The organism is Alkaliphilus metalliredigens QYMF, from assembly GCF_000016985.1.
Taxonomy (GTDB): Bacteria; Bacillota; Clostridia; order Peptostreptococcales; family Natronincolaceae; genus Alkaliphilus_A; species Alkaliphilus_A metalliredigens.
In genome coordinates, this window is the sequence record NC_009633.1 from 3,801,483 (window position 1) to 3,859,153 (window position 57,671).

Consider the following 57,671-nt stretch of genomic DNA (forward strand, 5'->3'; position numbering starts at 1 on the left):
GAAGGTGGTAATTGTGCGAACTTTGCCTCCCAAATTTTATACGAAGGAGGGGGATTCAAGAAAAACCGCACATGGAATTATGAGCGAGGGGCTGGAAGTAGTGCCTGGATTAATGCCCACTCCTTTAACAGTTATATGCTTTCTAGTGGGAGGGCTTCTACAATTGCCCGTGGCGCCTATGATGAGATATTAAAGGTCTCCTACAAGCTTTTGCCTGGAGATTATATAGCCTATGAAAAAAAGGGGAAGGTCACTCATATATCTGTTGTAACTGGTTTGGACTCCAAGGGCTATATTCTAGTAAATTCCAATAACTCAGATCGGTATCAAGTTCCTTGGGACTTAGGTTGGAGTGATAAAAGCATTAAATTTCACCTAGTTCATGTTCATTATTAATGTAGTGCCATCATTTGTAATATACACAGTGACCAGTGAAATCTTCTAGCAAGATAAGCTCATTTCCCCTATGTTACCCCAGGGCCTTGGCTTTTGGATATTTTTTGCTTTTAAGCCTCAAGCCTGCCATCATAGAAATGATCGGACAGACATAACAAAATACAGCGTAGGGAGCATAGGCCATTGCAGGAATTCCAGAAATGAGACCTATAATTAATGCATTAACATTCCAAGGCATTAAAGGAGCAATCACAGTCCCGGTGTCAGATATGGTTCTTGCTAAAACCGAATTGGATACCCCCAGCTCTTTATACTTTTCTGCAAACAGTCTACCAGGCAAAACAATTCCCACAGTTTGATCACAGGTAACCACAGTCAGGATGCTACTGGTTATTCCCGTCTTTACTATCAGTTGCTTTTCTGACTCAATGGTTGATATCATTTTATTGATCATCGGTCTAATCAATCCTGACCGTTCTAAAACACTACTTAAGGATACAGCACAAGCTACAATTGATACAACTTCTACCATCGAAGCAATCCCACCACTGATTAAGATGTTGTTAAGCTGTCCCGATGCTGTATTGCTTTTATATCCCCAAATAATAGCATGAAAAACAGAAGAAGAAGACATATTTTGCAGAAATACACTCACTAGCACACCTGCCATTAACCCCATGGAGATTGTTGAAATTGTTCTTATACCCATAATGGATGAAAACAAAATTCCCAAAGGAAGTAGCAATAACCAGGGTGAAATATAGAATCCTTCTAAAATAGCAGACTGATACGCTATTAAACTCCCGAGATTTGTACTGACACCATATCCACTACCGATATAATAATAACTCGCCAAAGTGATGACATAGACAGGAACAAATGTGACCATCATGCTCTTTAGTGTTTCTTTATATTTGGTTTTTGTTGCCGTTAGTGTCAGATTCAATAGTCCAGAAATAGGAGAAATCTTATCGGCGATGAATGCCCCGGAAATAATGGCCCCTAACAAAATATGAGTTGGGATTCCAAAACCCTTTCCAATCCCCAACAAAGCCAGACCAATGGTACTGACTGTCCCTACTGCCGTTCCCATAAATACTGCCATGATTGAGGTAATCAGGAAGGCCGCAAGCAAAAAATTCATTCCTCCCATGTATTGAAGTCCATAATATATCATTGTAGGCACAACCCCAGAGGATAACCAGACCGAAACCGTTGCTCCAATTAGTAAGATTAATAAATAAAGCATTCTGCATTCTAGAATTCCCTGATAAATCATATTTGTTACTTGTCTAAGTTGACGTCCCTTTCTCATCAATATAGCAGAAGTCAGTAAAATACTCCCTACAAATCCAAATAGCAAAGAAATGTTGAAAAAAATGCAACTTCCTATTAAAATAACTATCATACCTAAAACAAAGTTAATCTCCCGTTGTCTAAATTCATTGATCCCCACATTTTCACTCCCTAGATGTACTGGTATTTTTCATTTTACCTTATGTGATCAAATCATTAATCTCCTTCTAAAATATCATGTAATAAAGGGATTGTATATGATTCTTATTGAATCTTGGTAAAAACAAAACAGCAGGATTTTCCCTGCTGTTTTGTTTAAAATCATGTGTTTTATTTGTAGCCTGTCCTTATGCCACAGGACTTTTAGCCATTTTTTCATTATTTGGTATTGTAACTGTAGCAGACTTTTTCTCACCACTTAGAATTGGCCCAGGATTGGGATAAACTTCTCTACCAAAGGCTCCATTAACAATAATTGCCGCAGAAAGATAGATCCCTAGCATTCCTACAATCAATAATGCCCAACCTGGTATAAATGAAAATTCAGCTGACAGAATTTCCAAATCGATTAAAGTAATGAGCGGTAGTGCTATATTTAATACAATTACCATCAAGCTTAATACAAGTGGCGTTTTAAGGAAGGCAGGTGTCCATAGAACTAAGGCAGTTGACAGTACTAACCATGCCCATCCATCAATACGTGCATCAAGTACAATGTTGTTACTTGCCATCTGGAACTTAAAAAGCATTCCAAGACCACCTACTAGCATAAAGAAAGCACTAAAGAATAAAAATGTATTTCCTCCTGTTGTATTGCCTCCCTTTAAATCTACTATGGCAACCACAAATTGTACAACAAATCCTCCCAACAACCAAATACCCAATAATGGTATGGCATTACCTGTTACTCTTCCAGTCAGTAGCGCAAAAAAACAGAAACAGGCTACGGCCAAGGCAACTAGACCCGCTGGCGTTGGATTAGACCACTCTTTTGTTTGATTTACTTGATTCACGATTTCATCCTCACTTTCATTATATATGATTCCAATATTCAGAGACCGTTTACACATCTCCCTACTGAAATAATTATATACAACTTTTACAGCTGAGGCAACTTTTTTCGACATTTTTTGCTAATTTAATCACAATGTTATTTTTAGTATTCAAATGATTACGATTCATTGGTTTGCCCTCTTTGCAGATAAACTTTATTACTCCGCTCCCGCCAGTGCTTTATCAAAGTCCTCTATCAAATCTTTTATGTCCTCTAACCCTACTGATAGGCGAATCAAATTCTCAGTAATACCGAGTGATTCTCTTTGGGCTTTAGGCATTGCTGCATGAGACATTTTAACGGGATAGGATGCAATTGTTTCGACTCCCCCGAGACTTACTGCTACAGCAGCAAGTTTTACCATTTTCATGAATTTCTGTGCTGTTTCTATTTCAACTGTCTTAAAGCTCATGACTGCACCTGCACCGTTAGCCTGGGTGTCATGAATTTCTCGGTTTTGGTGCCCAAGCAGGCCAGGGTAGTATACTTTCTGGATTTTTTCATGATTGGATAACCATTGAGCAAGCTCCTCAGCATTCTTTTGCTGATAATCCATCCTCACCTTCAAAGTTTTAAGTCCTCGCAGCAGCAACCATGAATCCTGTGGTCCTAACACAGCCCCAAAACCGTTTTGAATCATGTACAGTCTTTCCGAAAGTGCTTTCCCTTTTACGGCAACCAAACCTGCAACAACATCACTATGCCCACCTATAAATTTCGTTGCACTATGGATCACGATATCTGCTCCAAGATCAAGGGGGCGCTGTAAATAAGGAGTCATAAATGTATTGTCTACAATAACCAGTAAATGATGTGCCTTTGCAATACCCACTGCACCCTTAAGATTGGTTATTTTCAATGTAGGGTTAGATGGTGTTTCAAGAAAAATTGCCCGTGTATTCTCTTTGATATTGGCCTCAATCTCACCTAAATCAGTTGTATCTACAAGGCTGACTTCTATTCCGTACCGATTAAAAATACGATTCAAAGCCCTATATGTTCCGCCATATACGTCTTGACAGGCAATGATGTGATCTCCTGCGGAAAAAATTGAAAGCACAGATGAAGTCGCTGCCATTCCTGAGGAAAACGCAAACCCCCTATCTCCATTTTCAAGTTCAGCTATTGTTTCCTCTATGGCTCTTCTTGTTGGATTTTCTGACCTTGAATATTGATACTCCTGTTCTGCCTCAATATCCTCTTGGTGATAGGTAGACACCTGATAGATGGGTATACTTAAAGCACCGGTTATTTTATCCTTATCGTTTGTATTATGTATTAGTTTTGTTCCAAAATTCATTTTTCTCACCTCAATGCCCTTTCTAAGTCTAATATGATATCTTCTACTGCTTCTATGCCAACAGAAAGCCTTAATAGTTTATCATTTACACCAATTCTTTCCCTTATCTCTTGGGGGATAGCTGCATGGGTCTGTACCATAGGATACGTGATTAGACTTTCAACACCACCTAGACTCTCTGCAAACATTATGACTTGAACACGGTCAAGTACCTGCTTTGCCACTTCCTGACTCTTGACTGTAAAAGAAATCATGGCGCCAAAGCCCGATGCTTGTTTCTTAGATAATTGGTATCCCTCATGGTCAGGATCTCCCACATAATAGACTTTTTCAACCTGCTGGTGCTCCTTTAACCAAGCGGCTACTTTTATGGCATTCTGCTGTTGCTTTTCAAGTCTAATTCCTAATGTTTTAATACCACGTAGGATTAACCAACTATCAAAGGGAGCTAGAACAGCTCCTTGGCTTTTTTGAATCAGTTTCAGGTTTTCTCCTAGATCGTCATCCTTTACAATCACAAATCCAGCCAGGGTATCATTGTGTCCACCGAGATATTTTGTTCCACTATGAATCACAATATCTGCCCCAAGCCCTAGGGGTCTCTGAAAATACGGTGTCAAAAAGGTATTGTCTACAATAAGCATTACCTCCTTTGACTTTGCAATTTCAGAAATTGAAGCAATATCAGCTACCTTCATCATGGGATTTGATGGTGTTTCAATGAATATCGCAGCTGTGTTCTCCCTTAAGGCCTTCTCAACTTCCCTAATTTTACTGGTGTCAACATAGCTAAATTCAATCCCATACCGTTTATAAATCTCTTCACAAATTCGATAGGTGCCTCCATAAAGATCATCCGAAACAATAATATGCTGACCCGGTGTAAACAGAGTAAACACTGTTGATATCGCCGCCATACCACTGGAAAAAGCCAGTCCATGCTTTCCTTTTTCTAAACATGCCATGGTATTTTCAAGTTCTTCCCGGGTCGGGTTTTGTAATCTTGAGTAATCATAGCCCGTGGTCTCATTAAGACCCGGGTGCCTAAAGGTTGCACTCTGGTATATGGGAAAACTTACAGCTCCCGTATGGGGATCATATCCTTTAAATCCATGTACAACTTCAGTTTCAATATGCAACTTCTTATCCTTCACGCAACTCATAGATGCTCTCCTCCTTTTTCATTTATATTTCTATGTCATCACGGGTGACTCTCTCTATCCCTTCTAAATCATAGGGGGTTTCCTGATAAACATAATAATTCAGCCAATTGCTAAATAAAAGACTGGCATGGCTCCTCCATTTGACTACAGGCTCTTTTGTCGGATCATCTTGAGGGTAGTAATGATCTGGGATATTAATGAGCTTTCCACTCTCCTTATCCCTTTCATACTCTGATTTTAAGGTTAGTGGACTATATTCTGAATGTCCCGTTACAAAAATTTGTCTTCCATTTTTTGCTCCTACAATATGCACTCCTGATTCCTTTGATTCCGATAAAATTTCTAGTTCATCTACTTTTTGTATGTCATCATGTCTTATCTCTGTATGCCGAGAATGTGGTACATAAAAATAATCATCAAAGCCTCGAAATAATTTGACTGTTTTTTTATTGACCCAGTGAGGGAACACACCAAACATTTTATTTTCCAAGGGATACTTAGGAATACCATAGTGATAGTACAATCCAGCCTGAGCTCCCCAACATATATGCAGGGTAGAATAAACATTCTGTAGGCTCCATTTCATAATTTCACAAAGTTCTTCCCAATAGTCTACTGTTTCGAAGTCTAATAATTCAATGGGTGCACCAGTAATAATCATACCATCAAATTTTTCCTTTTTAATTTCTTCAAATGTATGATAAAACCTGAGTAAATGCTCTTTGGATGTGTTCTTTGAAACATGACTATTAGGATGAATAAGTGTAATATCAACCTGAATCGGTGAATTTCCCAATAACCTCAATAACTGGGTTTCTGTTTCTATTTTCGTTGGCATCAAATTCAAAATCACAATCTTTAGTGGTCTAATGTCTTGATGGGTGGCACGACTTTCAGTCATCACAAATATGTTTTCCTTTTCCAATGTTTCTACAGCCGGCAAATCATCGGGAATTTTTATTGGCATCATCATTCTCCTCCGTTTTCTTCTATTTAGTAAATATAAGCTTTGACTCTGTTTCATTAATTGACATCCATGCTAAAAATTTTTAAAAATTCAAGTGCTTAATCGTAAGAAAACCCCTTCTGAAAAACAGAAGAGGTTAATATCATAGAAACTCATCTATCTTTCAGCACCAATTCTTTCGAATATTGCTGCAGGATTTAGCACCTCGCTTTCGCAGGTTGCTGGGTTTCATCGGGCCAGTCCCTCCACCACTCTTGATAGTAATATATTTAGTTAGATCCCATTATATATATTCAGACTATTCTTGTCAATCAAAACATTTAACTAATAAGATAATTTTCAGTTGTGTTGATGTAAAATTGTTATTCTTTAAAAATAATTATACAATTTCCTCAATTACTTCAACTCATCTACAACTTTTTCAAGCTCCAATATTCTAGATCCTTTTATTAAAACAATGGCATCTTTTTTGATCATTTCTTTGAGTTTTGTTGTCAGTGATGACTTATCCATAAATGAAAAAACCCGTTCATCTGGAAATCTCGTTTTTGCTCCCTGAGCAAAATATTTTCCTAGTTCCCCAATGGTAAATACATAGTCTATTTGGCTAGGGTCAATTTCTTCTCCTATGTCTATATGTGTTGTAATTTCATTTTCCCCAGTACCAAACATATCTCCAAGGACCACAATCTTTTGTTTATATTTTTTGAAAGAATACATTGTATCTAGAACAGATCGTAGACTAATAGGATTAGACTTATAAGAATCATTTAAAATATCAAATCCATTGCATTTAATTAACTCATTTCGCATACCTGTAGCTTCAATTTTCAACATCCCTTCTTGTATCTTTTCCAAGGTAATATTAAAATACTGAGCAACAGCAATAGCAGCTGCAGCATTGTATATTTGATGATTTCCAAGCATAGATAAGAACAGTCTAGGAGAATCACTACCTACTAGTTCAAAGTATATCCCTTCATTTTCTGAAGAAATTAATTTAACAGTATAATCATTATCACGATTGATTCCAAATGTCACTTTTTTTTGTTTTAGATCCAGCTTCTCTACCCCTACTCTAAGTGGAGGGCTATCTCCAAAGTAAATAAAAAGTCCATGGGGTTTTAATCCTTCTATGATTTCAAGTTTTGCCTTTAGTATGTTTTCTACCGAACCCAAATCATTGATGTGTACATTTGTTGAATTTGTAATAATCGCCACGTCAGATGAAGCAATCTTAGATAAAAGTTCAATTTCACCTAAACCAGACATTCCCATCTCAATCACTGCTATTTCAGTATTTTCAGCCATTTCTAATAGCGTTAGCGGTACCCCTAAATGATTATTTAGATTTCCCAAGGTCTTATGTGTCTTATAGACAGTCTGTAATATATTAAAAAGGATATCCTTTGTTGAAGTCTTTCCGTTACTACCTGTAATACCGATGATCTTTACATTTAATTGGTTTCGATACGCCTTTGCTAAAGTCTGAATCGCATCTAGGGTATCTTCAACAAGTATAAAGGGGAAGTCAATATTTGGAATAGGCTGATTCTTATCCCACAAAGTAGCTGTTGCTCCATTTCCCATGGCTTTTTCTATAAATTCATGGCCATTGAATTTCTCTCCAATGATGGGAATATATAGTTGCGTATCTTTAATTGTTCTGGTATCAATTGAAACACCATTGATCCATATATCTTCATGGGATTTCTTAAGACCGCTCCCCTTCACCATCTCTTGTATTTCATTTAATTTACGACGGATCATCTTTTTCACTTCCTTTTATATAAAAAACTTTTTCTCTTATTATAACGTTCAAAGGCTAGATTAATAAGTTTCTCGATCAGTTCTGGATACGTTGTCTGGTCAGTTTTTTCCCATAAGGCTGGTGTCATACTAAGCTTCGTAAACCCAGGCATGGTATTCACTTCATTGACATAGAACCTTTCATCATCTGTGACAAAGTAATCTACCCTTACCAGTCCAGAACAATTCAGAACATCAAAAGATTTTATTGCCACTTCCCTCATCAGCTCACTAACCTTTTCTGTTAATTTAGCTGGTATGACTTGAATTAGCTTGCCATCGGTGTATTTTGCGGCATAGTCCATAAATTGCCTTTCTTGAATAAACTCTCCTACAACCGATGCCTTAGGAAATTCATTTCCAACTACGGATATCTGCATTTCTCTCCCAATGATTTCTTCTTCTATCACTAGTTTGTCCTCAAAGGAAAAAGCTTCATGAATCGCAGCTTCTAATTCTTCACGATTGGCACATCGATTAATCCCGACACTTGAGCCTAAGCTAGCGGGCTTAACATAAGCAGGATATCCTATTGTCTCTTCAATTCTTTCAATTGAAAACAGCTTGTCCTTTTTCCACTGATGCTGCAATAATCTTGTATACTTTCCCTGTGGAATGTTATGCTTGGCAAATAGATCCTTGGTAACCACTTTATCAATTCCAATTGCTGAGGACATCACACCATTACCCACATAAGGAATATCTAGTATCTCTAACAAACCTTGTATGGTTCCATCTTCTCCATTTGTACCATGCAAAGCAGGAAATACAATATTTTGTTCTCTTTCATTAAAACTACTTCTTAGAAACGTTTCAATTGAACTAATCACTGTATTTGAAGATTGATACATTAGTTCACTTATCTCTTTTATTTCATCTTCTACAATCCCCAAATTTGACCATATTCCTTCATCACTAATATAAATAGGGTAAACATGATACTTCTTTTTATCTAGTGAATTTATAATAGCTGAAGCACTGATAAGGGATACCCTATGCTCAACTGATTTTCCTCCACAAAGTACATATACATTGGTTTTCATTGGTCTCCTCCTATATCATCATTTCACATTTCTATTTAGTTAGCTTTGTTATTATGCTCTACATGCCACATAATAACAAAGCTGGATTTTACGATTCTACTGCCTTTGGAAATATCACAATCAGCTTAAATAAATCTCCATCTATAATGATTTTCAGCGTTCCCCTCTGAAGCTCTATGAAGCTCTTGGCTATGGAAAGTCCAAGTCCTGAACCCTCTGTACTCCTCGCTTGATCACCTCTTGTAAATCGCTCTGTGATCTCAGTTGCATCAAAGTTCATTTCATAGGCAGAAATATTTTTGAATATAAAACTTACTTCTTTTTCATTTTCAATAATGTCTATATATACCCTTGAGTTTTGTAGTGCATATTTAAAAATATTGCCCATGATGTTTTCAAATATACGATAGGTTCTTTTACCATCTAATTCACAAATGACCTTGTCCTCTGGTGTATTTATTTTCATTTGAAGTGTACTGTCATTTATTTTTTCTTCTAACTCTCCTAAGGTTTGTCTGAATAGAGCAATGACATCTATCTTTTCTAAATGAAGTTCAACATTGCCACTGGTGGCTTTGCTAGCTTCAAATAAATCCTCTATTAACACTTTTAATCTTTGTGACTTTTTATCCAGTATGTCAATATACCCTTTTTGAATCTCTGGGTCTATCTCTTCACCTTTCAATAAATCAACATAGGTAATAATGGATGTAAGGGGTGTTTTAAGATCATGTGACACATTTGATATTAACTCCGACTTCATTCTTTGACTTTTTATTTCTTTATCTACAGCCAACTGAAATCCCTTATTAATATTGTTTAAGTTTTTAGCCATAGGACTTAATACTCCCATATCTTCATCTAGACTGATTTCAAAATTGCCCTCAGCAACTTGAGCACTGGCATCATTTAAGTCCTTTGCCTTATCAAATACTCTTAGTAAATACTTAAATATAAATAAACTGTAGACTATTGCTAAAATGAACCCCCAGAATCTACCTGAACCTAAGATTACGATTGCCAATAGGTTTACGCCTACTAATCCGACTAACCTTCTATAGTTGTCTTGTCTTAAATCTATTTGTATTAACCCTTTAATTGCAGATCTTACTCTTCTAATACAATATAAAAGTATTTTTCCAAAAAAACTATTGTCAATTAAGCCCTTCTTAAATCCTGTATGATAAATATATTTTAGGTATACAGTACTTAAATAAATAAGAAGGTATAGTATGGATGTTAGAATGATCCCAACTAGATAAAAGTAAGGGTCTACATCATATATAAAATTCCCAATGTCATAGCCATAATGGTTATAGCTATTAATCATAGACCCTATCCCAGCACATAATAATACAAATGCTCCCCAAACAATAAACTTTAATTCTAAAAACATTTTATTAAACATTTTACTAATGGCCATTTTGCTTTGTGCTGAGTAAGGAACTGCAAAACCCCCTATTATTAAAATCAAAATACCGACTGCTCCTATTGCTACAATTAACATTGCATAATTTGGAAAGATAATTTGATTCTTCATGCTAAAAGTAAAAACATCATTGTGTTTTTCGAAATCTTGTGGAACGATATATAGCATTTCTAGATTAGTGTATTGTTCTATACTTTCCTCATTAGAGTAAGTCAATCTATTTATGAAAATATCCTTATTGAACTTGCTCCCTAAAGAAGTTTCTATCTCTGGGTTTCCATTTTCATCAAACTTAGCTCGCATATAAAACAGACTATCTTTGATTTCCTTTTGCAGCGCACTTTCTGTCGTATCTGACATATTACTTAAGAATGTTCGTTCCACTGTATCTTCTTCCATTATATTCTCTGTACTGTCTACTCCATCAATCGAAGCTAAACCTTCACTTTCCAGATGATTTACTCTATATTTAACACTTTCTACACTTACATACCTATCGTCATATCCATCGTCATATCCATCATTAGTTTCATTTACAGATTGCTGTAGATTTCTTGTTAAACGTGATAGGTTATATACAAAATCATTACTTTCTAAATAAGCTTTTGTATTCTCTTCTACAGGATAAAAGCTATTTCTTATAGGTAGATAACTCACTACTGAAGCCACTGCAAATATGAATATGAGAAGCACCGTAACCAGAGAGGAAGCTAAAAAGCTTCTTTTATCCTTTTTATCATGTGAATCTTCGTTATAATCGTTTTGGTTGTTCAAATTTGTATCCAACTCCCCACACCACCTTTAAATATTTTGGTTCTCCTGGATTAATCTCAATTTTTTCACGAATCCTTCTAATATGAACTGTGACTGTATCTGGATTGTAGGCTGGTTCATTCCAAACTTTTTCATATATTTCTTCTATAGAAAACACTCTGTTTGGGTGATTCATCAACAGATAAAGAATCTTGTATTCCAGCGGCGTAATTCTGACTGCTTCGCCATCTACAAATACCGCCTTGCTCTCATCCCTTAACTCAATGCCACCTATTTTGATGACGTCCTCTTTTGTGGTCGTCACATTTGAATAGCTTGTATATCTTCTAAGACTTGAATTTACCCTAGCTAATAACTCCATGGGATTAAATGGCTTGGTAATATAATCATCAGCCCCTACATTGAGTCCCCATATTTTATCTACATCCTCTGACTTGGCAGAGAGAATGATAATAGGTACTGTGCTATTCTCTCTAATTTTAATGGTGGCACTGGTGCCATCAAGCCTTGGCATCATGACATCCATCAAAACCAGATGAATTTCTTCTTTTTCAAAAATTTCCAGTGCCTCTGCTCCATCATAGGCCTTAAACACATTATAATTTTGATTTCTTAAATAAACCTCTATGGCATCTGTTATTTCTCTTTCGTCATCCACAACAAGTACATTATACATATGCAACCATCACCCCTAAACTGTTTCGAGATATCTCATATAGCTATCATAGCATATACTTTTTAAGATTATACTACTATAATTCTTTCGAATTTCTTAAGAATAATGGGAAAACACCTTATAAGATCACACTTCATTTTGATGAAGTGCTCCTCATTCAAAAGGACAGTCCATCTTATAAATAATAGAATCATATTGAGTTATACCTTTTTAGTTAGTATAATCATTATATGTATATCCATTAAATTTCAATCTGTAAAGGAAGGTGGTAACCATGTGTATATTATTTTTCGCATATAAAGTTCACCCTAAATACGACTTTATTTTCCTCGGAAATAGAGATGAGTTCACAAATAGACCTACCCTTAATTCTCACTTCTGGGATACTTATCCTAATATATTAGCTGGCATTGATTTAGAAAAGGGCGGTACATGGGCAGGTGTAACCAAAGAGGGACGAGTTGCTTTTTTAACTAATTATCGCGACCCTTCGCTTCCCAGTACCGCACCTCTTTCAAGGGGCTTTCTTACCCGTGATTTCTTAATCCAAGGAGGATCCCCCTTGTCATATTTAGAAAATATTCAGACTAATCAAAGCAAATATAATGGATTTAATTTAATTGTAGGTACGCTAAATGATTTATGGTTTTATTCCAACATTGAAAATGAAATTCGTCCTATTAAACCTGGACTTTATGGTCTGAGTAATGCGTTGTTGAATACGCCTTGGTTTAAAGTAGACAGAGGTAAAAAAAGATTGGCAGCTCTTTTGGACACAGACTTTACCGTAGAACAACTCTTTGACATATTAGATGATACGGAAGTGCCTCCCGATGGGAAACTCCCCAAGACAGGTGTTCCTCTGGAAATGGAACGCCTACTGTCCACAATTCATATTGATTCACCTGCTTACGGAACACGTTCTAAAACAGTGATTCTGATGACGAATAAAGGGGAATTGCAGTTTTATGAAAAAGCTTTAGAGCCCAAAGGAAATTGGGCTCTGGCTACTTATCAATTTAATGTTCATATGGAGCATCCATAACTACTTACTCCATATATAAACGACTCTATTTTGAGCATCCCAATCCACTCTAGCGCCTAAACTCTCTGCTACAAATCTTGTTGGTATATATGTTCTTCCATTAATAATCGAAGCAGCAACATCTAAGTCCATTTTTTCTTCATTGACAAAGGTATATGATTTTCCTATGGGTAGTCGGATGATTATGTTATCTTTCATTCCGATAGCGACTCTTTCTTTCTCATCCCACTCTATTTCAGCATCAAGTGCATTGAAAATAGCTCTAAATGGAATCATTGTCCGACCATCGATAATCATTGGCAAATCCTCTGTTTCAAGATATTTCCCATCAATTTGTACCCTTACTGCTGGCTCAGCTATTGCTACCTGCTTATTCTTCTTTGTGATGACAATGGCATTGCTTAATAACCTTCCTGGTGCATGTACCATTCGGTCCTTATATATAAGGCCTGATGAAGCTCCTCCATCCAAGTTTATTGCCTGATAAAGTCCTAACTCCTTAGCAATTTCTGCCAGCTCTTTAACTGACACAGAAGGTACTGTGCCCATTACTAATTTATTCTCTTTTGTCACTCCAATAAAACTTCTTTGCCCTCTATTTGTCAAAATTTCATCTTCAAAAAAACCTTCCGATAGACCATTGGCAGTAATGACACCATTTTTTATTAATGTGGGTCCAGCTCCAATAGCACTGGTTACTTCTTTCCACGAAGAAATTAAATCCCGTCCAGCACTAGCGTTTTCATTTTGAAAGTTGATCTCACTAAAGTGAATATCATAATCTACTGCATCACCTATTTTAAACCTATTTACTAGACTTGGAACTCCTGTCACAATGACATATCCATCGGTAGGTATAGCGGTTTTCCCCACTGTTATACGACTTACCTTCCCCGCCTTCACCACAATTGTAGTAAAAGAATGCTGGTGGGTTTCTTTTCCGAATTCTGGAGTGAAAATGGTAACCGCATCGGCAGTTTCAAAGGGATGATTGATATTCCAAGCATACCAACTTCCCGATTCATTGATACTGCCACTGATAGCAATATATAAGTTTTCTATTTTTACTTCGTTTGTTTGTGTAAATCCAATAACAGAACCTGTATTACCTATATGTATCACCTTTCCATCTTTTTGTATCGTCCCCCAGGGCAAAGGATTGTTGTCATATGCACTAAAAAAAGTCCCATTGATTGCTGCTAGCACTTCTTGTTCCTCGGTTTTAAATTGATTTGATATATTCTGAAGACTATCAGCTGTACCAATTTGATTTTTAGAAATGGCAGCCTGAATATCAACACTTGAATCATTTAAATCTATGGTAATATAAGAAACATTTCTACTTCCTCCTGAAAAACTAACCCCACGTGTATTGAGGACAGCTGTATCATTGGCGTAAACAGTACTGATTGATGTCAAGATTAGAATAAGTGTCATCAAAATTGTTAATGTGTTTGTCTTTAGTTTTGTTATCATCTCTTTGTCTCCTTTTTGTTGTGTTATATTTATATTCTTCTCCAATAATATATTGCCAATTGTGTCCGATCCCTCACTTGCAATTTCTCTAATATAATCGAAAGGGTATTCCGTACTGTTCCTTCACTTATATATAATTGTTCTGCTATTTCCCGATTTGAAAGACCTTGTACCACTAACTCTACTATATCTCTTTCCCTTGGTGTTAATTCTTCAAATCCTTTTCTTTGGGGCTGCATCAATCGTTTAAGAACATCAGCATCCAATACTGAAGTACCAGAAAATAAAACACGTAGTTGCTGTGCCATACTAGAAACCTCAGTTGACTTAATCAAATATCCTTCCGCCCCTGCTGAGATGGCAAGACGGATATTTTGTTCATCCTGAAATGTGGTCAACATCATTATTCGAATCTGTGGCCACTCCTTTTTAATCTCTCTTGTCGCCTGTATGCCATCCATCACAGGCATTTGTATGTCCATTAATACCACATCTGGTAATATATCCCTACAGCAAGTAATGGCCTCAGCACCATTATTGGCTGTAGCCATTACATCCATATCCTGTTCACGAGAAAGAAGTACTTGAAGACTTTGACATACCAATTGATCATCGTCTACAATTAGGATTTTCATGTTGTCACAACTCCTTTTCCATGGGTAACACACAAACCAAACGAAACCCATCGGTTGCATCGGTGGATACACTTCCCCCTACAGTCCGAGCCCGCTGTCTCAGATTCCGTAGACCCATTCCGATTCCAGTCCCAGGACTATTTACGCCATCATCATGTACAGATAATCTTACAATATGGGGATTAATATCTAAGGATACCTCTACTTTTGTGGCCTTTGTATGTCGTAGCACATTGGTTAAAGCTTCTTTTAAGCAAGGTTCAAGAATACTCCATAAATAAGCCGATACTCTTGATGTATCTCCATAAACCTTTAAATTTACAGGACAAGCAGTAAACCCACTACATATCTCTTCTAACCTGTCAATTCCAATTGCCTTTATTGGCTTCATATTGTGTACTGTTTCTCTCAAGTGATGGGCACTGTTGGAGAGTCGTTTTTTTGCTTGGAGAAACATGTCTTCAGCCAATGGATCTTCTTCCTTCCACAATTGTTCAAATGCCTGTACCGCTAATACAGCAGCAGTCAACTCATGCCCCACATCATCATGTAGCTCCTGGGCAATTCGATTGCGCTCAGATAGTTGTGCCATACGTGACACCTGCACATTAGCCAAAAGGAGTTCTCCCTTAAGGCTTTCCAGTTCATAACGATCACGACGTTCACGGTCAGCTTCTTGGCGATATACGTTAGTTTCTTGGGACCAACCACGGATCGTCCATCCTGAAAATCCAGCTTGTATGAGGGCACCAGCCAGGGGGATTGATGTTTCAGAAAAAAACAGGCTCCCAATCAGTCCAGGTAAAATATACCAAGGCTGTCCCATAAGCATTCCTTCAAAGGTTGGCATGACCAATCCAAAGGCTGCGTATGGCCACAATGGTAACATGATCAAGCATGCTCCTTGATCAATTATTACTGTCCATCCAGGCAAAGCAAATCGCCAACGTGCCAATGCCATCATAGTTAAAAACAGCAGAAGGACTACTCCCACCTCACTGTTCTGACCTCTTAGCCACAACAGACAAAGCAAAAGTAATCCAAGTATACGCCAAATAATTGTACTGGTTCGGGGAGTTCGTGCTTCCCATTCATTTATCATAGCTATAGGCACCTTCTTGTAAAACCATCCATTTCATCTAAAATTAGTATAACATCTATCCCTATCTTAAACAAATAGCCTCAGGCTGGCTTAGTGTGTGATTTTAGCAATACACTTAAATATATACAATACGTAACTAATCCACCAATGTGAAAGTATAATCACCCAATCCTTCTTCTACTACCCAATAATAAGAATGCGATGCTGAACATCAACATCATCCCTAATGGTAGAGCTAAATCAACTATTGTAGCTCCAAATGCCACAAGTATCATGCCTTCGGCGAACCAATAGGTCGGTAGTAGCATTGCCAGTCGCTGGAAGAAGATTGGCATGATTTGAATAGGAAACATGATTCCTCCCAATAGGGTCATTAACATAATTACACCAGCCAAAATACTAATGGCTGCTTCCTTATTGCGAAATAATGAATACCAAGCTAAAGAAAATCCAAGAGCAGTCATAGTAAAGAATGCGTAAATGATAAATAATAAAATTGGGGAAATTAATCCTTCACCATGTACAAATACACCGACAAGCACCACCACAAGATTTACTATGATCATGATGGTTGAATAAGCCAGTAGGTTTTGCCATAAATATTGGAAGTGAGTGACTGGTGCCACCCCAATCCGCAGCAGTATCTTATTTGTTCGATCTTCCATAATAATACTTGCTAGCCTAGTCGCAATAAACAATTGTAATATGCCATAATATTGAAAGCCCAAGGGTATAGGAAGCCATTCTGCAACAGGTAGAAATACAGAAGCTATGGGCAATATCAATAAAAACAAAATATTGGATCTGCTACGGAAATAACGTTTGAAGACAAAGTTGAATATGGTCATGCCAGCTTCCTCCTTCCAATAAGCGTAGCTACAATTGCCATTACCACTGAAGCTACAAGCAATATAACAATACTTAGAGCTCCTCGATTCATGCTTTCTCCTGCCATGAATGCATACACAGCATTTTCCCCCAGCGAAAGGGGATTACCATAGGTGGACATGAAATGTAAAACACCACTATCTGGCATAGGAAACCACACTCCTGCTAGAGCCATGGATACCAGGCCATAGGCTGTCCCTATTCTCTCTGCATTTTTATAATTCTTGACTCCCAATACTAGGTTTAAGAACACAAGCTGGGATAGAATGGAGAGAGCTAATAATACCACCAATACGAATCCTATATTTCCCCAATCCACACCATAAAACCATTGGGTAAACAACACCATGGTAAATCCCTGTAATGCACTGAACGCAATACACGTCAAAAGAATTGAAAAGGCATGTTGATGTGCTTGATATGGTAGCGAGTACATTCGCCATTTTTTAGAAGAAATCAAGTCTTCTCTAATAAATTCCATTGTATAAAATCCCCCATAAAGCTGGAATCCAAGAATCATTGTCACCGCAATTGTATTGATAACTGGTACACCCAGTTGTTCATCCATTGCATTTCCCGCTACCATCCCCAGCACTGTAATTAAGGCTAAAGGGGTCACCAATAGTATGATTAGCGCAAGATATCCCCTAAGCATTCTTCGAAGCATAAAATAGCTAGATCTCAAAATCATATTGATTCCTCCCCTCCATCTCTTAATCGTTTTCCAGTCAGGGTTAAAAATACATCTTCAAGTGTAGGTTTTTCTGTATTCACTGAATTTACGCCTCCAGCTTCCCTTGCCACAGTAAGCACCCTATCTAAGTTTCCTGTTCCTACAGAGGAAATAATTTGTATTTCTTTACCACTCTGCGTCACATGCTTTACGCCATCGATTCTGCGTAGCTTAGCTAAAAGTGCTTCTGTAGGCTCTACTACCTCTAGATTAATCTTTTCTTCATGCTGAATTTTCTTAACAAGCTCCTCCATGGTTCCTTGAGCAATCACATGCCCTTGATCCATAATGATAACACGGGAAGCAATCGCTTGTACCTCCTCCATATAATGGGTCGTATAAAGAATGGTTGTGCCTTGCTTATTTAGTTCTCGCACAGTTTCAAGAATATGATTACGTGATTGGGGATCAATACCCACTGTGGGCTCATCCATAATTAAAAACTTAGGTCTATGGACAAGTGCACAGGCAATATTCAAACGTCTTTTCATACCACCAGAAAATTTAGAAGGTAGCTTCTTAGCATGTTCCGTCAACCCTACAAATTCAAGGGTTTCATCAACCCGCCTTTCTAATACTTCCCCCCTCAGACCATAAATCCCACCAAAAAACTCAAGATTTTCCCGGGCTGTTAGATCTTCAAATACAGCAATATCCTGGGTAACCAGCCCAATATGGCCCTTGATTTCAAGCATATGTTTTTTCTGAGATTTTTCAAATACCTGAATTTCCCCAGAATCAATCCCGATTAGACCTGCTAATGAATGAATCAATGTAGTTTTTCCTGCTCCATTTGGCCCCAAAAGACCTAGAATCTCTCCTTCTCCAATATCAAGATCAACATGATCTAAGGCTAGTTGAGTGCCATATCTTTTCACTATATTTTTCATATTTGCGATTGCCATAAAAACCCCTCCTGTACTATGGTTATCTTTATATTATTATCTTATCAGGCAAGCCACATGCTGAATAGTTACAAATGTAATGATTTTAATCTCCACTATTTCATATCCTACAATTTTATATGTATTGATATTTTCTATACTGTTTGTTCTTCTCATTGTTTTTTTCTCTTTGAACTTCTCCTTGATTTCCATTACACTTCTATATAGACATGTTATTTTTATATCAACTTTAGGAGGTTTTTTTATATGGAAAAAAATGAAATTATTGAATCAGTTCGAAAAGAAGCAGAAGGTTATTTTGACCGAGGAGAGTTCTTTTGCTCTGAAGCTGTTGTTCATACCGTTAATGCGTTACTTGGCTCTCCCTTTTCAGAGGATGTGGCAAAGCTAGCGTCTGCTTTTCCCATTGGTTTAGGTAAATCTGGATGTCTTTGCGGCGCTGTCAGTGGTGGATCTATGGCATTGGGTATGGCCTATGGTCGAAAGCACGGTGAACCCATGAATGAAAAGATGTTTCCTACTTCTGCAGCTTTACATGATCACATTAAAGATCTTTATAAAAGTACCTGTTGTCGTGTTCTGGTCAAGGACTATGAGTTCACCAGTCCTGAGAGAAAGGCTCACTGTGTACAAATCACTGGTGAAGTCGCTGCATGGATTGCAGAAAAGTTATTGGAAGATCCTGATGTGGCAAAGACAATTAAAGCATCAAGAAAGTAAATTCTACTTTTCTTGCTTTAAAAGAGCTTCTTTTTTTAATCATCGTATATATCAATAGACAATGGAGGCGTAAATGATGCGTGCACTACTAAAAAAAATCCCCATTCCCATGGCTGGTTTAATGCTGGCTTTAGCCGCAACAGGTAATCTGATGCTTTCCTATGGCAGCAACTACAGAAATTTTTTCGGATTTGTATCTGGAATTTTATTAATTTTGCTTACAGTTAAAGTGCTTTCTATTCCCAAATCATTGAGAGAAGGCTTTGAAAATCCTGTCATCGCCAGTGTGATGCCTACATTTTCAATGGGATTAATGCTTTTGTCTACCTATATTCTACCTTATGCTCCCTCAAGTGCTTACGGGATCTGGTTACTTGGTTTGATCATTCATATTTTCTTAATCATTTACTTTACAAAAAAATATATTTTGAACTTCAATATCAAGAAGGTTTTCCCAAGCTACTTTATTGTCTATGTCGGCATCGTTGCTGGAAGTGTCACAGCACCTGCCTTTGGTTTAAGTCATTGGGGTCAATACATCTTCTGGTTTGGTCTTGTAACATACTTAATTTTACTTCCCTTTGTATTGTACAGAGTACTACATATAAAGGAGATTCCAGAACCTGCTATTCCAACGATTACAATCTTTGCTGCTCCTGCTAGTCTGTGCTTAGCAGGATATCTAAATTCTTTTCCAGAAAAAAGCATGGTAATGGTTGGCTTTTTAGGATTTTTATCCTTAGTGATGTTTATTTCAGTGATGATCCATATTCCTAAAATGCTAAAATCAAAATTTTATCCCAGCTATTCAGCTTTTACTTTTCCCTTTGTGATCACTGCTATTGCAACGAAGGGTACCAATGCATTTTTACTAAGTGCTGGCATAAGCATACCCTCCTTGGTCTATCTAGTGAAGTTTCTAGAGTTATGGTCGGTCGGTATTGTTCTTTATGTATTAGCAAGATACATCTTTTTTCTGACTCCAAGGTCTGAAGTTGAAACGTCTGCTATAAAAAAACAACCACAATCAAATTAAATAAAACAAAACAGGTCTTTACGTATCAGGTAAGACCTGTTTTTTCATATTCTTATTTTAATATTGCATCACCCTCATTGGGGTTCATTCAACACACAATTAAGTAATCACTCCAAATACAACTGGATTCCTTATATATAGTCCTCTAGTTTTTCTTCATCAATGATAATCATTTTTTTGATACCAATCAGCTTGATGACTCCTTCATCCTGAAATTTCTTTAGTTTTCTACTCATGGTTTCTCGAGCAATCCCTGTGTAGTTAGACATTTCTTCTCTTGTCAATGTTAACAGGATTTCAGTTCCTTCAGGGACTACTTTCCCATACTTCTCTTTTAAATCTAATAGTAAATAAGCAATTCGTGCTTCCACATCATTCGATGCTAGATTTTGTGCTAAGCTTTCTACCCTAGCCAATCGTTCTCCCACTACTTCTAATATTTTCATTCCTATTTCAGGCTTAGATAAAATAATACCCTTCATCTTTTCCTTCGTTAATGTACAAAGCTTAGTAGGCATAATGGCTTCTGCATTAAAACCATAACTTCCCGTCTGAAAAAGATTGAGTTCACCAAAAAAATCACCTTCAGATAATATGTGGAGAATTTGTTCCTTGCCATCCTTGGTAAATTTGTATATTTTAATCTTACCTTCATTAACAAGATATAAGGTCTTTGCCTCGATCCCTTCAAGAAAAATTGTTTCCCCTTTAGTGTAATTTCGATGTCCAGTCATCTTAATGATATCAACCAGCTCTTCATGATCTAGATTAGAGAATATTGGTACTTTGCTTGCGCATAATTTATCTTCACACCTCTGGCAACATGCTTTCATATTTCAGGCCCCTTTACAAACAATATTTTATCTTCGATGTATTGCAAATACTCCCTGTGAATTAAATCTCCTTTATCAAAATTATGGTTTCTCATAGGGTAAAGCTTTATTTATTATACCCTGTTATTGATTATTAAAGCAATTAGGCATCGGAAAGAAAATAACTGGTCAAAGATGATGAATATATTTTGTGTTAGATAAGACGGCAGGTTCTGCCAACGCAGTATGACGCAAAATATACCATCATACTGACTGGTTATTTTCTTGGAGATGCCTTAGCCCTTCTTTGAACGCAATTTAAGGAGACTTGTCTATTTAGCAAGTCCCCTTATTCACTGACTCAATAATCTATTATTAATCTGTTCTTATCCTACTTCTCTACCTATCCAACCAATAAATCTCCTATAATTTCAATAGATCTATATAGTTTCCTCTGCTCATCTTCATTGGGATTAAACTTCACTCGAAGGGGAACCTGCACATCATCCATACCAGTTACTTTGATAATATATGAGCTATCAATTACCTTCATACCGTTCTCCTTCAGATAGTCATTTATCACCTCTACTGCTTCGCCGCTCCACCCATAGGAACCAAAAGCAACTCCTAATTTAGAGGATAAGTCCATGTTCTTCATTTCTTTTAATATTATTTCTAGCTTACCAACCATATCGGCATATCTTGTGGAGCTTCCAAAGAAGATCATGTCAGATTCTCTGACGACTTCTAAAACAGACTCTACATCTGCCTTGTCTACATTGATAATTCTTGTTTCAATATGCTTTTTCTCTAGTCCTTCTGCAATGATCTTAGCAACCTTTGTGGTATTACCAGTCATTGTACTAAATAGAATAGCTGCTTTTTTATCTTTTTTTGGTTTACTCATCTCATCGTATGCATGGATGTACTGAGCCACATTTTCTCTTAAAACATAACCATGAGAAGGAGCAATCATTTGAATATCTAGTTGGCTGATTTTTTTAAGCATATCCTGTACATAGGGTCTATGAGGATGCATGATGAGTTGGTAGTAGACATTGAAATCCTCTGTTATGTCTTCCTTTGCTAAATCATCAAACAATTCATGGTTAGCAATATGGGTACTAAATTGGTCACATGGATATAATATTTTATCTTCCATACAGTAGGTAACCATGGTCTCTTCTGTGTGTAAAAATGGTGTTTCAAAGAACTGTAATGTCTTGCCTCCAATATCTAGTTTCATACCATCATGGATAATAATATATTCTCTATTATGGAGTTTGAACATATTTTTTAATTCCTCTGCACCTAGGGCTGTGGTCACAATCTTGGCATTTTTAGCCTTACTCAACAAAGCTGGTAATCCACCAGCATGATCTGGCTCCACGTGATTGATGACAACATATTCTAATTTTGATATATCTGTAAAACGACTTAAGTTTTCTACAAATACCCTTCCAAATTCAATATCAACGGTATCAATTAGTGTTGGTTTCTCTGTATCCAAGAAGTAGGAGTTATAGGTTGTCCCCTTTTCTAAAATTAATCTATGAAATGGCACCTTTCTATCATCAACATATCCCACCCAATAAGTATCTTTCCCTATTTCAAAGTTCTTTTTCATATCTATCTCCTCCTCATTTTTCATAACTTGTTTATTAATTAATTTCATTATAGAGGAATTCTAGAGGCCTTACTGTGACTCCAGTCAAACCTTAAAATAAAGATTTATATTTAAATCTAATTTTAAAATCTAACTTGGTTAAACTAACTTTATCTAAAAGTGAGGTGAATTTCATGACAGTCCAAAGTGATTTAGAAAAAGCCATCGCATATTGTGAAGCCACTAAGGGAACCTATGCTTTAATGTCTCATTCAACAGAGGACCAACAAGCTAAAGAAATGTTTAATATGATGAAGTCTGATTTGGAAAAACACATTCAATTCCTAAACAGCCGTCTGGAATACCTAAGCATTAACAACCCATTAAATCAAAACAACTAAGAGGTGATCCAATGGAGCGTATTAAAAACAAGTTTTGGGGCCCCACTGTAAGGGATAGACATCTTACTTTTATCACAACCCTTGGCAAGTGGGTCCTATGGGGAAGTATTATTGGTATACTAGTTGGCACAACATCAGCCCTACTAATCAATTTAAATGACTTCCTAACTGATGTACGAGAAGCAAATCACTTTTCTTTGTTTTTCCTCCCCCTAGGTGGTATCGTGATCGGATACATTTATATGTATTACGGCAAGGGGTCTCGCAAAGGAAATGATCTCATTATAGAACATGTCCATCACGGACAAGGAAAAATTCCCCTCAGGATGGGTCCCATCGTATTTGTTTGTACATTTATAACACACCTATTAGGAGGCTCTACAGGAAGAGAGGGTGCAGCAATACAAATGGGGGCGAGTATCTCTGAAGGAGTCAATCGTTTTTTTAATGTCGCAGAAATCGATCGGAGAATTTTGATTATCAGTGGCATCAGCGGTGGATTTGGCTCTGCCTTTGGCGCTCCTTTAGCAGGCACAATTTTCGGAATGGAAGCCATCGTCATCGGGAAAACAAAATACGAAGCATTCATTCCCTGCTTCGTTGCTAGTTTTATAGGTCATTTTGTTGCTACTGCTTGGGGAATCCACCATGACGAGTTTATAATACAGAATATTCCTGATATCAATACAGTTAATCTCATGAAAGTGATTATCCTGTCAATTATTTTTGGATTTACCAGTGTTCTCTATAGCCAGTTGAGACATGAGATAAAAAGGCTTTCTGATAAGTATTTAAAAAATCTTATGTTAAGGGCTTTTGTTGGAGGCATAATAATTATTACATTGACCTATCTCATAGGCTCTAGGGACTACCTTGGTCGTGGTTTACCAATGGTGGAACGGGCTTTTACAGGTGATGTCCCCCCCTTTGCCTTTCTAGCTAAAATTATATTTACTGCCATTACAATGGGAACTGGTTTTCGTGGTGGAGAGGTAATTCCCCTCTTCTTTATTGGATCAACCCTGGGCAACACCCTCTCACCCATAATGGCTTTACCTGCGTCATTCCTTGCTGCCCTAGGTATGATTGCTATTTTAAGCGGTGCAGCCAATACACCTATTTCTGCCTTTATATTTAGTGTTGAGATGTTCAAGGGAGAAGGAATCACTTTCTTTTTTATGGCCTGCCTCATTAGTTTTATATTTTCTGGTCATCACGGGATCTATGGAGCTCAAAAAATATATGATCCCAAAAGTAGAATGTTAAACCTCGTCCCTGGAGAAACCATTAACGCCATTGAAGATAATAAAAAAGTTCAGCCTTGAAGCTGAACTTTTTCCCGATTTACCACCCAAATCATTATCCCTTATGGCATTTACTAAATCATATAATCATTTGAAATATTGTTAGGCTCCATCACTTTAGATATGTATAACTTTCCTTCTGTATTGATATCTACATAAAATACTTCATTAAAGTGATTGATGTTATTATTTTTCAATTGAGCCTTTAGCCACATTTTATCTAGGTTAAGCTTTTTAAGATTCCTCTCATAGACCTTGCCCTCTACAATAAGTGGAACTGACAACCCTTTATAATGACTCTGTATTTCCATATCATTGGGCGTAAGAGGTTGGTAGTGCGACTTTTTCAATACACTTATATTCCCACTATCTTCAACAATTGCAAATTCAACCTCATTAATATCAAAAATCCCTTTTTCCCTTAAAAACATTAACACATTCTCTATTGTATATCTTAATCTTTTCATATTTGAATTAATAAACTGGCCATTCTGAATAATAACAGTAGGTCCAAATGAAACCTTACTTCCAAATTTTCTATATTTAATCGTCCCATAGCTCATCAAATATTGAATACCAATAAGCAGTACTACAGCATATGCTGTTGGTAATTGTGGAATTTCGGGATCAGCAATATCTGCACCTACCACATTTCCTAGTATAATTATGGTTAAAAAATCAAATACCGGTAGCTCACCGATTTTTCTTCGCCCAGTTATTAATACCAGGATTAATAATAGTCCCATTACCGAAACAATTCTAAAAGTTAATTGTAAGTAATCCATCGACCCATGCCCCTTTGCTAGATTTTCGTTGCTCTCTGACTTCGTCTTTACTCTATTCTTAAAACTCCCTTAAATGATGTCTTACTCTATTATTCCAAAATAACCAAATGAAATTCATTACCTCATACGATATAAATACGCAACAAAAAAGCATCCACCCTATGGATAGATGCCCTCATTTACTTCTTGTATATTTAAACCATTGGCTCTACAATGCTGCCATATTTGGCAAGAACAATGCAATTTGTGGGAAGGTCACCAATAGTGCTGTTGCTAATAAAAGAATCAGTATAAAGGGTGGCGTGTGCCCTATAATTTCAAGGTAGGGTCGCCTGAAAATCAATTGAGCTGTAAAAATATCACAACCAAAAGGTGGTGTTGCGGATCCAATGGCACATTGTAAAGTCACTAATACACCAAGAAGAATGGGGTCAACCCCTGTTTGGATCACATAGGGTGCAAAAATTGGACTTAATACATAGATAGCGACGATAGGGTCCACAAACATACAAGCCACGAAATAGGCTGCTATCACAATCAAGACCACATAAATTCGCGAGGGATCTTCACCAAAAAGGCGTGGCAGGTAAGTCTGGGGAATCCTCAAAAAGCTTAATAACCAGGATAAAACATTTCCTGCACCGACTAAAATAAATACCACACCAGTTACAACACCAGTTTGTAAGAAGTGATCAACCATACTCTTAAATGAGAGCGTACGATACACCAATCCTTCTAGTAAAATGGCATAGGCTACCGATATTGCAGCTGCCTCTGTTGGACTAAAATATCCACCGTAAATTCCTCCGATAATAATGATTGGAAATCCCAATACCAAGAAAGCGCCTTTCACTGCGTCCACTCGTTCAGGCCAACTGGCTTTTTCTGCACTTCCAATATTATTTCGTTTGGAATACCAGTAACAATATATAGAAAACATTAAAAATATTAAAATTCCAGGTCCAATCCCCGCTAAAAAAAGTTTGCCTACAGAAGTGCCTGTGACAACTCCATAAACAATAAAACCAATGCTAGGCGGGATTAAAAAGGCAATATCACTGGAATTTATAATGAGCCCTAGGGTAAATGAACTAGGATATCCAGCTTCTAGTAGCATGGGTCTCATGGTTCCTCCAATTGCCGCCACTGTGGCTTGGGTTGATCCAGAAACAGCTCCAAAAAGGGTGCAACTGGCATTGGTGGTAATGGCAAGCCCACCTGGAATATGTCCTAAAAAGCTTTTAACCATACGAATCAAACGAGGAGCCGCTTGTCCTGCTGTAATGATGTTGGCTGCTAACATAAACATAGGAACAGCCACTAATGCAGGTGGAACAACGCCAGTCACGACTTGCTGAACCACCACATGCATGTTGAAAAATGGCATGTTCATATTAATGTATAGGAGCAACGAACCCAATAAAACAACCATGAAGGGAAACCCGAACAGCAATTTGCTAAACATAGTAATTGTCATTAAAAGCATATTTTCACCTCTCTTTTACTCTTTGTCTTGACCTTCTATTGCATGCTCTTCATTGAATAATAGCTCATCGGCTAGTTCTTTATTTTTGTCTGCTAAATTCTGCAGCTCTTCTACTTCATATTCTCCCTGCTGTTCTGGGGAAAGCCAAACATCTGGCTCCTTAATATTCTTGATAATGGTTCGTATATACTGAAGTCCAGCTGAAAAAAAACCAATAGGTACCATTACTAAAAATATCCAATAAGGTAGTCGCAAAGCCGGTGTTCGTTGATTGGTGTTCATGATTACCTCCACATATTGGTATGCATAAAGGGCCATCAAAAACATAACAAAGGCACTGACAGCGCAAATAATAATAATCATCACTTTCTGGATTTTGGGATTCATTGCATCAAAAATGGCTCCCATTCTAATATGTCGTGCCTTTCGGACAGCATAGCTGACACCAGCAAAAGTAATTGCGATTACCAGAAACTCCGATATTTCTGGAACAAAGTAAATACTCTTAAAAAAGGTTCGTGCAATTACATTTACAATCAAGAGACTGGCAAGTGCAAACATTCCAAAACTTAAAACACCCACTTCAAACCACTCGATGAGCTTGCCACTCTTTTTAACCAAGGAGAAGGCTTTACTTTCTAGGATTTTTTCCATATCTACTCTCCTTTCAGAAATTCCTGCGGTGTAAAAAATTACACCGCAGGAAATTTTTTTTACAAAGCTATCATTAGTTAATTCCTAATGCTTGTTTTGCTGCCTCTATATCTTTTTGAAGGGCATCTAAGATTTCCTGACTCTGCTCTCCTCCGATTTCAACAAACTTTGGATACACAGTTGCTGCTCTCTCTTGGAATGGTTTAAGTTCCTCTCCTCTAATTTCAATTATCTCAATATTAGGACGATCCGCTAGCATTGCTGCTAGGTCTTCTTCATGTTTTTCATCAATCCATTCCCCCGCTGGGATAATGGCGTCAATCCACCACTCTCTCATTTTTTCCTGAGCTTCTACTGGTAGAGAGTCAAAGAAAGACATATTTACAGTAGGAATCCCTAAGAAAGGTTCAGCATAAATTTGAGTCATATAGTCCTGCACCTCATAGAAGTTCATACTTCTAATTGCAAAAAGTGGGTTTATTTGACCATCAATAACGCCCATTTGAAGCCCACCATAAACCTCTCCATAGTCCATTGGCGTCGGAACTGCACCATAGGCCTGATAATCTTCTACCAATAGGGTGGATCCCATGATCCTTACTTTAAATCCTGCCATATCATCTATTGTTCTGATTGGCTCATTTGCTGTTATCCACTGCCATCCTTCGTACAAGACACTTAATGGTACGAGTCCGTTACGACGGAAACTTTGTTCCATGATTTCCATGAAATCACCATTTCTCACGACCCAATCGATTACCTCCGGAAGACGTTCTTCTGGCCATAAGTAATGTAATGCCAGCACCTGGGCTTCTGGCACAAATGCACTGATCCATGCAAAATCAGTAAATACATACTCTACAACACCATATTGTGCTAGTTGATTGATATCACGGGTATCACCAAGGGTACCATAGGGATAAACAGTTACATCATATTGTCCATTTGACCATTCTCTCATTTCATCAGCATAATGCTCTGCCCAGACAGTCATAAAGTCTCCTTCAATTTCCTCTGAAGCAAACTTAGGCTCAAGATTTTGTGGGTATATTTGGCCATTTTCTTCTGCAGGTGCTTCACTTGATGTGTCAGGAGCTGGCGTATCCACGCCTACATCATTTCCGCCCCCACATCCTGACAGCACTAAACTCATCATTAAGATAAGACTTAACAATATTGTGATTTTTTTCAACTTCGTTGTTCGTTTTTTCACTTTTTTTCCCCCTTTTATTATATATTGTGAACATTTGATAGAACCCAATCGCATTTTCTACCAAAGTTCTAGAAAACGGTTATTTAATTCCACATTTTCCATACTGCCTTTTCATAATCAACATTATATATACTCATCCTATTGACTGTGATAAAGTTATTGCACTATATTGATTGATAATTCTGTTAATTCATTGTATTTCTATAGATATATTAAAAGGATTTAATGGCTCTATTTCTTAGAGATCATATTTACAATTAGTCTTCTTACAAAAATCTTTCAGTCTAAAGATCCTTACATCCAATTTCTGTGCCTTCTTCTAAAACATTTACTATTCGGATGATAACTTTGCTTTATGTTTTTTCTACATATTAGAATGTAATTTCATTTTCCTTTATTAAGGTTTTCTACATTCTCTTTTAAATTCCTGCTTATTTTTTTAAAATAATGAATTTTCGAAATATTATCCCAACTAACCATTTATAGCACTGATTTTCTACGAATATCCTTGCTCTATTTAATATTATTATTAATATTTTCTAGCTTTCAGAACTACTTTCTTATATAACCTTCTATAATAGAAGTAAAACGCCATTGATTTTTTTAATTTTTCCCATAGAAAAAGACAGCTCTCTTGTTCAGTACACAATAGAAAAACTGTCTCTTTCCTTATAAACTTCTCTTTAAACCCCTAGCTTTCTTCTTGCCTCAATCTGCTTTCGCCATGCGTGCATACCAAGTGAAACGCCGATGACTCCATAGGCAACAAAGGATCTGAAAAATTCTCCTAGCTGTGCATCTCCAAACATATTTCTCCCAGCTAGTGGTGAAACAATAAATAACGTATGGAAAAGAACAGTCCCTAATAGTGCCTGGCCAATGGTAGCTTTTGTAACTGATGCGCCTCCAATCAATAAGGCTGCAATTGCAAACATCCCCACCTGTTCATGACTGCCAAAGGATACAATACCTCTAGATCGCCCCTACACATTCCCCCTCTCTAAATATAGATTATCTTTATTACTTATTACGCGGATCCAAGATCTAATATGCTTAAACAGAACAACTAAACCTTTTCCTTAAAATAATGATATAAAAAACACCCACCACTAGCTCCATGTCTACTTTATGTAAAAATTAAGATTTATTTCAATTAATGGACTATTTAATAAGTTTTGTTACTATTTTGAATATCCTTCCTTATTTTGTATTATTTTTTTATTTTGTATCATGTGCAATACAATACATGTTATACACCGATCTCATTTCATTTAAGCACATATGGTATAATCAATATAGTTAGTTTAAAACAAACAGAGCTGAAAGGATTGAATATATGAAAACACTAATAGATCTTCACTGTCATACAATGGCTAGTGGACATGCTTATAGCACCATGGAGGAAATGATAACAAAAGCAAAGCAAAAAGATATTAAAGTATTAGGGATTTCAGACCATGCCCCCTCCATGCCTGGGGCCTCTCACATATACTATTTCTTTAATTTATCTGTCATCCCAAGGAATATAGATGGGGTAACCATATTAAAGGGAGTGGAAACAAACATCCTAGACTATGAGGGAAATATTGATATGCCTTCGGAGGCTTTACAGAAGCTAGACTATGCCATTGCTAGTTTACATCCCCCTTGTATTGACCCAGGTACAGTCCAAGAAAACACCAATGCGCTAATCAATGCCATGAAAAACCCCTATGTGAAAATCATTGGCCACCCTGATGATTCAAGATATCCAATTGACGCTGAAGCCCTTGTAAAAGCTTCAAAACTATATAATGTAGCCCTTGAGATTAATAATTCTTCTTTAAAGCCCACTAGCTTTAGAGAAGGTGCTCATGAAAATATAAAAAGTGTTTTAATCCTTTGCAAAAAATATAACACAAAAGTGATTTTTGGAAGTGATGCTCATTTTTCCTATGATGTTGGGGATTTTTCTTGCTGTATCGATGTGATAGAAGAGATAGACTTTCCCAAAGAGTTGATTATTAATTATAGTAAAGAAGCAATAAATCATTTAATCAATGAAGATATTCTCTAAATAGAAGGGGCGGTTCTCATGTCTGTTTTACCTCGACATGAGAACCGCCCCTACATTTACTAATCCTTAGTGATCCTTCTATTAAAAGTAAACCTATACCCTTTATCATTGTCAGCATCCACTTCATATCTATAGAAAGAACGGGGTCCACTTTTTGCATCTTCTTTCACTTTAAATTTCCCTGTATTAACAAAGGCTAGGGTTTGCTGATTTTCTTCGCCTACTACCACAAACTCTAGGGTTAAATTATCCATGTTTCCTTCTTGTTCAGTTTGGTAGTCTACTACAAATTCTTTGATATTTACTTTTATAATTTCTCCATTTGAATTATCACGTAACTCTACTGGTAATTCTTTTTCGATTGTCTTTGCCAAGCACTTTAAAAATGATTGATAGCCAGTTCCAGCTATTCTATCATTTTGGCTATACTCAATGTATTCTTCTATATTTCGTGAAGATATTGATTCCATAAGCTAATTATCATCCTCTCCTATTTATTTAAGGCTGTAGTATCTTATTCCATTTCATCAATTCCGCACGATCTTCGCTCACATTTCGTATGATAAGGGAGTCTCCAAATTTACTTAATTCTTCCTTAACCCGTCTAGCCATTTTTAAAACATCTCTGTTTTGCGTGGTTGAAGTCCCTCTTACCTGCTCATTTAAAGCGGGGTCATTGATGATAATGGTAATCTCTTTATCTGAATAACTCTTTAATTCCTTCAATAGCGTTACTAGGGCAACTTGACCTACAACCAATGGTTTTTTATATTCCTTGAAAACCGACTTCTTACATAGAAGCTCTTCCTCATCATAAATACTATACCTTATTTCTATATCTTCTCCCTCATAATGGGTTGAAATTCCTGTTACATAAGCTTTAATCATCTATATACCTCCATATTTTTTAGTGTTATTCATATTTTCCCAATTACTGCTATCTTTATTTGATTTTTTAATTGATTTCTACTTATAAAATCAAACTTAATCTATAAGCAGATGACCCATAATTTGCGCTTAATTTTTGTGTCAGTCACTATCAATAACCCTTCTAATCATAACACGTTTAGGTGGATAGATGGTAATTATTTACGTGTTTGTTACCTATATAATGCTTTGATTTTCTTTTGTATGTATTCCACATCATAAAAACTAAAATCCTTTTTTCCATTAATAATGATCGCTCGGTCATCCATTTTACTCTTGATTGTTATATACTTTTTTTCTGCCTCTTGGTTTACATTATCATTGTCGCGACCATAATTTTCGTACTTCCATTTTCTTCCCTCTTGGTAAACGATAAAGTTCAAAACACCCGCCTCTAAATCTGCCTGCAATATTTCAGCTAACTCTGGTAATTTCATTTAAATGCCTCCTTTTATCATAACAGTTTCACGCTTCTGCTCCCTAAATATACATTGATTATCTTTGTATCCTATTATGACTCTGTTTATGCTATTTCATCGACGATCTATCTATTATATCAGTTTATACCAATTCTACAAAATTAACTATACCATCTTTGATAATGGGTTAATTTTTTAATTCATCTGTTATTATTTTGCAATCAATTCTAACTATTATTCTTTCTTAGGCCCTTTTTAACATTTATATCTGTTTCTATCTTCCAAAATAATAATCTGAAAATTAAGCAAATATTTTTTTAAGACTAACATTCTTTGGGTATATGTAAACTACGGAAAGATTAATTAAGACTTCATTCAAGATGAGTTTTAACTCTTGTTGAATTGTAGTGGACTTTATCTTAACTACGCAATTAAAAAAGGGGGACTAATTGATATGAAATTCAAAAATTTAATTGAAGAGATGAAAACAGTAAGGGACTTTAAAGAAGAATCGGTGGATAATGTGTTAATACAAAGTATTATTAAGGCTGGAGAAGAGACCCAAGGTATTGTGGATGATGCCAATGTATCTATTCTATTTATTGAAAATGGTGAGAAGCTCCATAGTGAGTTAAATGGGATGGCAGGGTATCATGGCTATTTAATCCCAGCTCCTCATTATATCGCAATACTATCTAAGAAAAGTTCCAGTTATATGGAAAATAGTGGATACCTAATGGAATCAATGAGATTAAAGGCGTGGACACTTGGATTAGGCACTTGTTGGCTCAGTATTGAAGATCCAGAGGAACTAAAAAACATCCTGAAAACTGATCAGGATAAAGTAATCACATCTCTTATTGCAATTGGTTATTCATACAGTGGGATTTTCAAAACCGATCTATCTCCTAAAACCGATAGAAAGAATATTACTGATTTAGTTTATGTTGATAGCTGGGGCACTCCCTGTAATATGGAATACTTAAATGCTCGTGGCATGACTAACATATTTTACTATGCCAAATTAGCTCCTTCTTGGGGCAATAAACAGCCATGGCGCTTTATAATTGACAATGAAAAGGTACTTCTTCTCCTCAACGAGCCTCAGATTGAAAATATATATTTAGATGCAGGAATTATGATGTTGTATTTTGAAAAGGTAGCACAGGAAGAAGGAATTCCAGGTAAATGGAACTTGCAAATAGAAGAAGGCCTAGAGTTAAAATATAATATTCCTAAGGAATATAAGGCAATTGCTTATTTTTCTTTATAATAAAAATCCCCCTATGGTAGCTTGTTTTATAAGCTACCATAGGGGATTTTTGATTAAAAGTTTATTTTACACTAGTTTCTTAGCTTCCTCTAGTGCTCTTTCATAATTAGGATGCTCTTTTACCTCTTTTACGTATTCTACATATTGGACGATATTGTTTTTATCTAGTATAACAATTCCTCTACTCAATAACCTCAATTCTTCTATCACAAATCCATAATTCAACCCAAAGGATAGATCCTTATGATCCGATAAAGTTACGACTTGATCAATCCCTTTTGCACCACAAAACCTCTTTTGCGCAAAAGGTAAGTCTACGCTTACTGTCAGTATGGCTACATCCCCTAATTCAGATGCTTTTTCATTAAAATGTGTTGTTTGAAATTCACATACCCCAGTATCTAAAGACGGTACCACACTTATTATCTTTACTTTTTTCCCTGCATCTTGTAATGAAAATGGTTCCATATCATTTGTCAGCACAGTAAAATCTGGGCCCTGAACGCCTACCTTGATCTCATTCCCTATAAGTGTTACAGGATTTCCACCCATTGTCACAACATCTTTTCTCTTATCCATATACTTATCTCCTCTCAAATCTCCATCGTTATTTCTTATATCTACTCTATTGATACCCATAAATTAGAATTTACTCATGATTATATGGACCTCAGGAAAGAAAAGAGGATTTCCCTCGTGTTTATCAATACAATAACAGTTAAGTTTATGGCAACTGTCTTAGCCATAAATACATCAAATAGCCCCCTGTTTATTATTTCAAGTAGTCCAAAGCTGTTCTTACGTGGATTTCTACTCCAATTAACAATGCATCTTCATCAATATTAAACCTAGGATGATGATGAAAATAGTCAGTTTGTTTTTTCACATTACCCGCTCCAATAAAGTAAAAGCAACTGGGTACACTTGCCGAAAATTCAGAAAAGTCTTCTCCTAACATTACCTTTACATCCGACACTAGGTTATCCTTATCTACTACTTTTACAGCAACATCTTTAACTAGCTTTGTTGTTTTGGGGTCATTACTTAGTAATCCATTTCCACACTTATAACTCAATTCATAGGTAGTTTCATCTGATTGGCATTGACATCGAATCTTCCGTTCAAATAGTTCCTTTATTTTTTCCAGTTCATTGTGTAAACATCGTATAGATCCCTTTAGCTCAACGGTTTCAGGTATAATAATTGGGAACGATCCTCCTTGGATGCTACCAAATGTAATGACTGTAGGTTCAGTTATCACATTTATCCTTCTAGATTGAATGGCTTGAACTTCTTGAATAATATTACTTGCGCATATAATTGGGTCAATACTTTCATGCGGTGCCCCGCCATGCCCCCCTTTCCCTATGATCTTCAACCAAAAATATTCGCTAGAAGCCATAATTGGTCCCTCGGCTATGCCTATCTTTCCAGTTTCAATCGATGACCATAAATGTGCGCCTATGGCTACGTCAGGAGTTGGATTCTCCAATACACCTTCTCGAATCATTTCTGCAGCTCCAGCATCCTCTTCATTTGGTTGAAATACAAACTTGATATTTCCATTAATATGTTTCTTTTGTTTGGATAGAATTTTTGCTGCAATGAGAAGCATTGCCATATGCCCATCATGACCGCACGCATGCATCTTTCCCTCATAAATAGATTTATAGGCAATGTCATTTTCTTCATGAATTGGCAGCGCATCCATATCTGCTCTTAATAAAACAGTAGGCCCTTTTTCATTTCCTTTTAAAACGCCTACAACCCCTGTTTTTGCAATCTTCTTTACTTCAATACCACATTTTATTAAATAGTTTTGGATAATCTGTGACGACCTAAATTCTTCAAAACCTAGCTCTGGATGCTGATGAAAATCTCTTCTTAAGTCAATAAGTTCTTGAGTATAATGCTTAATTTCTTCTCTAATGTTCATCACATTCACCTCCACTGTTTTTGATATTTTCTTACTCATTAATTCCCAGTATTATCAATTTTTGAATTTAAGGACATTTCTCCTTTTCACCATCTCTTTTGTCACATTAACGTTTCCAATTTCAATTATATTTTTGAAGCTTTTGTATAGCTTCCACTTTTACATACAGCTAGAAATAACTCTACTCTTAAATCCAACATCTTATTGAAACCTCCATAAAATATATTTATAATGGCATAAGTATTTATAATTAGATATTATAATCGTATCATGATAGAATCAAGGAGGAACTTAATGAAGGAGTTGATTTCATGGCACATTTTCAAAAATACATTAAAGGTATATTGGTTGCAGTGGCACTTGCAACGACGTCTGTTTTTGTTAGCGATGCAATGCCCTCTCACCTTATCGGTCCAGGGGTTTTTGCATTACTGATCGGTATGCTCTTAAATCCTATGATTACAAAATATGATGTATTTCAACAGGGAATCGGCTTTACATCGAAGAGAATATTGCGTCTTGCTATTATCCTTATGGGAATTTCCCTTAGTTTTTCTCAGGTGTTAGAGGTAGGTAAGTTTTCACTAATTGTCATGGTTTTCACCCTATTCACAGCCTTTGGTGGTGGATATCTAGTTGGAAAAATTTTAAAAATGGATTGGAAACTTTCGGGGCTTATCTCAGCAGGTACAGGAATATGTGGTGGTTCTGCTATTGCTGCTGTTGCGCCAGTCATTGATGCAGATGACAGTTCTGTGGCCTATGCCATATCAGCTACCTTTATATTTGATGTCCTCATGGTGGTTCTTTTTCCAATCATGGGTAGATACTTTAACATGACTGACATAGGCTTCGGACTTTGGACTGGAACAGCAGTCAATGACACCTCATCAGTTGTTGCGGCCGGATACGCCTTTTCAGACATAGCGGGTAATTATTCTGTCATCGTTAAATTGACAAGAACCCTATCCATCGTTCCTGTTGTGCTTATATTCTCCTTTATTAATGGATACCTTATGAGAAAAGAATCAAAAGCAACTTCAAATGGAAGTGATACAATTGCACTTCATCAGGGAAAAAAAATTGACTTAGGCAAAATTTTCCCTTGGTTTATCCTACTATTTTTAGTTATGGTTGGGATTAAAAGCACAGGGTTAATCTCAGAATCTCTCAGCCACTCCATTTCAAGTGTTAGTAAATTTCTGATGGTTATGTCTTTAGGGGCAATAGGTCTTAAGACAAACTTTAGCAAACTAGCCCAATCAGGATTGACTCCAATGCTTCATGGATTCACTATCTCGACATTAGTGGTGGTCGTTTCTTTTTCAGTGCAAAAAATTATGGGTCACCTATAATACTTCCTTAACTCTACCAACAATACCATCCTCAAGCATTACTTTTATCCCATGGGGATGGGTTTGTGAATTTGTTAGGATTTTTAAAACCACACCTTCTGTCAACTGATTAGAACGCTGGTCTTGTTTTTGGACGACTTTGACTCTTGTTCCTTTTGATATATTACTTCGCTTAGTACCAGGCATAATAACGTCTCTCCTTCTATTGTTTATCTTTAGACCTACCACATACTCCAGGGCATAGTCATTTATAGTAATTATATAAGTTCCATTTTTGTATCAATTACCTTATTATATCTTTTTAGCATCCATGAAGCAAACTCAATAAATAACTTGAATCCACCTTAGCTCAGTGATAAAGTGTATAGATACAATGCTTAATTTTGAAATAAGGTTTTAAAATAATATTACTTGGAGGAACTATGAATCATAAAAAGTATTATGGACTCATGACATTTGGTACAATTTTATGGGCAGGTGCCTTTATAGCAGGCAAATTAGGCGTGGAAAAATTGTCACCACTTTTGTTAACCTACTTTAGGATGCTATTTGCAACAATCATCATTTTTCCAATTCTGATCTTTAAGGATAAAAACTGGAAAATAGAAAAAAAATTGATTAAATATGTCCTTTTAACAGGGCTGGTTGGCATGATTGGTTATCATCTTTTATTCTTTACAGCTTTAAGATATACAACCGCTTCAAATGCATCAATCATCAATGCAACCAATCCAATTCTTACCTCTATTTTTGCTTATGTGATCCTAAAGGACCACTTATCTCCAAGAAGGATATTTTTTATTTTAACTGCTTTTATCGGTGTACTGACGACAATCATTGACTGGGATTTTATAAACCTCATTCATTTTTCCTTTAATAAAGGGGATTTGATTATGATTCTCGGCACGACTTGTTGGGCCCTATACTCCATCATTGTGAAACAAGTCATGCATCATTTTACACCCTTTAAGCTCACAGCCTATACCTTTTTAGCTTCTGTTGTACTCCTAACGCCCTTTGCGCTTTATGAAATGATGTACACCGACTTCTCAAGCATAGGTATTATGCCCTTTTATGCAGTTTTTTATATGGCTATTTTTCCTACGGTCATGGGCTATACGATACAACAGGTTGTCATCAAGGAGTTAGGTCCAAGTACAACTTCTCTATTCATCAATTTAGTACCCATATTTTCAGTACTATTTGCCACAGTATTTTTGAAGGAAAGCTTCAATTATTTAAATCTGATTAGTGGTGGTCTCATTATTTATTCAGTATTTAGTTTTTCTAAGAAGCCTAAGGTGGATAACATCATAATGCAACAACAATTCCCAACAGTGTAAATGACGCCAATGGTCTATCATTCTTATTATAGTTAGAATCATTATATTTGAATCTAAAGGGTTTGTTTGTGTGCCCTTACAGTACATTTTTAAATTCTCCATTAAGCTTAAGATTGAGTTCTACAGTTTAATACTAAAATCCATATAAAAAAACTGCCATAAAGTATATCTATGGCAGTCGGACGATCTTGGTATATTTTTTTATAACACACTTTAGGTTCCTGGCTTTGCGTCCCATTGTTTGCAATGGTTTGCCTTTACATTCTTTGTTAAATTTCTATCTATAATCATTGTCATCGTTTGGTAGTTAATATATACCTATATACTTTTCATCGAAACATATTTTTGATAATTTTAAATATCCTTTAAAATAACTTCTCTATTAATATCTTCATCAATATATAGGCCAACCAAATAAACCCAGGAAACATTAACAAGAAAAGAATTCGCCCTCGATTTTTCTTTTTCTCTTGGTGTTTACTTTCTTCCTCTATTAACGTTTCATCTTCATAGTCTTCTTCATTATCTATCGCGGCATCAATGTCCTCTAGGACACCTTCCGATAACAGGATTTCCTTTGCCTGTTCAAATAGTCTTGAAGGAACATATAAATCAACACCTAGAGTACTCATTCCCATATAGATACTTAGGTATCCCCCAGCTCCTCTATGCTTTTTTAACACAGGAATGCCACTATCATTTAACTTAGCTTCAATCATTCTAGTATTCATATCATCACTAGCTGAAGTTAAAAACACCTCAGAATCAAACTCCATAGGTTCATCTTCACTTTTTTCTAATTCCTCAATTAAATCAATATCACAATCATTACATTTTTTAAAACCATCTCTATATTCCGATCCGCATTCTGGACACCAAGGCATATTCATCTCTCCCTCTATGTTTTCATATCACGATTCATCCATTCCGTGAGATACTTTTTCTACTCTAACTTTATTTCAACATTTAAATCTCATATACCTTCTAAAACGCCATAAAAATACCCTATAGGATAGACTTTTTTATCCGTCTACTCTATAGGATACATTTTGAATCACATACCTCTTAATTTAAATTAAACTGTTGTTACTCTTGTAGTCGTAATTTTACCTTCTACTTTATTAAGGTTTTTAATCACTAAGGTTGGATCCGTTACACCACATGCCTCCATGATACTTTCAAGTACTTTAAATTCTTTTCTTCTTATCAGAACCTCTACCTTATATCTTCTTTGGCCATGATTTCCCCGAGCTAAATAGTTGTTCACTGTGTAGCCTTCTTCTCTAAGCTTTTCTGCTATTTCAACCATTTTATTTTTATTGTTTAGAAATATATCTACCTCTAAAATACCTAGGGCAAGTCGGTCTTCGATTTTACCACCGATTAGAACACCTAATGTTTTTCCTAATGCATATGCAACTGCAAACTGAATTCCCTCTGAATTAGCTACTTTACCAACCACTGTTGCGAAAATAATTGCATCTGCAAATACTAAAAAATACACTGGATTCATAATTTTCTTTGCCAGCAATATGCTCTTTAATGTTGCCAAAATGTTTGTAAATGCTGTTATTAAAAACAGCCCGATAAGTGTGTATATTATGTTTTGTGTCATTAAGACACCTCCTCTTTCTTTCCTCTATTGTTCTTCAATTTAATTGAAGTTTGTTGGATCGTATATTGTTTTGCCTTGCACGTAAGACATAACAAAAAAAGCTAACATAGAAGTATGTTAGCAAATAATCAGTGTTCTCAAGAACCACATCATTAAACCTATCTCATTCTACGAAATGTATCACTACTCTTAATAAATAATAGCAACCATTCTATAGGGCATGTGAGGAATAATCATGTACTTATTTATTTTAATAATTCATATGGAAAATTCAAGAATAGAATAAATCTACTTTCATTATTAGACATGTAGTAAATCTCTAATATGTACTAAGGAAGGCATCTACTTTCTTATAAACCCTAGCGATAAAATCAAAAGCATTTTCATAGCAATTTTGAAACCAAACATAAAATTATTGCAAAAAATAATTTGAAACTCTTTTAACTAACTATATTTATCAAACAAGCTAACTTTTATATTGTATCATAGATTAAAATAATTTGCAATCTATTTAAACCCCAACATTTTTTTGAAGTCTTGCTTCGTTTAATTTTATCTTTTTTTGAAATACATTTTCCACGTCTTCTTTAGTTCTGCAGTTAAAACAAAGACTTGAAAGCAGTATAAAGCTTATCTCGTATTTCATTTAACCTCACTCTATGAAACTCCTCAGGAATGAGAGACATTTTTTCATCATCAGGTAAGTACAGTTTCCGATTAATCTCCAGTTGAATCCAGGGGATATCACTGTTGTTCCCATGGTAATAAGTAATGTATCCCCCAGAAAAGGGGGTATTCAAAGTCACTAAAGGTTGCTGTGTCTCTTTTGGCATAAAGGCTCGAAACTCTTTTTCAAGGCTTTTTTGAAGTTGTAGAAGCAGCTCCCTTGGGGCAGTAGTAGGTTCATCTAACTGATTACCCATTTTCGTCCCTCGATTGCCAATACAAAAGAGAGGTCTCTCCTCCCAGTGATTCCCACCTACTGCAGGTCCAATGTCTAACATCGTATGACAATCAATTCCCATGAGAACGTTCTTGTTTTTTGACGCTGTTTGTAATCGTTCATGGTAAGGGCCATGATATTGTTGAATAAGTAGCTGAATCTCCCGTTGGGATAGTCCACTGGCCTGCACCCAAATTTGTTTCCCATCAACCGTCATGGTCTTCACAACACCGTCGGGATTTGAAGGGGGTAAATCCCTATGATTTCGATTCATATCTACCACTAATCTTGCAATATCCGTATCAACATATTCTTCCACCAAATCTCTGAAGTCATAAAGTTCTCGTGCCCAGGTATCCCCATCCATCGAAATTCCCTTTGGGTCAATCAAACACTTTTTTTGAAGGACTTCGGGTATCGTCATCCCTCCATGGGGAACTGAGATGAGCATTGGTAATTTATCATTGATTGTCTTCATCCTTACTCCTCCAATAAAAGCATTGATAATAAGAATGACCTTTGGATCATCTCTCCACGATGAATCGCTTCATTAGGAGTATACAAACCTTTACTGGCAGGACCAAATCCACATATAACAGGGACACTTGAAGGAACTTCCCCTGCAGCCGTGGCCAGTAGACTAGATTCGATTCCGAAAGGTATATTCCATTCCTCACACAGCTCACCTAATCGTTTGACGATGGGATTATTCTTCTTTCTCAGAAGCGGTGGTCGTTCCTCAAGTTTTTCTACATAGGTTTTCATACCACGAGCGTTAGACTTAAATACTTCCTTAATTTGTGTTTCTGCATCCCGTGCCATCTTTTCCTCTAAAAAGGTTACATACACAGTTGCTCGAACACGATGGGGTAATAAAACACTATATCTTTCCGAGTGGACATCGTGAATCGCTACGGTTAAGCGTTGATCAGGACTACTGATTTCTTTTAACTTTTCTGTTTTTTGTAAGAAGTAAGTCAAGACATCTATTTGATTAGAGCGCCTTCCCACACGTAAAGGTTCCCCTTCAATCACTATAGAGTATTTTTTTGTTCCCCTTCGTTGGTCTACAATATTACCACCCTCAAAACCTGGTTGCAATACAATCACTTGTTTAGCTTGTTTTGCAGCTTGACGAAGGGTCGGGCTACTATAACGCATTCCTCTTCCTTCATCGGAATAAAAAAGAACCCCCACTTTTTTAGTAGAAAGTGCTTTGATTCCCTTTAGAGCACTAAGAGCACTCAGTAAAGTCACTAATCCCCCACGACTTGAAGCAATGCCTTCTCCATACATCCATTCCTGATCTGTTCGAAAAGGAATCGGAAATCCAGTACGTTCTCCAGGAATATCCAATGGCACAACCAATAGGGTGCCATCTTTTAGCCCTTCCTTTGTAGCCCATGTCCAAGCGGAACGACCATTTGTATGCTCCTCTACTACTTTCAGTCCTAGCTTTTTCAATCTATCCTCTAGCTTTCTAAGCACCATACTTAACCCAACTGGATCTTCTGTCCAGCTAGATAAATTTGTCCACACCTTCAATTCATCTTCAATTTTATCTCGGTTACTTGTAATGGCGCCGAACAGATTCGAAGCTTCATTGGCAACCTCTTGATCTGTGTTCATGAAAAAGTGGGGACCAAAATATCTTTCACAGGTTACGTCAATTAATCGATTCACCAAGGCCACATAATCTAGTCCCATTTTTTCAGCCGCATAAACAAAGGAGCCACTCTTCCCTAAACTTGCCATGGAATTAACTTCTAAAATATAAGGATTCCCCTCTTGATCTAATCTAAAATCAACCCTTGCACTGTCATAGCAGCCTAAGGCATTAAATGTATCAATTGCTAACTGTTTTATTTGCTCCGTTTTTTCATCACTCAAAGGAGCAGGACAAATCTTTTCTACAGTTCTTCCACTGGTGTTCTTTTTATCTTCATAGGTGTAAATTTGCAGTCCTTCACCAAAGGTTAATTCAACAGGCGGCATGGCTTCCACAGGATTATTTCCAAGCAATCCCACGTTGATCTCTCGTCCTTCTATATATTCTTCAACCAACGTCGGTGTATTAAAGGCTTCATATATTGTCTTTACACCGTCCCTTAATTCTTCTTCATTGTGGACAATTTTCAATCCAAATGAAACGGCCTCATCCTTAGGCTTCACGATTAGGGGATACTTTAAATTATCTTTAATTTCAGAATCTGGTTTATCCATTACTGTAAATTTTGGAGTAGGTAGCCCTTTTTGAATTAAAATCATTTTTGTCACAATTTTATCTAATGCAATGGCATGGGTTTCTGGTCCAGAACCAACATAAGGAATTCCTAGCATTTCCAATATTCCCGGTACATGCATGTATCTACCTTTTCCCTGTATTCCATAACTCAGATTAAATACCAAACCGGGTCGTTCCCCGGAGATAACAGAGGGCATAAATTTTTCCAGCTTTGTAATAATATTTTTATCACCTTCAAAGGTTTTAACTTGATGCCCCCCTGCTGTCAATCCTTCCTTGATTTTATTAATGGTTTCCAAACCATATTTTTCTCGATTCAGTGTACCAAATAAGTTAATAACAGCCTGACTTTCTCGATTATAAACAATAGCAATCTTCATAATTATACTAACCTCCCTCTATTATTAGACAAATACTTAGGTCCTTTCGCCGTACCATCCCGTCGCGGATCCGCTACCCCACAGAACAATTCACCTTGCCCTTGGGGGATACTGATCCCTTGCACACATCCTAAATAAAAACTGTAGGCTCCCCTATTTTTGATACTAAAGCCTGTCTGTTCTAGAGTTTCTAATACCTTAGGATCAAAACGACTTTTCTCTATTTGAAGCACTCCTGCATGAGAAGAATGGAATCTAGGTGCTGCAATGGCTGAAGGCAAATCCATCCCACCATCCACAAGTCTTGAAATGACCTGGGCAAGAGTGGTTGAAATACGTTCACTTCCTGGACTTCCTAGTAAATATTTGGGTTTTCCTTGATGAAACAATAGTGTTGGTGCCACACTACTCCAGGGCTTTCCTCCTGGTAGCAGGTAAAAGGGATGGGCCATATTTTTGTAGTCAAATGCACTCATATAATTATTATAAAAAAATCCTAATCCATCAGCCATGGTTTTACTACCGAATACAAGCTCTATTGATTGTGTGATTCCAACGGAGTTTCCCTCATTATCAGATACGGATAAATGAGTGGTTTCTCCCGAAGTAATCGGAGGCTTAAAAAGCTCTGGAAATGAAAATTTACCAATTTGATGAATTCGGTCTGATAATTCCTGAGCATAGGTCTTGTCTGTCATCATTTTATTAACAGTTTGTAAGTAATAGTCTGGATGCATAGGCATTCTTTGTCTATCGGTCAAGGCCATGCGAAAAGCTAAAGCAAAGATGGTTGCCCCGGCTGGATCTGCTGTATTTAACATATCAGGAGGAAAGTTCTCTAGTATATTTAATAACTGCACCAGTACCCTCCCAGCTCCCGGTGGTGGAAATGTATGAATCTCATAATCTCGATAACTGCTGGTCAATACCTCTCGCTCCACGGGTTGTGGGATTTGACTTAAATCAGTAAAGGAAATGAGTCCATCACGCTTCTCCATATCTTGGACTATTTTATTGCCGATACTTCCAATGTAAAAATCATGCCAGCCAGCTTCTGCCATCCTGATCAAACACTTAGCCAGTTCAGGTTGTCTAATAATACCTCCCACTTCTATGGGCTCATGATCCTTGAAATAATTTTTAAGAATCAAAGGGTCCTGACGCAATAGTTCAGCATGTTTACTCATCAGTTCATACTGTAATTGAGAAACAACAAAGCCCTCTTCAGCGGCCAGTATAGCCGGTTCCATAACCGTAGCAAGGGATAACTTTCCATATTTTTCATGCATATACCCTAAAGTAGCCGGTGTAGAAGGAACAGTAGTGGATTTCAGACCTGTTTTGATGGCTGTCTTAGGTGTTTTATGAGGTTGTATTCCAAAGGGTGCTCGGGAGGAACCATCCAATGCAAAAACCCTTTTCCCCTCCTCTAAATAAACCAGCACCATACTTTGCCCCCCCAAACCAGAGGCTTGTGGTTCTGTTACCCCGATACAAAAAGCCGAGGCAACAGCCGCATCTATGGCATTGCCTCCCTTTTTAAGAATTTTTACACCAGCTTCAGTTGCCTGTTTAGAAGCTGTGGATACCATTCCCAAAGGACTCTCACTACTAGAAATTTTTCGTTCACTACTTTTCATTTTAAGCCTCGCCTTCTATTCCATTTTACAGAATCACATAGTATAAATCACGTCTACACACCAAGATTATTCGAACCACTTTCAATAGGATTATTATGAATTCTCACACTTAATCATTATTCTCACAAATCAGTACAATTTTCAAAAAATATACAGGTTTGTCTATATTTTACCACTTCCAGCATGGCCTTTCTATCTTTTTAAGTCAGGTATATTAATTATCTTGAATATTTTTTCCCGTTGTTAAAGTAATGAACAGTCTGGCTTGCTGTTATGATAAAGTACTTACATATTTAAAAGAAAGCTTAAACAACCAACATAGTCGATGCACAAGAAAACCCAGCCCCATATCGTATATAGAATACGTATGAGTGCTGGGTTTTGAAGTAACCTAGAATATGATTGTTTCTCAACAGTCCAAGGCCCGCTAAAAGCTGTTCGTAATTTTACTTAGATATGCTATTTTTATCTCCCTATAATAACAGATACGCCATCTGGTATAACAGTTACACTTGCATTGGATCCCTTGATTTCAAATGCCATTTTCATGGCTTCTTCAAGATTCTGAGCATGGAGCATGTGCATTTCACCAATCAGTTTAGGATCACATTGGTCGCTTACTAATATCACCTTGTGTTTGATTAAAATCCTAGCTAAAATTTGTGACTCCCATTGGTCTGGTATGGTACAATCCATTTCTATCTTCATAATACTATCCATTATATCTTGGGCTGTCTTATGATTGAGGAATGTCTCATAAAAAGCATCTCCCCCATGTCCATCATTACAGGCAGCCGCAATAATAATCACACCGTCCTCTTTAGCACTTGCTTCTGCAGCAGTCATTCCCTTCACCGTTTGGTAAATATTTTGATCCAATGGATAGCCTCCATTGGAGGTCACCACGATATCCGAATAGGCCGCTTGGATACTGGCTAGCTCCGTCACAAACTTGCATCCCTCAGCATGAGCATCTACCTTATCGCCAGCAAAGGCATTGATTATTTTCTTATTTGAATCAATCACTACATTTAATATAAAAGCTAATTTGGCTTCTTCTGCAGCAAAAACCATATCCTTATGAATCGGATTGCCCTCCAATACTCCAGTTCTGGCTTTATCATGAATAATAAATTTAGCGCAATGATTTGCTAGTACTGTGGTTCTTCCCGCCACTCCTGGCAACACACTTTTCCTTCCACCTGAAAATCCAGCAAAGAAGTGTGGCTCAATAAAGCCTTCAGAAACCAAAAGATCTGCTTCCATAGCTAATTTATTTAACCACAGAGCACCACCAGAGGGTAGTATTCCTACATGTACCAGAGAGCTTTCATCTCCACACACATGGTTGACAATTTTTTCATTCTTTACCACATCTTCACCAAACTTATCTAGAATTTCCGCTTCAGTAGTTGACCTGTGAAATCCAGTGGCAATTAAAATAGTAATATCTGCATCAGGATTTCCCATTCTGATTTCCTCTAATAAAATAGGTAGGGTGATTTTACTAGGAACTGGTCTCGTATGGTCACTTGTGATTAAGACTATTTTGTTTTTTCCCTTTGCTAAATCACGTAACCGCGAATTATTTACAGGGTTTTCTAAAGCCTTCTTTACAATCGTCACTTCATCTTCCGTGGTCTTAAAGTGATGCGCCTTAGATTCTAATACGGCACTTAAATTCTCATCGGATACTTTTAAATCAACAAATCCTTTTGAATACGGTATCTTAATAATAGCCAATCTATCCGCCTCCTTAATATCGATAAAGCACATTGATCACAGCAATCAAAGGAGAACTGCAATCAATGTGTCAGTTATTTAACATTACTATTAATTTTAGTCTAGGTCAAACATTTTACCAGGGTTCATAATATAGTTAGGATCCCAAGCCATTTTAATTCCCTTCATTAATTTCAATTCAGCAGGATTCATAAGCTCCTTCATGTATTTCTTTCGTTTCAAACCAATTCCATGCTCACCACTGATTTTTCCACCAAGTCTATCAGTAACCTCATAAAGTTCTCTCAAGGCTTTAGGCTCAAGGGCATGCCATTCCTCCATGGTTGAATCAGGATTCTTAACTAGGGTCGCATGTAAATTTCCATCTCCTGCATGACCGTAACAAGGAATTTTAATATCATATTTTGCTGAAATCCGGTCTAACTCTGGAATCATATCCGGAATGGCCGCAATGGGTACCACAATATCCTCAAGACTTTGAACAGGGCTGACAACCTTAAATGCTTCTGCAATATTCCTCCTCACACTCCAAATTCTTTCTTGAGTCGTAAAGTTATCGGCAACATATACCTCAATGGCTCCTTGTTCCATACACAAGTCACCTATGGCCTCTGTCTCCATTTCTACCTGAGCTGCATTGGTTCCATCTACTTCAATCAAGAGCATTGCTCCTGCCTGTTGATAAGGAAGGCTCTCATTTAAATATTCACACGAGGTTTGAACCGATAATTTATCCATAAATTCAATACCCGTGGGAATAAGACCCTTTGACATAATAACCGGTACACAGTCAATAGCATCCTTAGGATTTTTATAAAGAACCAATAAGCTAGATTTAGCCGTTGGCAATCCACTTAATTTAATTGTGGCCTTTGTTACGATTCCTAGAGTCCCTTCAGATCCAACAATCAACTGCTTTAGGTCATATCCCGTAACATCTTTGGATAGTTTCCCACCAAACTCTACAATGTCACCTGTAGGTGTGACTACTTCCATTCCCATAATGTATCTTCCTGTTACACCATATTTAACAGCTTTTCCTCCACCGGCATTTTCAGCTATGTTTCCCCCTAAAAAGCAGGTCTCAAGACTCATTGGATATCCAGCATAAAAGAGCCCTTTATCTTTAATGAGATTATTGACTTCGTTTGTTACGATTCCAGTTTCCAGAACCATCATCATATTGGCTTCATCTATTTCTAATACTTTATTCATTTTTTCAACAGAGAGCAGGATTCCCCCAAATACAGGAATTGCACCACCAGACAAACCACTTCCTGCCCCTCGAGGGGTAATCGGAATTAATTCTCGGTTGGCTAACTTAACAACTTCCGCTATTTCTTCTGTTGTATTGGGAGTAATCACAACCTCAGGCATATGTCCATATTCATCGGCTGAAGTTTCATCGTGAGAATAAGTTTCCATCTTTTCTACGTCTATCGTTACATTTTTTTTGCCCAAAATTCCAATTAACTCATCTACTATTTTTTTAGTAACTGGGTTGTAGTTCATCTTTTTTCCCTCCTTCATTATAACTTTCTAATCTTTCATTTAATTTTGGAAGTACTTCAAACAGATTCCCTACAATTCCAAAGTCTGCAAGTTGGAAGATATTCGCATCAGGATCTGTGTTGATTGCGATGATAACTTCAGAGGTTTTGATTCCAGCTAAATGTTGAATGGATCCTGATACACCAGCACATATATATAATCTAGGTGAAATTGTTTTGCCACTTAAGCCTATTTGATAAGGATAAGCCATCCACCCACGGTCAACAGCGTCTCTGGTAGCACCAACAACCCCATCGAAGTTTTTCGCAAGTTCTTTTAGCATCTTAAAATTATCAGCCTTCTTCATTCCTTTTCCGCCAGCTACCACTACTTCAGCTTCTTCTATATTAACAAATTCTTCATCATCTTTTCTAAAGCCAATCATTTGAACGCGATCATCTACTAATTCATCTTTTAAAGCTAATCTAATAATTTTTCCCTCTCTCGTTTCATCAATTGGCAGAGGCCTGCTGGACTTTGGCCTTACGGTTGCCATTTGCGGTGTATGATCAGGTGTTTTAATCGTAGCCATAATGTTACCACCTATGGCGGGTCTTGTTTGTAATAAATGATTTGTTCCTTCTTCAATCTCTAGCTCAGTACAGTCCGCTGTTAATCCGGTCTTCACTTGGATCGCTACATAAGGCATCAGTGACCTACCACTGGAGGTAGCTGCAGCCAATATTGAATGTGGTTCATATTCGTTAATTAAATCCGAAAGAACATTACTATAGGTCTCTACAATGAAGTTCTCCAATCTCGGATCATCAACAAAGTAAACATTGTCAGCCCCTCTTTGAATTAATTCCTGTAGTGTTTCATCAGTCACATCGCTACCCATCAATACAGAGCATAACTGCGTATCCATTTGATCAGCTAATTTTCTTCCACGACTTAATAATTCAAATGAAACGCCCTTTAGTTTTCCTTTACTTTGTTCTGCTATTGTCCACACATAACTCATCTATAATCCCCCCTTATATTAGTTCTTTTTCTTCCATAAATTTCATTAATTCATCAATCGCCGCTGTTGTGCCTTCATCTCCTACTGCGTGGACTAATTTGCCACCACGAGTAACCTTAGGATAATGAATTTTCACAACCTTGGTAGGCGAACCCTTTAACCCTAGAGATTCTTCATCTAAATGCATGTTTTCCATATTAAATAAAGGTATATCTGTGGCTCTTGCTTTTTTCTTTCCTCTTAGGGTTGGAAGTCTTGGATCACTTACCTCTTTAACTACTGTCAACAACGCAGGTAATGGTAATTTTAAAATTTGATAGCCCTCTTCAACTAACCGTTCCACTGTAATACTCTTTTCATCAACCTCATTTATGCCACTTACATAGGAAGCTAAGGGTAGCCCTAACCAGGCAGCAATCCCTGGTCCAACTTGCCCAGTATCACCATCTGTAGCCCTTTCTCCCGCAATGATTAAATCATATTCTCCAATCTTTTTAACAGCCTCCGAAAGAACATAGGAAGTAGCCCAGGTATCTGAACCAGCAAATTTTCTGTCTGATATTAATATGCCATCGTCACAACCCATTGATATGGCTTCCTTCAATGCTTTTGTCGCCGATGGTGGTCCCATGGTAAATACAGTTACCTTTCCACCATATTTTTCTTTTAATTGAATCCCACTTTCAATCGCGTATAAGTCTAGTGGGTTAATAACACTTTCCACTCCATCTCGAATCATCGTTCCCGTTTCCTTATCCATTACAACATTGCTCGTTTCCGGTACTTGTTTAATCGGAATAATAATGTTCAATTTCATTCCCCCTTAATATTTTCATTCTTGTTTTTTATGATAAATAGGATTTAATAACTAATAATTAATCACACTAAGTAAGATGCTTTATCCTTTCGCCTATCTTACCTGGTTATTTTAGACACTAAAACCTTTTAATTCCTTTTCAACAAAATCAAGATGCTCAAACATTTCTTTTTTGGCAGTATTCGGATTACCTTTTTTTATGGCTTTGTAAATTTTATCGTGCTGCTCAAACAGTTTTTCAGCATTTCCCTCTTTGGTATATAGATATTGTCTACTGGTTCTCATATTTTGCACTAATAAATCAGAAATCATATTCATAAAGTTGACCAGCACTTTATTTTTTGTTGACTCCGCTATGGCATGATGAAATTTCGCATCACTTTCTTCACCAATGATATTTTCTTTAATGTCTATCTTCATTAATTCAATGGCTTCACTAATTTTAAAAATACTTGCACTATCTGCTCTAATCGCTGCCAGTTCAGCAGCTTGAACTTCCATCATCTTTCTCACCTCTAGTAGCTCAATGCTAGCTTCTAGATCCATCATCATGAATAGTGCCAGGGTTTCAATTAATGACTGTTGAGGAACATCTGAAATGAAGGTCCCTTCTCCTTGTCGACTCTCCAAAATACCCAGTAAATTCAAAGCACTGATCGCCTCTCGCACAGATGCTCTACTCACCTTTAGCTTATCCGATAATTCCTTTTCCGTCATAAGCTTATCTCCAGGCTTTAAGTAACCCTCTTTCATTAACTGGTTAATTTGTTCTACTATTTGTTCGTATACTCTTTTTGTTTTGATTGGTTTAAACATCCGCTGCAACTCCTTATTATATACGGCCTCTTGGATGAATTTATCACGACTTTTTTAGTGTTGCCCCCCATTCTTATGAAAGGTGAGGGGTTATCATCAGGTGGCAGAAAATAACCACCTGATGCCCCACTGTTTCAACTGACCGAGATAAGTTGATTTTCTGTATACAATACTTAGAACAGTCCAGGTACAAAGAAAGCCATTGCAATATATGCAAAAATACCAACAACAATTGCATATATGATTGCTGGGATAACATTTGTTCTAATAACTTTCCCCTCTTTACCAAATATACCAACCGTTGTACAGGCTGCAACAACATTGTGCACACAAATCATATTACCCGCAGCTCCACCAATTACTTGTAATCCCAGAATGATAATTCTTGACATTCCAATTTGTTCAGCTACACCATATTGCAAGCCAGAAAACAACACATTAGAAGTGGTATTACTACCCGACATAAAGGCCCCCAAAATTCCAACAAGTGGTGCGATCATTGGCCATACACCTTGGAATATATTAGCAAGAGCTCCTGCCATTACTACTGTCATAGCCGCTTCACCAGTTGGATTGTTCCCAGAGTTCAACATTACTTGAGTCATCCCGAGGGCAAACACTAAAGCTATAGCTGCAGGAATGACTGTTTTCAGTGATGTACTCCATGTTTCTTTAATCTTTTCGCCACTCATCTTATGCATGAAAGCAGTTAAAATTGATACTAAAATAAATGCTACCGTTCCAGGATGATATAGATATTGATATGAATAACTTAGTCCCGTTCCTAAAATTCCTGTATATGAAAGCGTAAAAGTCGGACTAGTTAGTATACCTTTCAAACCAGTAACTCTTGTTATTACTAGAATTAACGATACTAGAATATAAGGAAGCCAAGCCATAAAAGGACTGATTGTTTGTGTTTCCTCTTCTGTAGTAGCTGCCATTTCTTCTACTCCTACCCAAGAGCTATCCCACTTAGATTTATTTGCAAAGTCCCAAGTTGTTTTAGGTTGGAGGAATCCATTTTTAGTTGCCGTTATTACAATACCAATAGCTATTAGTCCACCACCTAAAGATGGTAGCTCCGGTCCAACTAAAACTGCAATTAAAATATAAGGTATGACAAAGGCTAAACCTGCAAATATAGCAAAAGGAGCTATTTCAAACGCATCTTTAAAGGATTTCTTTTCACCAAATATCTTCGTCATCATCATTACAATAATTAAAGGCATAAATACTCCCATGATTGCATGAGGAAGTGCAGACCAGATTCCTACTTCATGAAGGAATGTAGCGCTAGTATAACCAGCACCCTCTATTTCGCTTAGTATTTGTGGATTTCCTAATATAGAAGATACACCTCCTAAAATAGGCGTTCCAACCGCACCAAAACTTACAGGAGTGCTATTTCCAACCAATGCTAGCATTGCTGCTGCCAATGGAGGGAATCCTAGTCCAACCATTAATGGGCCTCCTAAAGCTGCTGGAGTACCAAAGCCTGCAGCCCCTTCTATAAAAGCGCCAAATAAGAAAGCAATTATGATTGCCTGAACTCTTCTATCAGGACTAATACCGTGAAAAGTTTTGTTTATCGTCTTTATTGCACCACTATTTTTCAAAGTATTCATTAACAAAATTGCACCAAATACAATAACTAGAATACCACCTGCATTCAATGCTCCTGCAACAGTTGCACCAGCAAGCCATTGTCCAGACATCCCCCATACTCCACCAGCAATAAGAATCGCTACTCCCCAGGCAAGAGGCATTACCTTTTTGGCTGGCCAGTTAAAGGCTACCATTAACACTACTGTTAAAACGATTGGTAACGAAGCTAATAAAGCTAAAAACATTTTTACGACCCCCTTTAATTTTTACCCTGCAAACGTTTGCCCTTATTCGTAAAATACGCCTGTTGCTTCCTTCCTCAATCCCCCCTTTCTATCTAAAATATAAAGTTATCAGGTGGTTAGACCACTTCATAAAAGTTATCAGGTGGTTAGACCACCAAAACCCTTTTAAATGATTTTGATTGTTTAATATTTATCAATTTTCAGAATTTAAATTTGAGATAAATTGAAATGTCATTTTTCCTACGAAGTCCATGTGCTTTGTTTTTCAACGTTTTGTGGATATTTATACCTCTTGATAAGATAACAGATAGGATTTTCCTTCGATGTCAAAGGGTATTTTGAATGATTAGATTGTTATAATTTTAATTATTTATGTTTTCTGAATTCTTTGCTATTTTTTACTATTGTATTTTGAACTGTTTAAATTGTCAAGTGAAAATTGTTATTTTATTCTTTTTACTTTTTTTGATATTTGGAGAAGCTTCTACATCTCTTCCTTTCATTTGTTTTCAATTTTAAAAACCCCAGATTAGTTCAACCTTTCTAGGACTTTAGCTTACTCTCGTTGAAATTAAGGAAATCTATTTGTTAGTTTTCTTCATGCTTTGGTATATGGCTACCATCACAGAATGGTTTGTTTTTCGAATTGTTACATCTGCATAGGGTATACCGCTTCCGTGCTTTGAGTTCTTGCATACTCTCTAAATCATCTATGAGTTCCACCGCTCCACTGACGACTATAGGACCGTTTTTCATTATTTTAATGTGAATATCTTTTTCAAAATCTGAGTAAAACCTTCCATCCTTAGTGTAGGTTAATGCACCGGAAGGACATTTTGATATAATTTGAATTATTTCCTCTGTAGTCCCACCATCTGCATTAATCCAAGGTCTTTCATCAACGTTGAATACAGAGGGAAGTCCCTTTATACATGATGCCACATGACAACATAGCCCTAGGTTAAAATGAATCGTAATGTTCTCTCCTTTGTAGCTTTTCCATTTATCAGGAGCACGCTCATCTGATTTTTTAGTATTTAACTTATTTTTTTCATGCTGATTATCACAATAAGGCATTGATGTAGATTCACCACATCGACATAGTGCTGTTACAGCTTTGACTTTAATTGGATTCCCTTCTCCATCAGTTACATTTTTGCCATGCACTAAATAGAACGGACTGTTATTAGTGAAAATAATTTGACTTTTTTTCGAATTCATTTAGTCATCCTCCATGCTATTTTTTAGGACGCAGTGGTAGTTTATTTATCCCCATATCCCCTTGAAATATACTGATGCTTTGAATTTACTTAACAAACATGTCATTATATTCCGCAATTATTGTTAGAATATTTAGACATCGGGTAAATATTATTAAGTACATATATCAACCTCAAGTCACAAAATTAAATAGGGGGGAAAAGGATGCCAGTAAAAAAACTCATTTTATTAATTATAACCGCTCTGTTACTGGGAAGTATGGTGACTTATGCTTCTCCTGATAAGCCTTCTACAGCAATTATCTTTGGAGACGATATCGATTACCCTCCCTTTAGTTTTTTAGATGAATCAGGATATCCCACGGGCTTCAATGTAGAACTAGGAAAAGCTGTGGCAGAGGTTATGGGTCTTGACGTGGAATTTCAATTAGGTAATTGGCATGAAATTATGCAACAGCTGGAAAACAACGAAATAGATGCAATCTCCGGTATGTTCCATTCCGTCGATAGGGAAGCTGAATATGCCTTCACCGCTAGACATGCCGTAGCCAGTGGAGATATTTTTACTAGAGATGATTTTTCCGTCACTTCACTGGAGGATTTAGCTGGTACAAGGGTCGTTGTACAGACCAATGATATTGTTCATGAATCTTTAGTACAGGAAGATCTTAATATTGAATTCATTGAGGTATCAACTGTAGCAGAAGCACTACGTCATGTTTCCTCAGGAGAATACGATTATGCAGCAGTATTAAAACTGCCAGCTCATTATATCATCCAACATAATAAACTCACCAATTTAAAATCCAATGGATTATCCCTAGCCCCACAAAATTATTCTATGGCTGTCCACAAAAGTAATGGCCAACTACTCTCTGATTTAAATGAAGGACTGGTTATTTTAAAGAATACTGGTCAATATCAAGAAATTTATGACCAATGGTTGGGTGTTTATGAAGAGAGAGATTTTCTAGAAGCCCTCCGACGACACTATTGGCTTTTCGCTTCACTACTCACTCTCTTATTCATATTGCTATTTTGGACCTTTACGCTAAAAAAAATCGTCGCTTCCAGAACCAAGGAATTGCTAACGACCAATACCAAGCTTAATGAAAGTAAAAAAGAAATCACCTCCACTAACCAGGAGCTTGAGGCACTCCTTGAAGAATTAACAGCTACAGAGGAAGATCTCCGAGAAAATTATGATCATCTCAAAGAAAGCGAAGAAAAATACCGAACACTGGTAACTCAAATGCACCAGGGCTTAGCCTTACACCAAATCATCACAAATGAACTTGGAGAGCCCGTAGATTATACTTTTATTGATGTCAATGATAGCTTCGAAAGATTAACAGGACTCAAAAGAGATGATATTCTTGGCAAAACAGTACTTGAAGTTCTACCTGATACGGAAACATACTGGATAGAAAGATATGGACAGGTAGCGCTGACAGGAGAACCTATACATTATGAAAATTATTCTAAGGAAATTGACAGATACTTTGAAGTGGTTGCCTATCAGCCAAACTACAATCAATTTGCCGTGGTTTTGACAGATGTCTCCGAAAGAAAGAAAATGGCAGATGAACTGGTATACTTAAGTTACCACGATCAGTTAACAGGACTTTACAACAGAAGATTCTTTGAAGAAGAACTAAAACGTTTGGATGTGCCACGAAATCTCCCCCTAAGTATTATGATGGCAGATGTCAATGGTCTCAAGCTTACCAACGATGCCTTCGGTCATGTGGTGGGAGATAAACTTTTACAAAAAGTAGCAACCGTATTGAAGAATACATGCCGTGCTGATGATATCGTTGCAAGACTAGGTGGAGATGAATTTGTCATTTTACTCCCCAAAACAGATAGCCAGGAAGCAGAAAACCTCGCCAATCGCATTATAGCTCTTATCGCCATGGAAAAGGTTCAATCTATTGATTTGTCCGTCTCCTTTGGCTGGGAAACCAAGTATCGAGATGATGAGGAAATGCAGGAAATATTCAGACTAGCAGAGGATTATATGTATAAGAAAAAGCTCTATGAAGGTCCAAGCAACAGAAATAAAACAATTGGAATTATTATTAACACACTTCATGAAAAGAACAACAGAGAGGAACAGCATTCTCATCGGGTTTCCGAATTATGTAGTGAGCTAGGCAAGGCTCTTAGACTATCCGAGTCCAAAATACAGGAATTAAAAATATTAGGCCTATTACACGATATTGGAAAAATTGCAATTAATGAAAGTATATTAAACAAGCCTGGTAAGCTTACGGATGATGAATGGAAGGAGATACAGCGTCATCCTGAAATAGGATATCGTATCCTGAGTTCCGTCAATGATATGTCAGAAATGGCAGAGTTTGTGTTAGCACATCATGAAAGATGGGATGGTAATGGGTATCCCAAAGGATTACGAGAAAACGAAATACCGCTTCAAGCAAGAATCATCACGGTAGTTGATGCATATGACGCCATGACAAGTGTCCGAAGCTATAAAAAACCACTCTCTAGAGATGAAGCGCTACAGGAGCTACATAAACATTCAGGTACCCAGTTCGACCCTGATTTAGTAATAGTCTTTAGTAAAATGCTACTTGACCAAAAAACAGATTTGTAATATTGAAGATAGATTTTCTCTCAATTCCTTAATCAACACACAAACTAAAATCCACCTCTTTAAAAGAGGTGGATTTTATCAGCAATCTCATCAAATTTTGTATAGATATACTTCTTATTTTTCAGATACTATGTTAAATTTCCTTCTAAATTTTAAATTTGTTCACTTGTTCTAACATACTTCCAATCAATACACCCATATTTTTTGCTGATGAAGCCACCTCTTCTGAAGAGGCTGACATTTCTTCACTTGAAGCTGCTATTTCTTGTGAAGAAGCAGCTACTTCTTCCGCAACTGCAGAAGCCTCTTCTACTCTAGCTAAAATTGTAGATTTTTCATTATTGATCTCCATAGTTGCTATATTAGCTGACCGGATCTTAACTCCAATACTATGAATCGCTTCTACAATATTTTTGTATGAATTTATAACGCCATCAATGACATTCACTTGAGTACTTAATTCCTGATTCAATCCATCAGTTGTCTCTATGATTAAATCTGCATCTTCAGTGATATTATTAATCAACAGGTTGATATTTTGTGATGAGAGTTGTGATTGTTCCGCTAATTTTCTTATCTCTTGTGCAACTACAGCAAATCCTTTTCCAGCTTCACCAGCTCTAGCAGCTTCAATTGCAGCGTTTAAAGCTAGTAAATTTGTTTGTTCTGCTATGTTGTTTATAAGGCTTGTAATTTCTGTAACTTTATTTACATTTTGGTTCAAGCCATTGATTTTATCTGTAAAATCTTTAAATGTACTTTCCATTACATTGATTGATTCTATAAGCAATTGCATATCTTCATTACTCTTATTAGACATATCATTAACATCCTTAGCATTTAGGTCTATATCTTCTATATCCGTAACGATACCTTCTAATTTTTCACCAAAGGTCTGTAAAGCTTCATTGATGTTTGCAAGTCCTTCTGCTTGAGAACTAACACCTTGTGTAGTCTCTTGGATAGCAGTGGCTACACTTTCCGAAGTTGAAGACATTTGTTGAGCAATAACATCTAAACTTTCCGAGTCCTTGTTAATGAGTATAGAAGTATCCTTAATGGCCTTAATCATAGCACTGACAGCCTTTTTCATAGTAGACATAGAGCGGTATGTATCAGCGATTTCGTCTTTTCCACTTCTAGTTTGAATGGATTGATCACTACTAAAATCACCATTGGAAATTACATTTAAATCGGCAGCAATCCCTTTTATTTGTCTTGCAAAGCGACTTGTAATAAAATAAATT

Annotated in this window: 53 protein-coding genes and 2 riboswitches (2 of these 55 cut by a window edge); of the genes, 11 read left to right on the forward strand and 42 right to left on the reverse strand. The window is 36.8% G+C overall.

All coding sequences use genetic code 11. From position 1 onward, the window contains the following. On the forward strand, positions 1 to 396 hold the final stretch of the coding sequence (locus tag AMET_RS18200; protein WP_012064783.1) for an amidase domain-containing protein. 732 nt of this gene lie to the left of the window's left edge; the window shows 396 of its 1,128 coding nt (coding positions 733-1,128); the start codon falls outside the window, past its left edge; it ends in the stop codon at positions 394 to 396. Positions 397 to 469: 73 nt separating this feature from the next. Here the strand turns inward: AMET_RS18200 and AMET_RS18205 are convergent, their stop codons facing one another. The 9 genes from AMET_RS18205 to AMET_RS18245 all read right to left on the reverse strand — a co-directional run bounded on the left by AMET_RS18205 (position 470) and on the right by AMET_RS18245 (position 11,907). Continuing rightward, positions 470 to 1,852: a Na+/H+ antiporter NhaC family protein gene (locus AMET_RS18205; RefSeq protein ID WP_012064784.1), complete on the reverse strand. Its 1,383-nt coding sequence runs from the start codon at positions 1,850 to 1,852 to the stop codon at positions 470 to 472. Positions 1,853 to 2,039: 187 nt separating this feature from the next. Then, complete coding sequence (locus tag AMET_RS18210; RefSeq protein WP_157047291.1) at positions 2,040 to 2,705, reverse strand: acetate uptake transporter family protein; 666 nt, start codon at positions 2,703 to 2,705, stop codon at positions 2,040 to 2,042. Between the two features lie 198 nt (positions 2,706 to 2,903). Further along, positions 2,904 to 4,046 (reverse strand): trans-sulfuration enzyme family protein, encoded by a 1,143-nt coding sequence (locus tag AMET_RS18215; RefSeq protein WP_012064786.1) that lies wholly within the window; start codon positions 4,044 to 4,046, stop codon positions 2,904 to 2,906. Between the two features lie 5 nt (positions 4,047 to 4,051). After that, the gene (locus tag AMET_RS18220; protein ID WP_012064787.1) at positions 4,052 to 5,209 is read right to left on the reverse strand and encodes a trans-sulfuration enzyme family protein; all 1,158 of its coding nucleotides are present in this window, start codon (positions 5,207 to 5,209) and stop codon (positions 4,052 to 4,054) included. 22 nt (positions 5,210 to 5,231) lie between these two features. Then, the gene (metA, locus tag AMET_RS18225; protein ID WP_041721041.1) at positions 5,232 to 6,176 is read right to left on the reverse strand and encodes a homoserine O-acetyltransferase MetA; all 945 of its coding nucleotides are present in this window, start codon (positions 6,174 to 6,176) and stop codon (positions 5,232 to 5,234) included. A 153-nt stretch (positions 6,177 to 6,329) separates the two neighbouring features. Continuing rightward, positions 6,330 to 6,440: riboswitch (SAM riboswitch) on the reverse strand. A 132-nt stretch (positions 6,441 to 6,572) separates the two neighbouring features. After that, on the reverse strand, positions 6,573 to 7,946 hold the full coding sequence (locus tag AMET_RS18230) for a UDP-N-acetylmuramoyl-tripeptide--D-alanyl-D-alanine ligase (protein WP_012064789.1): 1,374 nt from the start codon (positions 7,944 to 7,946) through the stop codon (positions 6,573 to 6,575). 5 nt (positions 7,947 to 7,951) lie between these two features. Continuing rightward, positions 7,952 to 9,028, reverse strand: coding sequence for a D-alanine--D-alanine ligase (locus tag AMET_RS18235; protein ID WP_012064790.1), 1,077 nt, complete (start codon positions 9,026 to 9,028; stop codon positions 7,952 to 7,954). An 88-nt stretch (positions 9,029 to 9,116) separates the two neighbouring features. Next, the gene (locus AMET_RS18240) at positions 9,117 to 11,243 is read right to left on the reverse strand and encodes a sensor histidine kinase (protein WP_157047292.1); all 2,127 of its coding nucleotides are present in this window, start codon (positions 11,241 to 11,243) and stop codon (positions 9,117 to 9,119) included. Next, entirely contained in the window at positions 11,209 to 11,907 is a 699-nt protein-coding gene (locus AMET_RS18245; RefSeq protein ID WP_012064792.1) for a response regulator transcription factor, read from the reverse strand. Before AMET_RS18245 ends, AMET_RS18240 begins: the two co-directional genes overlap by 35 nt. Before the next feature lie 274 nt (positions 11,908 to 12,181). Between AMET_RS18245 and AMET_RS18250 the strand changes: the two genes are divergently transcribed. Continuing rightward, complete coding sequence (locus AMET_RS18250; protein WP_012064793.1) at positions 12,182 to 12,952, forward strand: NRDE family protein; 771 nt, start codon at positions 12,182 to 12,184, stop codon at positions 12,950 to 12,952. On the opposite strand, the gene AMET_RS24515 is transcribed toward AMET_RS18250, so the two are convergent. The 7 genes from AMET_RS24515 to AMET_RS25935 all read right to left on the reverse strand — a co-directional run bounded on the left by AMET_RS24515 (position 12,953) and on the right by AMET_RS25935 (position 18,883). Further along, positions 12,953 to 14,428, reverse strand: a complete 1,476-nt coding sequence (locus AMET_RS24515; protein WP_012064794.1) for a stalk domain-containing protein — start codon at positions 14,426 to 14,428, stop codon at positions 12,953 to 12,955. Between the two features lie 29 nt (positions 14,429 to 14,457). Next, positions 14,458 to 15,063, reverse strand: a complete 606-nt coding sequence (locus tag AMET_RS18260) for a response regulator transcription factor (RefSeq protein ID WP_012064795.1) — start codon at positions 15,061 to 15,063, stop codon at positions 14,458 to 14,460. Between the two features lie 4 nt (positions 15,064 to 15,067). Continuing rightward, on the reverse strand, positions 15,068 to 16,165 hold the full coding sequence (locus AMET_RS18265) for a sensor histidine kinase (RefSeq protein WP_012064796.1): 1,098 nt from the start codon (positions 16,163 to 16,165) through the stop codon (positions 15,068 to 15,070). A 161-nt stretch (positions 16,166 to 16,326) separates the two neighbouring features. Continuing rightward, positions 16,327 to 17,013: an ABC transporter permease gene (locus AMET_RS18270; RefSeq protein WP_012064797.1), complete on the reverse strand. Its 687-nt coding sequence runs from the start codon at positions 17,011 to 17,013 to the stop codon at positions 16,327 to 16,329. Next, entirely contained in the window at positions 17,010 to 17,744 is a 735-nt protein-coding gene (locus AMET_RS18275; RefSeq protein ID WP_012064798.1) for an ABC transporter permease, read from the reverse strand. The genes AMET_RS18270 and AMET_RS18275 overlap by 4 nt, the downstream gene beginning before the upstream one ends. Next, positions 17,741 to 18,691, reverse strand: coding sequence for an ABC transporter ATP-binding protein (locus AMET_RS18280; RefSeq protein WP_012064799.1), 951 nt, complete (start codon positions 18,689 to 18,691; stop codon positions 17,741 to 17,743). Before AMET_RS18280 ends, AMET_RS18275 begins: the two co-directional genes overlap by 4 nt. A gap of 36 nt (positions 18,692 to 18,727) precedes the next feature. Next, positions 18,728 to 18,883: a hypothetical protein gene (locus tag AMET_RS25935; RefSeq protein WP_157047293.1), complete on the reverse strand. Its 156-nt coding sequence runs from the start codon at positions 18,881 to 18,883 to the stop codon at positions 18,728 to 18,730. A 54-nt stretch (positions 18,884 to 18,937) separates the two neighbouring features. On the opposite strand from AMET_RS25935, the gene AMET_RS18285 reads away from it, so the two are divergent. Next, positions 18,938 to 19,411, forward strand: coding sequence for a C-GCAxxG-C-C family protein (locus AMET_RS18285; protein WP_012064800.1), 474 nt, complete (start codon positions 18,938 to 18,940; stop codon positions 19,409 to 19,411). A gap of 73 nt (positions 19,412 to 19,484) precedes the next feature. Further along, a complete protein-coding gene (locus AMET_RS18290; RefSeq protein ID WP_012064801.1) occupies positions 19,485 to 20,447 on the forward strand; it encodes a TDT family transporter in 963 nt (320 codons plus the stop codon). A gap of 131 nt (positions 20,448 to 20,578) precedes the next feature. Here the strand turns inward: AMET_RS18290 and AMET_RS18295 are convergent, their stop codons facing one another. Continuing rightward, positions 20,579 to 21,280 carry a Crp/Fnr family transcriptional regulator gene (locus tag AMET_RS18295; RefSeq protein WP_012064802.1) on the reverse strand — a complete coding sequence of 234 codons (702 nt, stop codon included), beginning with the start codon at positions 21,278 to 21,280 and terminating at the stop codon, positions 20,579 to 20,581. A 382-nt stretch (positions 21,281 to 21,662) separates the two neighbouring features. After that, complete coding sequence (locus AMET_RS18300; RefSeq protein WP_012064803.1) at positions 21,663 to 22,886, reverse strand: FprA family A-type flavoprotein; 1,224 nt, start codon at positions 22,884 to 22,886, stop codon at positions 21,663 to 21,665. A 173-nt stretch (positions 22,887 to 23,059) separates the two neighbouring features. Between AMET_RS18300 and AMET_RS18305 the strand changes: the two genes are divergently transcribed. Beyond that, positions 23,060 to 23,266: a DUF1657 domain-containing protein gene (locus AMET_RS18305; protein WP_041721045.1), complete on the forward strand. Its 207-nt coding sequence runs from the start codon at positions 23,060 to 23,062 to the stop codon at positions 23,264 to 23,266. An 11-nt stretch (positions 23,267 to 23,277) separates the two neighbouring features. Then, positions 23,278 to 24,591 carry a voltage-gated chloride channel family protein gene (locus AMET_RS18310; protein WP_012064805.1) on the forward strand — a complete coding sequence of 438 codons (1,314 nt, stop codon included), beginning with the start codon at positions 23,278 to 23,280 and terminating at the stop codon, positions 24,589 to 24,591. Between the two features lie 53 nt (positions 24,592 to 24,644). Here the strand turns inward: AMET_RS18310 and AMET_RS18315 are convergent, their stop codons facing one another. The 5 genes from AMET_RS18315 to AMET_RS18335 all read right to left on the reverse strand — a co-directional run bounded on the left by AMET_RS18315 (position 24,645) and on the right by AMET_RS18335 (position 29,643). Next, complete coding sequence (locus AMET_RS18315) at positions 24,645 to 25,355, reverse strand: YetF domain-containing protein (RefSeq protein WP_012064806.1); 711 nt, start codon at positions 25,353 to 25,355, stop codon at positions 24,645 to 24,647. A 208-nt stretch (positions 25,356 to 25,563) separates the two neighbouring features. Then, positions 25,564 to 26,841 carry a TRAP transporter large permease gene (locus tag AMET_RS18320; protein ID WP_012064807.1) on the reverse strand — a complete coding sequence of 426 codons (1,278 nt, stop codon included), beginning with the start codon at positions 26,839 to 26,841 and terminating at the stop codon, positions 25,564 to 25,566. Between the two features lie 15 nt (positions 26,842 to 26,856). Continuing rightward, entirely contained in the window at positions 26,857 to 27,495 is a 639-nt protein-coding gene (locus AMET_RS18325; RefSeq protein ID WP_012064808.1) for a TRAP transporter small permease, read from the reverse strand. Between the two features lie 73 nt (positions 27,496 to 27,568). Continuing rightward, a complete protein-coding gene (locus AMET_RS18330; RefSeq protein WP_012064809.1) occupies positions 27,569 to 28,708 on the reverse strand; it encodes a TRAP transporter substrate-binding protein in 1,140 nt (379 codons plus the stop codon). A 683-nt stretch (positions 28,709 to 29,391) separates the two neighbouring features. Then, positions 29,392 to 29,643: an ABC transporter permease gene (locus tag AMET_RS18335; protein WP_041721048.1), complete on the reverse strand. Its 252-nt coding sequence runs from the start codon at positions 29,641 to 29,643 to the stop codon at positions 29,392 to 29,394. Between the two features lie 401 nt (positions 29,644 to 30,044). On the opposite strand from AMET_RS18335, the gene AMET_RS18340 reads away from it, so the two are divergent. Continuing rightward, positions 30,045 to 30,764 carry a phosphatase gene (locus AMET_RS18340; RefSeq protein ID WP_012064810.1) on the forward strand — a complete coding sequence of 240 codons (720 nt, stop codon included), beginning with the start codon at positions 30,045 to 30,047 and terminating at the stop codon, positions 30,762 to 30,764. A 59-nt stretch (positions 30,765 to 30,823) separates the two neighbouring features. Here AMET_RS18340 and AMET_RS18345 read toward each other — a convergent pair whose 3' ends face one another. The 3 genes from AMET_RS18345 to AMET_RS18355 form a co-directional block, all read right to left on the reverse strand. Then, positions 30,824 to 31,234 (reverse strand): hypothetical protein, encoded by a 411-nt coding sequence (locus tag AMET_RS18345; RefSeq protein WP_012064811.1) that lies wholly within the window; start codon positions 31,232 to 31,234, stop codon positions 30,824 to 30,826. A 28-nt stretch (positions 31,235 to 31,262) separates the two neighbouring features. Beyond that, on the reverse strand, positions 31,263 to 31,652 hold the full coding sequence (locus tag AMET_RS18350) for a hypothetical protein (RefSeq protein ID WP_012064812.1): 390 nt from the start codon (positions 31,650 to 31,652) through the stop codon (positions 31,263 to 31,265). Positions 31,653 to 31,864: 212 nt separating this feature from the next. Continuing rightward, the gene (locus tag AMET_RS18355) at positions 31,865 to 32,128 is read right to left on the reverse strand and encodes a hypothetical protein (RefSeq protein ID WP_012064813.1); all 264 of its coding nucleotides are present in this window, start codon (positions 32,126 to 32,128) and stop codon (positions 31,865 to 31,867) included. A gap of 436 nt (positions 32,129 to 32,564) precedes the next feature. Between AMET_RS18355 and AMET_RS18360 the strand changes: the two genes are divergently transcribed. Next, a complete protein-coding gene (locus AMET_RS18360) occupies positions 32,565 to 33,383 on the forward strand; it encodes a nitroreductase family protein (RefSeq protein WP_012064814.1) in 819 nt (272 codons plus the stop codon). A gap of 66 nt (positions 33,384 to 33,449) precedes the next feature. Here the strand turns inward: AMET_RS18360 and tpx are convergent, their stop codons facing one another. Next, positions 33,450 to 33,962 carry a thiol peroxidase gene (gene tpx / locus AMET_RS18365; protein ID WP_041721050.1) on the reverse strand — a complete coding sequence of 171 codons (513 nt, stop codon included), beginning with the start codon at positions 33,960 to 33,962 and terminating at the stop codon, positions 33,450 to 33,452. Positions 33,963 to 34,155: 193 nt separating this feature from the next. Further along, a complete protein-coding gene (locus AMET_RS18370; RefSeq protein WP_041721053.1) occupies positions 34,156 to 35,319 on the reverse strand; it encodes a M20 metallopeptidase family protein in 1,164 nt (387 codons plus the stop codon). A gap of 311 nt (positions 35,320 to 35,630) precedes the next feature. Here AMET_RS18370 and AMET_RS18375 point away from each other — a divergent pair, with 311 nt between their 5' ends. Continuing rightward, positions 35,631 to 36,674, forward strand: a complete 1,044-nt coding sequence (locus AMET_RS18375; RefSeq protein WP_012064817.1) for a YeiH family protein — start codon at positions 35,631 to 35,633, stop codon at positions 36,672 to 36,674. Here the strand turns inward: AMET_RS18375 and AMET_RS18380 are convergent. Beyond that, on the reverse strand, positions 36,669 to 36,860 hold the full coding sequence (locus AMET_RS18380; protein WP_012064818.1) for a YwbE family protein: 192 nt from the start codon (positions 36,858 to 36,860) through the stop codon (positions 36,669 to 36,671). The two genes, AMET_RS18375 and AMET_RS18380, sit on opposite strands and share 6 nt — an antisense overlap. 236 nt (positions 36,861 to 37,096) lie before the next feature. Here AMET_RS18380 and AMET_RS18385 point away from each other — a divergent pair, with 236 nt between their 5' ends. Further along, the gene (locus AMET_RS18385; protein WP_012064819.1) at positions 37,097 to 38,017 is read left to right on the forward strand and encodes a DMT family transporter; all 921 of its coding nucleotides are present in this window, start codon (positions 37,097 to 37,099) and stop codon (positions 38,015 to 38,017) included. A gap of 170 nt (positions 38,018 to 38,187) precedes the next feature. Beyond that, positions 38,188 to 38,283, reverse strand: a riboswitch (cyclic di-GMP riboswitch). Positions 38,284 to 38,382: 99 nt separating this feature from the next. Here the strand turns inward: AMET_RS18385 and AMET_RS18390 are convergent. The 12 genes from AMET_RS18390 to AMET_RS18445 form a co-directional block, all read right to left on the reverse strand. Next, positions 38,383 to 38,901: a putative signal transducing protein gene (locus AMET_RS18390; RefSeq protein ID WP_012064820.1), complete on the reverse strand. Its 519-nt coding sequence runs from the start codon at positions 38,899 to 38,901 to the stop codon at positions 38,383 to 38,385. A gap of 191 nt (positions 38,902 to 39,092) precedes the next feature. Further along, positions 39,093 to 39,632, reverse strand: a complete 540-nt coding sequence (locus AMET_RS18395; protein ID WP_012064821.1) for a DUF5698 domain-containing protein — start codon at positions 39,630 to 39,632, stop codon at positions 39,093 to 39,095. A gap of 599 nt (positions 39,633 to 40,231) precedes the next feature. Continuing rightward, positions 40,232 to 41,053: an N-formylglutamate amidohydrolase gene (locus tag AMET_RS18400; protein ID WP_012064822.1), complete on the reverse strand. Its 822-nt coding sequence runs from the start codon at positions 41,051 to 41,053 to the stop codon at positions 40,232 to 40,234. A gap of 2 nt (positions 41,054 to 41,055) precedes the next feature. After that, complete coding sequence (locus AMET_RS18405) at positions 41,056 to 43,200, reverse strand: M20/M25/M40 family metallo-hydrolase (protein WP_012064823.1); 2,145 nt, start codon at positions 43,198 to 43,200, stop codon at positions 41,056 to 41,058. 2 nt (positions 43,201 to 43,202) lie between these two features. Then, entirely contained in the window at positions 43,203 to 44,840 is a 1,638-nt protein-coding gene (gene ggt / locus AMET_RS18410; RefSeq protein ID WP_012064824.1) for a gamma-glutamyltransferase, read from the reverse strand. A 465-nt stretch (positions 44,841 to 45,305) separates the two neighbouring features. Next, the gene (gene larA / locus AMET_RS18415) at positions 45,306 to 46,583 is read right to left on the reverse strand and encodes a nickel-dependent lactate racemase (protein ID WP_041721055.1); all 1,278 of its coding nucleotides are present in this window, start codon (positions 46,581 to 46,583) and stop codon (positions 45,306 to 45,308) included. 96 nt (positions 46,584 to 46,679) lie between these two features. Continuing rightward, complete coding sequence (locus AMET_RS18420; protein WP_012064826.1) at positions 46,680 to 48,095, reverse strand: FAD-binding oxidoreductase; 1,416 nt, start codon at positions 48,093 to 48,095, stop codon at positions 46,680 to 46,682. Further along, a complete protein-coding gene (locus tag AMET_RS18425; RefSeq protein WP_012064827.1) occupies positions 48,073 to 49,098 on the reverse strand; it encodes an electron transfer flavoprotein subunit alpha/FixB family protein in 1,026 nt (341 codons plus the stop codon). Before AMET_RS18425 ends, AMET_RS18420 begins: the two co-directional genes overlap by 23 nt. A gap of 13 nt (positions 49,099 to 49,111) precedes the next feature. After that, a complete protein-coding gene (locus AMET_RS18430; RefSeq protein WP_012064828.1) occupies positions 49,112 to 49,909 on the reverse strand; it encodes an electron transfer flavoprotein subunit beta/FixA family protein in 798 nt (265 codons plus the stop codon). 117 nt (positions 49,910 to 50,026) lie between these two features. After that, a complete protein-coding gene (locus AMET_RS18435; RefSeq protein ID WP_012064829.1) occupies positions 50,027 to 50,731 on the reverse strand; it encodes a FadR/GntR family transcriptional regulator in 705 nt (234 codons plus the stop codon). 173 nt (positions 50,732 to 50,904) lie between these two features. Continuing rightward, entirely contained in the window at positions 50,905 to 52,584 is a 1,680-nt protein-coding gene (locus AMET_RS18440; protein WP_012064830.1) for an L-lactate permease, read from the reverse strand. A 588-nt stretch (positions 52,585 to 53,172) separates the two neighbouring features. After that, positions 53,173 to 53,805: a CDGSH iron-sulfur domain-containing protein gene (locus AMET_RS18445; RefSeq protein WP_012064831.1), complete on the reverse strand. Its 633-nt coding sequence runs from the start codon at positions 53,803 to 53,805 to the stop codon at positions 53,173 to 53,175. A 204-nt stretch (positions 53,806 to 54,009) separates the two neighbouring features. On the opposite strand from AMET_RS18445, the gene AMET_RS18450 reads away from it, so the two are divergent. After that, entirely contained in the window at positions 54,010 to 56,424 is a 2,415-nt protein-coding gene (locus AMET_RS18450; protein WP_012064832.1) for an HD domain-containing phosphohydrolase, read from the forward strand. A 145-nt stretch (positions 56,425 to 56,569) separates the two neighbouring features. Here AMET_RS18450 and AMET_RS18455 read toward each other — a convergent pair whose 3' ends face one another. Further along, positions 56,570 to 57,671, reverse strand: the 3' portion of a protein-coding gene (locus tag AMET_RS18455; RefSeq protein WP_012064833.1) for a methyl-accepting chemotaxis protein. 899 nt of this gene lie beyond the right edge of the window; 1,102 of the gene's 2,001 nt are visible here — the last part of the coding sequence; its start codon lies off the right edge, out of view; the stop codon is at positions 56,570 to 56,572.

What these genes read in the sequence shown, in the direction of transcription:
- AMET_RS18305 (WP_041721045.1), top strand. Translation starts at nt 23,060, where the DNA reads ATGACAGTCCAAAGTGATTTAGAAAAAGCCATCGCATATTGTGAAGCC.
- AMET_RS24515 (WP_012064794.1), bottom strand. Translation starts at nt 14,428, where the DNA reads ATGATAACAAAACTAAAGACAAACACATTAACAATTTTGATGACACTT.
- AMET_RS18425 (WP_012064827.1), bottom strand. Translation starts at nt 49,098, where the DNA reads ATGAGTTATGTGTGGACAATAGCAGAACAAAGTAAAGGAAAACTAAAG.
- AMET_RS18345 (WP_012064811.1), bottom strand. Translation starts at nt 31,234, where the DNA reads ATGGAATCAATATCTTCACGAAATATAGAAGAATACATTGAGTATAGC.
- AMET_RS18355 (WP_012064813.1), bottom strand. Translation starts at nt 32,128, where the DNA reads ATGAAATTACCAGAGTTAGCTGAAATATTGCAGGCAGATTTAGAGGCG.
- AMET_RS18375 (WP_012064817.1), top strand. Translation starts at nt 35,631, where the DNA reads ATGGCACATTTTCAAAAATACATTAAAGGTATATTGGTTGCAGTGGCA.
- AMET_RS18260 (WP_012064795.1), bottom strand. Translation starts at nt 15,063, where the DNA reads ATGAAAATCCTAATTGTAGACGATGATCAATTGGTATGTCAAAGTCTT.
- AMET_RS18360 (WP_012064814.1), top strand. Translation starts at nt 32,565, where the DNA reads ATGAAATTCAAAAATTTAATTGAAGAGATGAAAACAGTAAGGGACTTT.
- AMET_RS18390 (WP_012064820.1), bottom strand. Translation starts at nt 38,901, where the DNA reads ATGCCTTGGTGTCCAGAATGCGGATCGGAATATAGAGATGGTTTTAAA.
- AMET_RS18340 (WP_012064810.1), top strand. Translation starts at nt 30,045, where the DNA reads ATGAAAACACTAATAGATCTTCACTGTCATACAATGGCTAGTGGACAT.
- AMET_RS18325 (WP_012064808.1), bottom strand. Translation starts at nt 27,495, where the DNA reads ATGGAAAAAATCCTAGAAAGTAAAGCCTTCTCCTTGGTTAAAAAGAGT.
- AMET_RS18280 (WP_012064799.1), bottom strand. Translation starts at nt 18,691, where the DNA reads ATGGCAATCGCAAATATGAAAAATATAGTGAAAAGATATGGCACTCAA.
- AMET_RS18285 (WP_012064800.1), top strand. Translation starts at nt 18,938, where the DNA reads ATGGAAAAAAATGAAATTATTGAATCAGTTCGAAAAGAAGCAGAAGGT.
- AMET_RS18275 (WP_012064798.1), bottom strand. Translation starts at nt 17,744, where the DNA reads ATGATTTTGAGATCTAGCTATTTTATGCTTCGAAGAATGCTTAGGGGA.
- ggt (WP_012064824.1), bottom strand. Translation starts at nt 44,840, where the DNA reads ATGAAAAGTAGTGAACGAAAAATTTCTAGTAGTGAGAGTCCTTTGGGA.
- AMET_RS18450 (WP_012064832.1), top strand. Translation starts at nt 54,010, where the DNA reads ATGCCAGTAAAAAAACTCATTTTATTAATTATAACCGCTCTGTTACTG.
- AMET_RS18445 (WP_012064831.1), bottom strand. Translation starts at nt 53,805, where the DNA reads ATGAATTCGAAAAAAAGTCAAATTATTTTCACTAATAACAGTCCGTTC.
- AMET_RS18265 (WP_012064796.1), bottom strand. Translation starts at nt 16,165, where the DNA reads ATGATAAATGAATGGGAAGCACGAACTCCCCGAACCAGTACAATTATT.
- AMET_RS18370 (WP_041721053.1), bottom strand. Translation starts at nt 35,319, where the DNA reads ATGAACATTAGAGAAGAAATTAAGCATTATACTCAAGAACTTATTGAC.
- AMET_RS18230 (WP_012064789.1), bottom strand. Translation starts at nt 7,946, where the DNA reads ATGATCCGTCGTAAATTAAATGAAATACAAGAGATGGTGAAGGGGAGC.
- AMET_RS18420 (WP_012064826.1), bottom strand. Translation starts at nt 48,095, where the DNA reads ATGAACTACAACCCAGTTACTAAAAAAATAGTAGATGAGTTAATTGGA.
- AMET_RS18395 (WP_012064821.1), bottom strand. Translation starts at nt 39,632, where the DNA reads ATGACACAAAACATAATATACACACTTATCGGGCTGTTTTTAATAACA.
- AMET_RS18380 (WP_012064818.1), bottom strand. Translation starts at nt 36,860, where the DNA reads ATGCCTGGTACTAAGCGAAGTAATATATCAAAAGGAACAAGAGTCAAA.
- AMET_RS18310 (WP_012064805.1), top strand. Translation starts at nt 23,278, where the DNA reads ATGGAGCGTATTAAAAACAAGTTTTGGGGCCCCACTGTAAGGGATAGA.
- AMET_RS18435 (WP_012064829.1), bottom strand. Translation starts at nt 50,731, where the DNA reads ATGTTTAAACCAATCAAAACAAAAAGAGTATACGAACAAATAGTAGAA.
- AMET_RS18405 (WP_012064823.1), bottom strand. Translation starts at nt 43,200, where the DNA reads ATGAAGATTGCTATTGTTTATAATCGAGAAAGTCAGGCTGTTATTAAC.
- AMET_RS18235 (WP_012064790.1), bottom strand. Translation starts at nt 9,028, where the DNA reads ATGAAAACCAATGTATATGTACTTTGTGGAGGAAAATCAGTTGAGCAT.
- AMET_RS18335 (WP_041721048.1), bottom strand. Translation starts at nt 29,643, where the DNA reads ATGTTTGCAATTGCAGCCTTATTGATTGGAGGCGCATCAGTTACAAAA.
- AMET_RS18400 (WP_012064822.1), bottom strand. Translation starts at nt 41,053, where the DNA reads ATGAAGACAATCAATGATAAATTACCAATGCTCATCTCAGTTCCCCAT.
- AMET_RS18295 (WP_012064802.1), bottom strand. Translation starts at nt 21,280, where the DNA reads ATGAAAGCATGTTGCCAGAGGTGTGAAGATAAATTATGCGCAAGCAAA.
- AMET_RS18290 (WP_012064801.1), top strand. Translation starts at nt 19,485, where the DNA reads ATGATGCGTGCACTACTAAAAAAAATCCCCATTCCCATGGCTGGTTTA.
- AMET_RS18440 (WP_012064830.1), bottom strand. Translation starts at nt 52,584, where the DNA reads ATGTTTTTAGCTTTATTAGCTTCGTTACCAATCGTTTTAACAGTAGTG.
- metA (WP_041721041.1), bottom strand. Translation starts at nt 6,176, where the DNA reads ATGCCAATAAAAATTCCCGATGATTTGCCGGCTGTAGAAACATTGGAA.
- AMET_RS18220 (WP_012064787.1), bottom strand. Translation starts at nt 5,209, where the DNA reads ATGAGTTGCGTGAAGGATAAGAAGTTGCATATTGAAACTGAAGTTGTA.
- AMET_RS18270 (WP_012064797.1), bottom strand. Translation starts at nt 17,013, where the DNA reads ATGACCATATTCAACTTTGTCTTCAAACGTTATTTCCGTAGCAGATCC.
- AMET_RS18350 (WP_012064812.1), bottom strand. Translation starts at nt 31,652, where the DNA reads ATGATTAAAGCTTATGTAACAGGAATTTCAACCCATTATGAGGGAGAA.
- AMET_RS18215 (WP_012064786.1), bottom strand. Translation starts at nt 4,046, where the DNA reads ATGAATTTTGGAACAAAACTAATACATAATACAAACGATAAGGATAAA.
- tpx (WP_041721050.1), bottom strand. Translation starts at nt 33,962, where the DNA reads ATGGATAAGAGAAAAGATGTTGTGACAATGGGTGGAAATCCTGTAACA.
- AMET_RS18250 (WP_012064793.1), top strand. Translation starts at nt 12,182, where the DNA reads ATGTGTATATTATTTTTCGCATATAAAGTTCACCCTAAATACGACTTT.
- AMET_RS18300 (WP_012064803.1), bottom strand. Translation starts at nt 22,886, where the DNA reads ATGAAAAAGAACTTTGAAATAGGGAAAGATACTTATTGGGTGGGATAT.
- AMET_RS18245 (WP_012064792.1), bottom strand. Translation starts at nt 11,907, where the DNA reads ATGTATAATGTACTTGTTGTGGATGACGAAAGAGAAATAACAGATGCC.
- AMET_RS25935 (WP_157047293.1), bottom strand. Translation starts at nt 18,883, where the DNA reads ATGGAAATCAAGGAGAAGTTCAAAGAGAAAAAAACAATGAGAAGAACA.
- AMET_RS18315 (WP_012064806.1), bottom strand. Translation starts at nt 25,355, where the DNA reads ATGGATTACTTACAATTAACTTTTAGAATTGTTTCGGTAATGGGACTA.
- AMET_RS18320 (WP_012064807.1), bottom strand. Translation starts at nt 26,841, where the DNA reads ATGCTTTTAATGACAATTACTATGTTTAGCAAATTGCTGTTCGGGTTT.
- AMET_RS18385 (WP_012064819.1), top strand. Translation starts at nt 37,097, where the DNA reads ATGAATCATAAAAAGTATTATGGACTCATGACATTTGGTACAATTTTA.